General features: G+C 30.7%; 44 protein-coding genes and 2 pseudogenes (1 of these 46 cut by a window edge). 26 read left to right on the forward strand and 20 right to left on the reverse strand.

Translation table 11 applies throughout. The features are described 5' to 3' along the window. Positions 1–1324: the 5' portion of a D-alanine--poly(phosphoribitol) ligase subunit DltA gene (gene dltA, locus QZV12_RS01705; RefSeq protein ID WP_295616213.1), read on the reverse strand. It extends 8336 nt beyond the left edge of the window; the window shows 1324 of its 9660 coding nt (coding positions 1–1324); it begins with the start codon at positions 1322–1324; the stop codon falls past the left edge of the window. A 581-nt stretch (positions 1325–1905) separates the two neighbouring features. On the opposite strand from dltA, the gene QZV12_RS01710 reads away from it, so the two are divergent. The 7 genes and pseudogenes from QZV12_RS01710 (at position 1906) to QZV12_RS01740 (ending at position 7418) form a co-directional block, all read left to right on the forward strand. Then, entirely contained in the window at positions 1906–2196 is a 291-nt protein-coding gene (locus tag QZV12_RS01710; protein ID WP_295616215.1) for a 50S ribosomal protein L21e, read from the forward strand. Between the two features lie 5 nt (positions 2197–2201). Further along, complete coding sequence (locus tag QZV12_RS01715; protein WP_295616218.1) at positions 2202–2552, forward strand: RNA polymerase Rpb4 family protein; 351 nt, start codon at positions 2202–2204, stop codon at positions 2550–2552. Positions 2553–3321: 769 nt separating this feature from the next. Then, positions 3322–3948: pseudogene (locus tag QZV12_RS01720) on the forward strand (DUF655 domain-containing protein); the annotation flags it as partial. Between the two features lie 279 nt (positions 3949–4227). Further along, a complete protein-coding gene (gene rsmA, locus QZV12_RS01725) occupies positions 4228–5097 on the forward strand; it encodes a 16S rRNA (adenine(1518)-N(6)/adenine(1519)-N(6))-dimethyltransferase RsmA (protein WP_295616221.1) in 870 nt (289 codons plus the stop codon). A 66-nt stretch (positions 5098–5163) separates the two neighbouring features. Continuing rightward, positions 5164–5748 (forward strand): HemK2/MTQ2 family protein methyltransferase, encoded by a 585-nt coding sequence (locus QZV12_RS01730; protein WP_295616354.1) that lies wholly within the window; start codon positions 5164–5166, stop codon positions 5746–5748. Positions 5749–5777: 29 nt separating this feature from the next. Beyond that, positions 5778–6440, forward strand: a complete 663-nt coding sequence (locus tag QZV12_RS01735) for a DUF6434 domain-containing protein (RefSeq protein WP_295616225.1) — start codon at positions 5778–5780, stop codon at positions 6438–6440. A 249-nt stretch (positions 6441–6689) separates the two neighbouring features. After that, a complete protein-coding gene (locus QZV12_RS01740) occupies positions 6690–7418 on the forward strand; it encodes a 4Fe-4S double cluster binding domain-containing protein (RefSeq protein ID WP_295616228.1) in 729 nt (242 codons plus the stop codon). A 130-nt stretch (positions 7419–7548) separates the two neighbouring features. Here the strand turns inward: QZV12_RS01740 and QZV12_RS01745 are convergent, their stop codons facing one another. The 6 genes from QZV12_RS01745 to QZV12_RS01770 all read right to left on the reverse strand — a co-directional run bounded on the left by QZV12_RS01745 (position 7549) and on the right by QZV12_RS01770 (position 15051). Next, positions 7549–9417: a hypothetical protein gene (locus QZV12_RS01745; protein WP_295616230.1), complete on the reverse strand. Its 1869-nt coding sequence runs from the start codon at positions 9415–9417 to the stop codon at positions 7549–7551. After that, positions 9401–11494: a hypothetical protein gene (locus QZV12_RS01750; protein ID WP_295616233.1), complete on the reverse strand. Its 2094-nt coding sequence runs from the start codon at positions 11492–11494 to the stop codon at positions 9401–9403. The genes QZV12_RS01745 and QZV12_RS01750 overlap by 17 nt, the downstream gene beginning before the upstream one ends. Positions 11495–11977: 483 nt before the next feature. Next, the gene (dapF, locus tag QZV12_RS01755; RefSeq protein ID WP_295616235.1) at positions 11978–12841 is read right to left on the reverse strand and encodes a diaminopimelate epimerase; all 864 of its coding nucleotides are present in this window, start codon (positions 12839–12841) and stop codon (positions 11978–11980) included. A 63-nt stretch (positions 12842–12904) separates the two neighbouring features. Beyond that, positions 12905–14188, reverse strand: a complete 1284-nt coding sequence (lysA, locus tag QZV12_RS01760; protein WP_295616240.1) for a diaminopimelate decarboxylase — start codon at positions 14186–14188, stop codon at positions 12905–12907. A gap of 183 nt (positions 14189–14371) precedes the next feature. Next, the gene (locus tag QZV12_RS01765) at positions 14372–14803 is read right to left on the reverse strand and encodes a type II toxin-antitoxin system VapC family toxin (RefSeq protein WP_295616242.1); all 432 of its coding nucleotides are present in this window, start codon (positions 14801–14803) and stop codon (positions 14372–14374) included. A gap of 20 nt (positions 14804–14823) precedes the next feature. After that, on the reverse strand, positions 14824–15051 hold the full coding sequence (locus QZV12_RS01770) for an AbrB/MazE/SpoVT family DNA-binding domain-containing protein (protein WP_295616245.1): 228 nt from the start codon (positions 15049–15051) through the stop codon (positions 14824–14826). A 161-nt stretch (positions 15052–15212) separates the two neighbouring features. On the opposite strand from QZV12_RS01770, the gene QZV12_RS01775 reads away from it, so the two are divergent. Next, complete coding sequence (locus QZV12_RS01775) at positions 15213–15650, forward strand: NUDIX domain-containing protein (protein ID WP_295616248.1); 438 nt, start codon at positions 15213–15215, stop codon at positions 15648–15650. Positions 15651–15779: 129 nt separating this feature from the next. Here QZV12_RS01775 and QZV12_RS01780 read toward each other — a convergent pair whose 3' ends face one another. Beyond that, positions 15780–16424 (reverse strand): YitT family protein, encoded by a 645-nt coding sequence (locus QZV12_RS01780; RefSeq protein WP_295616251.1) that lies wholly within the window; start codon positions 16422–16424, stop codon positions 15780–15782. Positions 16425–16567: 143 nt separating this feature from the next. On the opposite strand from QZV12_RS01780, the gene QZV12_RS01785 reads away from it, so the two are divergent. The 3 genes from QZV12_RS01785 to QZV12_RS01795 are packed head-to-tail and all read left to right on the forward strand — an operon-like array spanning position 16568 to position 19939. Next, entirely contained in the window at positions 16568–16981 is a 414-nt protein-coding gene (locus QZV12_RS01785; RefSeq protein WP_295616253.1) for a hypothetical protein, read from the forward strand. An 11-nt stretch (positions 16982–16992) separates the two neighbouring features. Further along, positions 16993–17364, forward strand: coding sequence for a hypothetical protein (locus QZV12_RS01790; RefSeq protein ID WP_295616256.1), 372 nt, complete (start codon positions 16993–16995; stop codon positions 17362–17364). After that, positions 17291–19939: a peptidoglycan-binding protein gene (locus QZV12_RS01795; protein WP_295616259.1), complete on the forward strand. Its 2649-nt coding sequence runs from the start codon at positions 17291–17293 to the stop codon at positions 19937–19939. The genes QZV12_RS01790 and QZV12_RS01795 overlap by 74 nt, the downstream gene beginning before the upstream one ends. Positions 19940–20174: 235 nt before the next feature. Here the strand turns inward: QZV12_RS01795 and QZV12_RS01800 are convergent, their stop codons facing one another. Both QZV12_RS01800 and QZV12_RS01805 read right to left on the reverse strand, forming a co-directional pair. Then, entirely contained in the window at positions 20175–21164 is a 990-nt protein-coding gene (locus QZV12_RS01800) for a tRNA-dihydrouridine synthase (RefSeq protein ID WP_295616262.1), read from the reverse strand. A 151-nt stretch (positions 21165–21315) separates the two neighbouring features. Further along, the gene (locus tag QZV12_RS01805; RefSeq protein ID WP_295616265.1) at positions 21316–22317 is read right to left on the reverse strand and encodes an NADH-dependent flavin oxidoreductase; all 1002 of its coding nucleotides are present in this window, start codon (positions 22315–22317) and stop codon (positions 21316–21318) included. A gap of 714 nt (positions 22318–23031) precedes the next feature. Between QZV12_RS01805 and QZV12_RS01810 the strand changes: the two genes are divergently transcribed. Continuing rightward, on the forward strand, positions 23032–23949 hold the full coding sequence (locus QZV12_RS01810) for a pectate lyase-like adhesive domain-containing protein (RefSeq protein ID WP_295616268.1): 918 nt from the start codon (positions 23032–23034) through the stop codon (positions 23947–23949). Further along, positions 23942–24694 (forward strand): peptidoglycan-binding protein, encoded by a 753-nt coding sequence (locus QZV12_RS01815; RefSeq protein ID WP_295616271.1) that lies wholly within the window; start codon positions 23942–23944, stop codon positions 24692–24694. Before QZV12_RS01810 ends, QZV12_RS01815 begins: the two co-directional genes overlap by 8 nt. A gap of 473 nt (positions 24695–25167) precedes the next feature. Here the strand turns inward: QZV12_RS01815 and QZV12_RS01820 are convergent, their stop codons facing one another. The 3 genes from QZV12_RS01820 to QZV12_RS01830 are packed head-to-tail and all read right to left on the reverse strand — an operon-like array spanning position 25168 to position 27106. Then, positions 25168–25962: an ABC transporter ATP-binding protein gene (locus QZV12_RS01820; protein WP_295616275.1), complete on the reverse strand. Its 795-nt coding sequence runs from the start codon at positions 25960–25962 to the stop codon at positions 25168–25170. Positions 25963–25970: 8 nt separating this feature from the next. Beyond that, positions 25971–26696, reverse strand: a complete 726-nt coding sequence (locus tag QZV12_RS01825) for an FtsX-like permease family protein (protein ID WP_366925519.1) — start codon at positions 26694–26696, stop codon at positions 25971–25973. Beyond that, positions 26636–27106, reverse strand: coding sequence for an ABC transporter permease (locus QZV12_RS01830; protein WP_366925520.1), 471 nt, complete (start codon positions 27104–27106; stop codon positions 26636–26638). The genes QZV12_RS01825 and QZV12_RS01830 overlap by 61 nt, the downstream gene beginning before the upstream one ends. Positions 27107–27501: 395 nt before the next feature. On the opposite strand from QZV12_RS01830, the gene QZV12_RS01835 reads away from it, so the two are divergent. Next, positions 27502–28392 (forward strand): alpha/beta hydrolase, encoded by an 891-nt coding sequence (locus QZV12_RS01835; RefSeq protein WP_295616281.1) that lies wholly within the window; start codon positions 27502–27504, stop codon positions 28390–28392. A gap of 85 nt (positions 28393–28477) precedes the next feature. Beyond that, complete coding sequence (locus QZV12_RS01840; RefSeq protein WP_295616285.1) at positions 28478–29356, forward strand: alpha/beta hydrolase; 879 nt, start codon at positions 28478–28480, stop codon at positions 29354–29356. 290 nt (positions 29357–29646) lie between these two features. Here the strand turns inward: QZV12_RS01840 and QZV12_RS01845 are convergent, their stop codons facing one another. Next, a complete protein-coding gene (locus tag QZV12_RS01845; protein ID WP_295616288.1) occupies positions 29647–30822 on the reverse strand; it encodes an aspartate aminotransferase family protein in 1176 nt (391 codons plus the stop codon). A gap of 259 nt (positions 30823–31081) precedes the next feature. On the opposite strand from QZV12_RS01845, the gene QZV12_RS01850 reads away from it, so the two are divergent. Both QZV12_RS01850 and QZV12_RS01855 read left to right on the forward strand, forming a co-directional pair. Continuing rightward, positions 31082–32125 carry an aldo/keto reductase gene (locus tag QZV12_RS01850; protein WP_295616291.1) on the forward strand — a complete coding sequence of 348 codons (1044 nt, stop codon included), beginning with the start codon at positions 31082–31084 and terminating at the stop codon, positions 32123–32125. A 272-nt stretch (positions 32126–32397) separates the two neighbouring features. Next, positions 32398–32826: a peptidylprolyl isomerase gene (locus tag QZV12_RS01855; RefSeq protein WP_295616294.1), complete on the forward strand. Its 429-nt coding sequence runs from the start codon at positions 32398–32400 to the stop codon at positions 32824–32826. Positions 32827–33004: 178 nt separating this feature from the next. On the opposite strand, the gene QZV12_RS01860 is transcribed toward QZV12_RS01855, so the two are convergent. The 3 genes from QZV12_RS01860 to QZV12_RS01870 form a co-directional block, all read right to left on the reverse strand. Beyond that, positions 33005–33295: a DUF1905 domain-containing protein gene (locus tag QZV12_RS01860; protein ID WP_295616297.1), complete on the reverse strand. Its 291-nt coding sequence runs from the start codon at positions 33293–33295 to the stop codon at positions 33005–33007. A gap of 128 nt (positions 33296–33423) precedes the next feature. Then, positions 33424–33555 carry a hypothetical protein gene (locus QZV12_RS01865; RefSeq protein ID WP_295616300.1) on the reverse strand — a complete coding sequence of 44 codons (132 nt, stop codon included), beginning with the start codon at positions 33553–33555 and terminating at the stop codon, positions 33424–33426. A 77-nt stretch (positions 33556–33632) separates the two neighbouring features. Then, positions 33633–34196: a YdeI family protein gene (locus QZV12_RS01870; protein WP_295616303.1), complete on the reverse strand. Its 564-nt coding sequence runs from the start codon at positions 34194–34196 to the stop codon at positions 33633–33635. Positions 34197–34477: 281 nt separating this feature from the next. Between QZV12_RS01870 and QZV12_RS01875 the strand changes: the two genes are divergently transcribed. The 7 genes from QZV12_RS01875 to QZV12_RS01905 all read left to right on the forward strand — a co-directional run bounded on the left by QZV12_RS01875 (position 34478) and on the right by QZV12_RS01905 (position 43390). Continuing rightward, positions 34478–36847, forward strand: a complete 2370-nt coding sequence (locus QZV12_RS01875; protein ID WP_295616306.1) for an Ig-like domain repeat protein — start codon at positions 34478–34480, stop codon at positions 36845–36847. A 451-nt stretch (positions 36848–37298) separates the two neighbouring features. Then, complete coding sequence (locus QZV12_RS01880) at positions 37299–38453, forward strand: hypothetical protein (protein ID WP_295616309.1); 1155 nt, start codon at positions 37299–37301, stop codon at positions 38451–38453. Beyond that, positions 38453–39850 (forward strand): C1 family peptidase, encoded by a 1398-nt coding sequence (locus QZV12_RS01885; RefSeq protein ID WP_295616313.1) that lies wholly within the window; start codon positions 38453–38455, stop codon positions 39848–39850. The genes QZV12_RS01880 and QZV12_RS01885 overlap by 1 nt, the downstream gene beginning before the upstream one ends. Before the next feature lie 28 nt (positions 39851–39878). Then, entirely contained in the window at positions 39879–40874 is a 996-nt protein-coding gene (locus QZV12_RS01890) for a hypothetical protein (protein WP_295616316.1), read from the forward strand. 147 nt (positions 40875–41021) lie between these two features. Continuing rightward, positions 41022–41210, forward strand: a complete 189-nt coding sequence (locus QZV12_RS01895) for a hypothetical protein (RefSeq protein WP_295616319.1) — start codon at positions 41022–41024, stop codon at positions 41208–41210. A 15-nt stretch (positions 41211–41225) separates the two neighbouring features. Next, a complete protein-coding gene (locus tag QZV12_RS01900) occupies positions 41226–42128 on the forward strand; it encodes a hypothetical protein (RefSeq protein ID WP_295616321.1) in 903 nt (300 codons plus the stop codon). Positions 42129–42520: 392 nt separating this feature from the next. Then, positions 42521–43390 (forward strand): phosphatase PAP2 family protein, encoded by an 870-nt coding sequence (locus tag QZV12_RS01905; RefSeq protein WP_295616324.1) that lies wholly within the window; start codon positions 42521–42523, stop codon positions 43388–43390. A 228-nt stretch (positions 43391–43618) separates the two neighbouring features. Here the strand turns inward: QZV12_RS01905 and QZV12_RS01910 are convergent, their stop codons facing one another. Continuing rightward, a complete protein-coding gene (locus QZV12_RS01910) occupies positions 43619–45097 on the reverse strand; it encodes a sodium-dependent transporter (RefSeq protein ID WP_295616327.1) in 1479 nt (492 codons plus the stop codon). Positions 45098–45613: 516 nt separating this feature from the next. On the opposite strand from QZV12_RS01910, the pseudogene QZV12_RS01915 reads away from it, so the two are divergent. Further along, positions 45614–46243, forward strand: a pseudogene (locus tag QZV12_RS01915) (TIGR00266 family protein). Positions 46244–46583: 340 nt separating this feature from the next. Here the strand turns inward: QZV12_RS01915 and QZV12_RS01920 are convergent. Continuing rightward, complete coding sequence (locus tag QZV12_RS01920; protein WP_295616330.1) at positions 46584–47444, reverse strand: metallophosphoesterase; 861 nt, start codon at positions 47442–47444, stop codon at positions 46584–46586. Here QZV12_RS01920 and QZV12_RS01925 point away from each other — a divergent pair. Then, complete coding sequence (locus QZV12_RS01925) at positions 47431–47688, forward strand: hypothetical protein (protein ID WP_295616333.1); 258 nt, start codon at positions 47431–47433, stop codon at positions 47686–47688. The two genes, QZV12_RS01920 and QZV12_RS01925, sit on opposite strands and share 14 nt — an antisense overlap. Before the next feature lie 143 nt (positions 47689–47831). Here QZV12_RS01925 and QZV12_RS01930 read toward each other — a convergent pair whose 3' ends face one another. Beyond that, the gene (locus tag QZV12_RS01930) at positions 47832–48779 is read right to left on the reverse strand and encodes an SLC13 family permease (RefSeq protein ID WP_295616336.1); all 948 of its coding nucleotides are present in this window, start codon (positions 48777–48779) and stop codon (positions 47832–47834) included. Positions 48780–49046 lie beyond the last annotated feature (267 nt).

The following is a 49046-nucleotide window of genomic DNA, read 5'->3' on the forward strand; positions in this document are numbered from 1 at the left end:
ATTCAGGGAAATGATAATCACGAGGAAGCATTAACGCAACATGATCTTTGAAACCAATTCCATAATTCTCATGCAAGTCATTAGCAACTGAATTGCTTGACTTTTCCAAATCTCCATAAGAAACCTTATTTACCCCATCATCAACGGCTATTGCATCAGGATGGGCTAAGGCATAGTCGCGGAAATTTTTTGCAAATACCCCGTCATCATCAATTTCAATTTCCTTTCCCTTGCAAAAATCTGAAAGCAAATCTTTTTCATTAGGTGAAAGAAGATTAATGTCTTTTAAAAGCTGATTAGGGCAATCAATTAGATCCTTTATCAAAAACTCAATATTTTCTGCCATATGATTCATGTAAACATCTGAAAAAAGATCCTGACTATAAACTAAATTCAATGAATTTTCATAAACATTTAATGTTAAAGAAGAATTTTCTCCATTTAATACAGTCACATCTTCAGACAATCCAGTAAAATCATAAATGCCGTATGAATAAAATACAGTATTCAAATAATTGTCAATATCCACTTTTGTATTTTCAGTTGCAAGTTTGTAAACTTTCTTAATTTCCTTTAAATAATCAAGGAATGAATAATCTTTAAAAAATTTAATTTTTAAATATGTGCTTTTATCAAATAATCCAAAATCATTGGATACAACAGATTTTAAAATGGAACCAGGAGATCTATCGATTCTAGACAAATATAGTGCAAAAATTGCAGTAAAGAAATTGAATTTAGAAATATCATGCTCATTTAAAAATTTAGTGGTGGCCTCATTATCAAATGAAATTTCAATATTTCTATAATCATCTGATTTGAGGTTATAGAACTTAACATAATTACCGGCATCTGAAAAATAATTATTCCAAAAATCAGAATCTCTTTTAAAATCATATGAAGATAAATAATCATCTACATCATCATAATATCCTAAAAGGTCATTTTCAACTGATTTATACTGTGGATTATTAAAAATCTCACAAAATTTATTTATTGAAGAATAATCAAAAATCAAATGATGGATATTTGCTAAAATAGTTAATTTTTCATTATTTTTTAAAACTAAAAATTTGTATAATGGTGAATCAATAACAATATCAAACTTGAAATTAAAGAATGAATCAATTTCCCTATCAATCTCATTAATATTAAAATCAGAAACATCGTTAAATTCATAAATTATTTCATCGTTAGTGTAAAAAGGTTTTAAATTTTCATCAAAACGTATATTTAATAAAGATTCAATTCCTTTAAAAAAATCCGCCAAATAATCATTATCAGCGGGAATATTCTTTATTAAAAATTTAATTTCATTATTCATATGACCACCAGTATAATATAATATTTAATCAATATACTATATAATTTTTAATTATATTTCTTATATTAATTAATGTTCAATATTGCTGCCTACCACCTTTATATTTCCTAAAAAAAATAAAAGACCACTATTACTGCCAAACCACATTCATAGCCCCTATAAAATTTAATTTTTTTAGTTTAACTACAAGGTTTTAATAAAGAGCCCAATTAAAAAAAAAAACATAACATTTATTAATATCTTAAGTTATATATTATAATATTATCAAAAATAGAAGATTAGATTATTGCTGAAATCTAGTCATTAAAATTTTATGATATTTTATTATATTTTTGATATTTTTTTCTTTCAATGTATAATATTTAGATATGTTTTAATCAATTAAACCTACGGTTAGGGCTAAGTCTAAATGAAGATTATGCATTGGCTTTTACACTGAATAGCTAAACCGAAGGGCTTAAGCTATGATATTCAACTTAAATATTGTACTAGGCTACTAGCTATTTAAAAAGATATAAAATGATGGGTTTTATATTTTGATACTATTAAATATTAAAAAACAATATTAAAGAGGTATAAAAATGCAAAGATCCAGAGGATTTAAAAGTAGAAGTAGAAAAAAATTGACCAAAAGAGTAAGACCTGGTCGTTCTAACCCAATCACCAGAAGAATTCAAAAATTTGATAACGGTGCTATGGTTCACATTATCATCGACCCAAGTATCCAAAAAGGCCAACCTCATTCCAGATTCCATGGAAAAACTGCTAAAGTAGTTGACAAAAAAGGTAAAGCTTACATACTTGCATTAAAAGATGGTAATAAAGCAAAAGAATTAATCGTTACTCCTGAACACTTAAAATTACAAGAGTGAGTACAATGATTGGGAAAAATACATTAGAAACTAAACCAATACCTGCAGCTAAAGTTAAAGAAATTCTTGAAGAGTTCTCTGAAAAGCACGAACTTAGCTATGAACAAAACTTAACTTTAGATCATGCAACTAATCTAAATAAACTTTCCCTTGAAGATACAGAAAAATTAATCGAAGAACTTGAAGCTTATGTTGAATACAAACAAGCTGTACGTATAGCTGATGTTTTACCAAGAGACATGGCAGACCTAAGATTAGTTTTTGCTAAAGAAAGGAATGCTCCTTCTCAAGATGAAATGAAGGAAATTCTTGAAATTTTAGAAAAATACGATGCTGAAGATGATTTATTCTTATAAAATCTCTTTTATTCAACTATTTTTCTATTTTTATTCTTCAATGATGACATATTTTACTTTTTTTTACAATTTTTACTACTTTAAACTTTTTTATATATTTTAAACTATTTTTAAATATTTTAAACTATTTTTCTATTATTTTAAACTATTTTTTATTATTATAAACTATTTCAAACATTAAAAGGTTTGAATAAATTTTATTTTTCCATTTTCATCATTCATTTAACAATTATTTTAAAAATTTTAAACCATTTCCAACTGTAAAAGATTTGAATAAATTTTATTTTTCCATTTTCAACATTCATTTAACAATTATTTTAAAAATTTTAAACCATTTCCAACTGTAAAAAGTTTGAATGAATTTTATTTTTCCATTTTCAACATTCATTTAACAATTATTTTTAAAATTTTAATTTTAACAATTAAATTCAACATTTATTTGTTATTCTTTTTTTTTTACAAACCCTATTTTTACAATTAAAAATGTACAATCTTGATTTACAAGATATAAACTTTTGACAAAAATCTAACTTAACGATTTTAATTTAACAATACCATGAAAAAATTTCAAATGCCTAGTATTTTTACAATTTTTAACCATTTTTAGTGAAAAAATAATAAAATTATAAATATTAATAAAATAGAAATATACTAATATTCTATTAAAATTTTGATAATATCTGTAAATTTACAAAACTTAACAAAAAACAAGAAGGACATAAAAATTAATAAAACTACTAAAAAACATTAAAATTTATGAGGTGAAAATATGGATAATCCAAACATTGATAATCCAAATCCAAAGAAAGAGGAGTACATTATAATTTTAGATTATCTTAAATTTGGGTACGTAAATCCAGAAAAGCCAAATGCTCATGGCAAACCTATTGCACAGGCTATTGGAGTAGACAAATTCACATTAATCGAAGTTACACCTAAAGGTATTGATTTAGATATTCATGACAAAGTCTATATAGGATCTGGAAAAAGGGACAAAGTAAATAGGGTAAAAGGATTATTAGACTTTGAAAACTTAACAGCAACCAGTAAAATCGAATTGGAATATGCAATTAAGGAAATCATTTCTGAAAAGGAAGACATCTATATAAAATTCTTTAATGAAATAGATTCCCTCAACATTAAAATGCATAAATTAGAGTTAATTCCAGGTATCGGCAAAAAGCATACCCAAATGATTTTGGAAGAGCGTAAAAAAGAACCTTTCAAAAGCTTTGAAGACTTAAAAGAAAGGGTTCCTCTTCTCGGAGATCCTGTGGATATGCTTGCAAAAAGAGTAAGGTTGGAACTTGACACTACCACTGTCAAAAGAGGAAAAAACAAGTATTACATGTTTACCCCAATTCCTAGCAAACATCCTGCCAATAAAAAGAAAAAATACGGAAAAGGAAAAGGTAAAGGAAAAGGTTATAGGAATAACAGAGGTAGGAAACCTAATAGAAACAATAATAGAGGTAGAAAACCTCAAAACAAGGCTAAAGCTGAAAGCAAAGAATAATTTTATGAGTAAACTCCAAAAGAGTTTAAACTCATTTCTTTTTTTATTTTTATTTTTTAATCCTAATCCAAATATTAAATGCCATTAATCAAATATTATCTTTTAAATTATTGCATTTGAAAATAACAATAACTATTCTAATAGCAAAAAGGTGATTGATTGACTGAAAGAATATCCTTAGCTAAAGAGACTAAACAAATCCTGCAGGAAAACGGGATTATCCTAAATAAGAATCTAGGTCAAAATTACCTTATAGATGATTTTAAAAGAAAGAAGATTATAGAGTATGCCAAACTTACAAAAGAGGATACAGTACTTGAAATCGGTCCAGGAATAGGGACACTTACCATTGAACTTGCCAAAAGGGCAAAGCATGTAATTGCCATTGAACAGGACACAACTATTTTTAACATTCTAAAAAGGAGACTGGAAAAGGAAGGCATAGATAATGTAGAGCTTATTAATGGAGATGCAGTTAAAGTGGATTTTCCAGAGTTCAACAAGATTGTTTCAAATCTCCCTTATCAGATATCCTCACCAATTAGCTTTAAATTCCTAAAATATGACTTTGACCTTGCCATCCTAATGTATCAGAAGGAATTTGCAGATAGAATGAACGGTAAGGTAGGAACTAAGCAATATTCAAGGCTTTCTGCCATGCTATACTTTAAGGCAGACATTAAGTTCTTAACAAAGGTTTCTCCAGAATCATTTATTCCGTCACCTAAGGTAGACTCCTCAGTTGTGGAATTAAAGCCAAAAGAAAACAAAATAGCAGAGGATGATTTTAAAATCTATTCAAAAGTCGTTAAGGCATTATTCCAACATAGAAACAAAAAGGCACGGAATGCATTAATCGATTCAAGACATATAATCGGATTTAAAGACAAAAAAGAATTAAAATCCATTTTAAACAATTTGGAAGATGAAAATCCGAGAATCAAAGAATTATTATTGGAAAGAACAATTAATCTATCCCCAGAAAGCATTATGGAACTATCTATTTTATTAAAAGAGCATATTAACTGAAGATTAAAACAAAAATAGGAAAATTCGAAATAAAAAGAGCATATTAACTGAGGACCAGATATGAAAATGGGAAAATTCGAAATAGAAACAGATGATTTGGTTTACATTCCTTCAGATGACACTTTTCTTTTAGCTGAAAACCTTGAAATCAAGGAAGGGCAAAGCGTATTGGAAATAGGAACTGGATCAGGTCTTGTTTCAATGTATGCAAGCTTACTCACAGAGGACATTACAGCAACAGACATAAATTTCAATGCTCTTGAACTTGCAGAGAAAAACTTCAAGCTAAACAATATCAACAGCATAAAACTTGAGTTCGGCGACATGTTTGAACCTGTAAAAGATAAGAAATTTGATGTTATACTATTTAATACTCCATATCTCCCTACTGATTCAGATGATATTATCGATGACGATTTAAATTATGCATTTGACGGTGGATTAAATGGAAGGAAAGTTATAGATAGGTTCATTAATGAAGTGTCAAATCATTTAAATGATAAGGGAATTGTCCAGATAATACAGTCCTCACTCTCAGACAATGACAGGACCTTGGATATGTTTGATCGGAACGGATTTGTAGCTGAAATAGCTGAAAGCGAGAAGTTCTTCTTTGAAGAGATCGTTTTGATCAATGCATATAAGATTTAACTGTTAAATTCAATGCTGATTATGATAAAATGAAAAATAAAAACACCACAAGACCACCATTAACAAAAGACATGGAAAGCAAAGACTTTAAGGAATACTATTTTTTAAAAGAGGAATTAAAGGAATTCTGCAGAAATGAAGGATTAAAGCTTAGCGGAAGCAAAAATCAGCTTGAAGAAAAAATCATTTACTATTTGGATACTGGCAAATCATTAGATGAATCAAAAATCAGTGAAAATAATAATGAAAATAATAATGAAAATAATAATGAAAATAATGATAAATTAACTAATTTTAATTCAAATAAATTTAATTTGAATGATGATGAGTCTGAAATAAGACTGGATTCCCTTTTAGGTGAAAACTTCAAATGCAGTGAAGACAAAAGAGAATTCTTTGAAAGGGAAATAGGAAAAGGATTCAAATTCAAGGTTAAATTCCAAAAATGGCTAAAGGCTAATCCAGATAAAACATATCAAGATGCAATCAATGCTTATCATGAACTTCAAAACTCAAATGAGAAAACTAAAATAGACAAGCAATTCCAATACAATCAATATATTAGAGATTTCTTTGAAGATAATGATGGTAAAACATTAAAGGATGCAATCAAGTGTTGGAATTATAAGAAAAGCATTAAAGGGCACAATAAATATGAAAAATCCGATTTAGATATATTAACTGATTTTTAAATTAAACATTTTAGATAAATTAAACTATTAGAAATATTAACTGATTATAAAATCAACATTAGATAAATTAACCTTTTTAGATAAATAAAACATTTTTATAATAAAACTATTAGAAAAATTAAATTATTTATAAAAAATTAAACTAAATATAAATGTAGATATTAAATTAATTAAGAAAAATTTTAAAAATTTAAAAATCATATTTAATCATATAATCTAGCAAAATTAATTAAAATTAGGGATGGTTTAATGAATTTAGAAGAAAAGAATTCAAGGGAAATAGAAGAATTTCTTAAATCAAAAGGTGCAGAAGTAGTAGGTTTTGCTAGTTTAGAAGGGATTAAAAACGTTCCGAAAGAGTATCCAAACAGCATTTTAATTGGAATTCCAATAGAAAAGGAAGCATTAAAAACCATTTATACAGATGACCAGTCAATTTATGTTGAATCTATGAAAAGTCTGGCAATGAAGCTAAATGATATTGTTCTTGAAGGTGAAGATTACATTAAGGAAACTATGAATTACAATGCATTGGCAATGTCTCGTGAAAGAGTAGCTAAGGATTTTGAAGGTTTAGCAAGCAAAATTCCCCATAAGACAACTGGAACAAGATCAGGACTTGGATGGATTGGAAGATGTGCCCTTCTCATTAGTCCAAAATATGGAGCTGCACTTAGATTATCAACAATCCTAACAGACATGCCTATTAAGACAGGAACACCAATTGATGACTCATTATGTGATGACTGTACAGATTGTCAGGATGTATGTCCAGTTGATGCGATAAATGAAGTGAAATGGAATTCCAGAAGGGAAAGGGAAGAGTACTTCGATGCAGAAAAATGCTTCGAATTCATAAAGAAAGAAATGCAAAGAACTCATGGAAAAAGCTTATGTGCTAAATGTGGACTTGCCTGTCCTTACACTAAAGAGTATCTTGGAATAAAAACAGATAGGGATTTGATTAAAGAGATATAAAATGAAAAAACTAAGAAAAAAACTAAATCAATAGCTAGAATAAAAAAAAAATGAAAAAAAACTTAATCAAAAACAACCAAAAATAAAAAAAAAAAAAAAAAAAAAATAAGTGAAAAAATTAAGAAAAATCTTAATTAATCACTGCTGGAATGTCCTTATATAAGTCATCCATATTAAAAGGACACACTTCATTAAAGTTAGCACGTGGAAGAACTTCAGTTACTACTTCAGCAACAAAATCGATACCTATGTCAACAAGCCACGCTAAAAACTTTGTTTGTTTGGTAGTTTCAATAAGTCCAACTTTGAAAACATTTTTACTTATAGCATTTGCAGCAGCACCTGCAATACCATCCAATATACCTACAATAGCCATCATCATAAAGAGATTGCCCATATGAACATCATGCTCCCAACAAGCATTTTCAATATATTCTTCAACTCCAGCTAAGATTGCTCCACCAAAAAAGCAAATAACACCTGCTGCAGCTTCTGAAATACCTATGGAAGAGGTGCTAACTACCAGTACGAGACAGGCAGAAATTTCAGCAATTCTCAAAGCCCATCTGCCAAACTCACTTGGTATATCTGAAGTAACATTAATTGGTTCCTTTGAAACAATGCCTCCATTATCGCGAATGACATATGAATCACCGACAAAAGTGTATTTTGCATCCTCTCCGAAAGCAAAGAAAGCATTTTCATCACTATTTTGAGAATCTTGGATTACGCAACTGTCAACTATAATATCACCATAGTCATTATATACTGCATTTCCATCATCAGTGGCATCATCATTTGCAAAGAAGGTATGATTCAATGTCATTTCTCCATAATGATTAAAGATAGCACCACCATCTTCAGCAATATTCCCTGTGAAATTACAGCCTTGACAATATACAAGTCCCTTTTCATTATATAATGCTCCACCTTTTTCATCAGCATGATTGTTATTGAAATTAGAGTTTAGGCAATACGCTGTTCCAACAAAATTATAAATTGCCCCTCCATCACTACGTGCCATATTAGAAGTGAAATTACAGAAATTACAAATGAATATTCCCTTTTCATTATATACTGCCCCTCCATATAATGCATTATTGTTATTAAAAGAGGAAAAAGCAACATAAGCATAGGCGTTTTGATAATTGAAGATTGCAGCCCCATAATCTTTTGTAAGGGTAAGATGATTAATTAAGCTACAGTTAATGGTTGAGTTATACATTTGCAATGTACCATTATTTTTAATAGCTGCATTGAATCCAACTAAATTAACACTGTTTATTAAGCAAAAACATCCTGAATCAAGAGTTAAGAATATGCTATCAAATGATTTGTCTTCATTATCCTTTACATTAACTATTGCACCATTTCCTTGAATAAATAAGTTTTCCACATTAGGAAAATGTAAAGAAGCTGCGAACTTATAAATATTATACACCTTTCCTTGAGTGAAATTCAAAATTACGTTTTTGACATAAGGTATTTTATTTATAATAAAATTATAATTGAAATAATCATCCTCATCCTCAATATTTACATATAAAGTTTGATCCCCTAAATTAAAAACTTGACAAAATGCACCTGTGCTTGAATGAATATTGATTTCATCATTATTGGAAAATTGAGGTTTTTGGCTTTTAAAGGAAGCAACATTATCTTTAAAAATAGGTGAAATGATGGTGGATTGACTTCCAACCTCATTAAAAATTGCACCTCCACTCATTGCCTTATTATTACTGAATCGGCAATCCTCGCATTTTAAGACACCTTTATTGTTTATTGCACCACCAAAGCCAATCATAACACCATTTTGCTCAAAACTCACATTTGTTAAATGGCATGAGCCACCATTAAGAATAGCTGGTGCAAATCCTTTTATGGTAATATTGTTCATTGATAAAGAGGCATTATTAGTGATATTAAACAAAGCGTTATTGTTCAGGAGAAAAGATTGTATATGAGAGCTTATTGTCGCTCCATTACCCCCTAATAACAATATTTTTAACTAAATCAGTTTTCATTAATACATTTGCCCAAGAATCAAATTCAAGATTCAAATTTTCCTTAAAGTCAATGAGTACAAAATCATAGGGAATTTTATTATTTGAAATAAAACTTGTTACATTTTTAAAACTTTCCAAATCATAAACGGCAAATCTATATAGGCTTAAAGTGGCATTATTGTTGAAAGTTAATGAGAATGCATTATCTGATATTTTATTAATGGAATAATTAGTTGCATTGATGACATCCCCCATTGTAATATTTATATCCTCATCACTTCCAATATTGACTGCATGGGTTTTCCAATGAATTTCACCTAAAACGCAAACAGCGGAAAGATCCTCACGACTTTGACATTTGTTTTTCTTGAAACTACAATCACATAAGACTATATTATCTACGGAATAAATTGCCGGACCCCACTCTTTAGCTACATTACCCTCAAAATATGAATTGCAGATTTCTGAATTAACATGAAGCCAAATTGCTCCTCCCTCATTGTCATTTGCAACATTATTTATGAAGAAGGATGAAATTGTAGAATCTACTTGATTGACATTTACTTTTACTTCATTTGCATGTATTGCTCCACCATAATCCTCTGCATAATTATTTGTAAATGTGGAATTGGATATATATGCAACATATCTGGCGTATATAGCCCCTACATAACATTGAGAAGCTTTAGCCCCTTCTGCCCTATTGGAATCAAATATGCAGTGATTAAAGTCAACATCACGTTCAGAGTAAATTGCTCCCCCATCAACTAGAGCAGTATTTCCTCTGAAGCAAGCATTTGAAGCACTTACAAGGTCTTTTGCTAATATTGCTCCTCCATTATTGTCTCCTGCAACATTATTAATGAAAAATGTATCAAATCTACCAATGGATTTATTAAAATTTATTCTTACAGTCATTCCATATATTGCTCCAGCAAAATCCATTGCACGATTATTTATAAAGGTGGAATTGTCTACATATACATCTCCTTTGGAATAAATTGCTCCACCATAGCAGTCAGGATTATCTGTCCAATGATAAATGTATTCATACCAAGACCAATCACGAGATTTGACCTCATTGCTACTGAATGTTGAATTTTTAACACGAACATCTCCTTCACTATAAACTCCTCCCCCATTTTCATCTGCAATATTTGAATCAAAGGAAGAATCTTCAATAGTCACAGTGCTTAGGGAGTAAACAGCTCCACCATGAACATTTATTGCTTTATTGGATTTGAAGGAACATTTTTTAATTACAAGAGGCCTTAATGCACCATTGTATATTGCCCCACCATAATCACTTGCCCAGTTATTAACAAACTGACAGTTTTGGAGACCGAAAGCATCTACACGACTTGCGAGGAGGTTTTGACAGTTATTAACAAACTGACAGTTTTGGAGAGTGAACTTAGCAACACCGCCAATGCTTATTGCACCACCTCTTTGATTCTTATCATTGCGTCCATTGACTATTTTAAGATTCTTTAAGGTCACATCTCCATAATATGAAAAAAATGCAAAACAATTTTCAGCACCTAAGCAATCTATGGTATGGCCTAAACCATTGATGATTAAATCTTTGTTGATTATAATATTAGCGTCCTTTTGGCCATAGTAATCCCTAGTCAAATATAAAGTAGAACCTTCTTTTGCATCGTTTATTTCAGCTTGAAGATCTTTAAAAGTTCCAGGACTACTAATAGAAACTTCAGGAATTTGTTTATTCCCATTATCTATATAAGGTCCAATCTTTGGAGTTTTAGAAGAATTGGCAGAACCACTGCTATTAGACTCATTATTCAAAATAAGTTTAGGACCATGAATCTCCATATGTGTTTCATTTGGTCCTTCACCAGTTATATCAACGCCATCAGACTTTAAAGAATCGTGAGTGGAAAGATAGTTATCATCACTTAAATCAACACTGCCATCAACATTTGCATGATTCTCTAAATGAACATCCTCACAATCACTTAAATCAACACTGCCATCAACATTTGCATGATTCTCTAAATGAACATCCTCACAGCTAATGTCAACGCCATATGAATCAAGATTAACCATCGCAGCATCTGAATTACACTCTGCTGCACATATACAATTTATACTTAAAAAAATCAAAAGTATTAAAATAAAAAATGAATGTTTAATTTTCATGTTTTTCCTCATAAAAATTTTAATTTAAATTAATGAATATAACCTAACTTCCTAACAAAAAAAAGTTTCTATATTATCAAAAAACTTAAAGCATTAAGTTTAGGTATACGAAAAAATATATTTTCTTTCTTAAAAATAAATGTTTTCGCATGTAAGCACTTACTTGCTCTTTTAAATACCAGTGCAAGTGTTAAATATGAATAAAAAAACATTAAATAAAGAAAAAGGATATAAAAAATAAAATTAGAACCTCATATTAAAAAAAAAGACTGTAAAAAGAATCTGGGCTTAAATTAGAAAATTATTATTTATTAATAAATAAATGAACAACTAGTTTAAGCCTAAAAAATTTTACATCATAAAAAAAAAATATTTAAAAAATAAATAAATTTATTGGATTTCAGCATTGAATACCAATGCTGCAGGTCCTTTCATGAATGCTCCAAGTTCTCCGTCCTCTTCATAGACTTCAAACTCTAAGTCTCCACCAGGCAAGTGAAGAAGAACTTCATTATCAAAAAGACCTAATTTTACACCAGCAAGTGCAGTTGAGGTTGCACCGGTACCACATGCTAATGTGACACCAGCTCCACGTTCCCAAGTTCTCATTTTTCCTTCATTTTTGCTGATTACTTCAACAAAATGAACATTGATCTTTTCTGGGAAAACTTCATGACATTCAATAGCTGGACCGTATTTGTCAATATCAATATCATCCACATTGTCTACAAACAATATTGCATGAGGGTTTCCTACATTGACGCAAGTTGCCTTAAAGGTGGTGTCAACCACTTCAAGGTCGCCGTCTACAAACTCATCTGAATCTGCAATCATAGGTATCTTTTCTGTTTTAAATGTGGATTTACCCATATTTACCTTAAAGAGAACAGGTTCTCCATTTTCTACAGTGATTTCAATGGTTTTGATACCTGATTTGGTTTCAACAGTCATTGTTTCTTTTTCAACGATTTTGTTTCTGTAAACGAAATCGCCGAAACAACGGATACCATTTCCACACATTTCTGCTTCTGATCCATCTGGATTGAACATTCTGTAACCGATATCTGCCACTTCAGATGGAACAACGAATAACACTCCGTCTCCACCTACACCAAAGTTTCTGTGGCATAAGATTCTGCATGCTTCCGGTTTGTCAGCTTCTGGAATTTGTTCTCCTTTGCTTTCATCAATAATAGGGAAATCATTACCAATACCATGCATTTTAGCAAATTTTAAACCTTTTAAATCTACCATAATATCACCAAGATAGTTTAATAGTTTAGTCAAAATTGTAGTTAATCATGAATTATCCCAAACCTATTGCAAATGGTCTGGAATAGATTGTTTTTCAAATATGTCGTCAAAGCTTTGAGCTTCACGGATTACAAAGGACTCTCCGTTTTTAACAAGAATCTCTGCTGGAAGAGGTCTTGAGTTGTAGTTGGAAGCCATGGTGTAACCGTATGCACCAACATTTAATATTCCTAAGATGTCACCTTCTTCAATGTCTGGAAGAGGTCTGTCTCTTGCAAACAAGTCACCGGATTCACATACGTTTCCTGCAACATCCACTTCTTGGATTGGCTCTTCGTTCATTTTGTTTGCAACAACAATGTGATGGTATGAATCATACATAGCAGGTCTGAGCAAGGTGTTGAATCCTGCATCTACACCTATGAATTTTCTGTAGCTTTCCTTTACACTGTTTACTTCAACTAAAATTACAGAAGCGTCTCCTACAATGTATCTACCTGGTTCAAGGTATAAGGTAGGTTCTCCCATGTCAAACTCTTCTAATTTTTCTTTGAATAATTTGACGTTTTCCTCTGCAAAGTGTTCTAAGTCAAGCAATTCTTCATCAGGAGTATATGGAATTCCAACTCCTCCACCGAAGTCAATGAATTCAAAGTCGATTCCTGCTTCTTGGTGAACTTTACCTGCAATGTTCATAGTGGATTCAATAGCTAATTTGAATGGTTCAGGATCAAGAATTCCAGAACCGATGTGAGAGTGCATACCTACAGGTTCAAATCCTAATTCCTTAGCTAATTTGTAGATTTCTACAGCTTCAATTTCCATAATACCGAATTTACTCATTTCTCCACCGGTAATACAGTGGCCATGGTGACCTGCACCTACCATAGGGTTTACTCTGAATGAGATTTTTTTGCCATTAGGATCAATGCTTTCTGCAAGTCTTTTAAGAGCAGAAACTGAGTCAATGTTTAAGATTACATCTTCACTGTTTACATAATCCATTTCATCGTTTCTAATGTTGTTTCCTGTGAATAGGATTCTATCTCCAGAGAATCCCATTTTTTTACAGATGTATACTTCTCCAGGAGATACAGCATCAATGCAACATCCTTCTTCCTCAAGGATTTTTAAAACAGCAATGTTTGTATTTGCTTTACAAGCATAGAATACTTTGAATTTAGGATAAAATTTAGTGAAAGCGTTATAGAATATGTTGTAGTTGTCCCTAATTCTTTCTTCATCAATTACATAGATAGGAGTACCGTATTGCTCTACTAAATCACAAGCATCAGCACCGCCAATATCTAAATGGCCTTTGTCGTTTGTTTTTATCTTTAAATCCATTTTGTGCCTCCGAAAAATATTAAATCGAATAATAATCTGATATAATAATCTGATATAATAATCAAAAAAATAAGTTTTCAATAAATATCTATTTAAACTAATATATAAAATTATTTAAGGAAAAGAAAGTTCCTATTAAAAAAATCAATGCAAATTTTAAATGGGATTTCAAAATAATAAAAATTAAGAAATGATTTTTACATTGCCATTTTTCAAAAATCCGGAATCAAAAGTCACTATCCCATCTAAGGCATAATACTTAGCAACTTCTAAAATTGAGCAATCTGTAAAACCTATTTTATGTTTATTATTTAATTTTCCATTTTTCATGTTAAGTTGCTTATATTTTTTAATAGTTATATCGTTAAAATGAGGAATTTCATACTCATTAATACAAGTGAAACTATCTTTCATCATATTATAAGCATTTTTTGCAAGTTCTGCACTATCTCTATGCCCTAAAGTATTTACTACTTCTGCAATAATTTGATTTGTTACAAAACATTCCATATCAGAAATATTTAAATCTTCTTCTATTTCAACAGCTTTTTTATGCAAAGTGTCATTAGGCAATATGTAAGCTATCAAAAAACTTGAATCCAACAATAATTTCATGAAAAAACCTCAAAAAAATATTATTTATACAAATCATTTACTAACTCAACTGCATTAGTGGTTTCCTTTAGGGTTCCTGCACCTTTTAAATCTTTTAAACTTAATTTTTTTCTAAAAGTTAAAACTATTTCCCCATTTTCATTTTCATCCCATTCTACAATATCCTCTGGCTTTATATCATATTTTTTTCTAAATTCTGAAGGAATTGTGATTTGATTTTTTTGATAGACTTTTGTTTCAATAACCATTAAATCACCTAGTAAATTAATTATTGCTATGTATATTTATAATTGCCAAGCATATATATTTTTCCTAAGTAATTAAAAGAGATTATACAAAAGGAATTTGGCAATAAATTTAATAAGAAATATGAGAATATAATATTTTAAGCAAATAAAGAAGTGAAAAAATGAATGATAAAAAAGACTGGGGATTGACAGTAAGAGGAGTGGTTAGAAAGGAAGATAAAATATTAATCCTCAGAAGACATCCAAAATCAAGAAACAATCCTCATAAATATGAACTTCCAGGTGGAAAAGTGGATCCTGGAGAATTCTTTGATGTTGCATTGATAAGGGAATTCAAGGAAGAGACTAATCTTGATGTCAATATAGAAAGCTTGTTTGAAGTTGTTCAAGATGAATTCATAAGCAGAAGAACAAACCAGCCTATAAGCACAGTTCAACTAATGATGAATCTTGAAATATTAGGTGGAGAGCTTCAGATAAGCGATGAACATGATGATTTCAAATGGGTAAGCAATGAAGAGCTAAAAGAGCTTTACAATAAGGATATGCTCACCCCAACACTTAGAAAAACATTAGAAAAAAGAGATTTTGAGATTTAAATTAATCTCAATTATTTTTTTTATTAACCAACACTTAGAAAAACATTAGAAAAAAGAGATTTTGAGATTTAAATTAATCTCAATTATTTTTTTATTAATCTACATTAAACTTTTTTTTAAAATAGTCTACTATTTTTCATATAAACGTTCAACATAAGGATTTAAATAAGTTTGAAGAACCTTTACAATAGGCCCAATTATCAATGCTGAAATGATTGTTCCTTCACGGACTCCTGCAAGGTATCCTAAGAAAACAATTGATAAAATAGCTGCAGTAAGGACAAAGCTTGTATCAACAAAAGGCTTTACCTTTGGAAACTCCTTTTTCAAAACCTTTGAAATAGCTACGATTATACCATCTGGAGGAAGATAAACCACTTCTGTTTGAACTTCAAGCATCACACCAAAAGCAACCACTACACAGCTTAAAAGAAGTGTTGCAAACTGACTTAAATAATCTGCAGGATTTAAGAAGCTTACCAACATCATTGAAAAGTCTATGGAAAATGAAAAGATTGTTCCCACAATTATCTGCAGATACTGTCTCCTTTCAAATCCGCTTCTTAGAAGGATTATCTGTATAGCTATAAAGATAACATTAAAAATCAGACAGACAGTTCCAACACTCATTTTCAATATCAGACTTGAAACATATGGAAGACAAATAATAGGGGAAGTTCCTAAATTTGCTTTTATTGATATGGCTCCACCTAAAGATATTAAAAACAGTGAAAATAAGTAAATGACATATCTTGAAATCTTTTTTATTTCCATGATTATAACTTTGATTTGAAATATTTAAATAATTTTTCAAAAAACAAAACATCCCATTAAACTTATTTAAGTTAAGAATTAGAAAAAATTATATAACTATCCATATAAATTAATCTTATAACTGAAATTTTGAGGAAACTAGAATGAAAGATAAAAAATACTTATTTTTACTATTGATATTAGTTAGCTTGCTTAGCATTTCCATTGCAAGTGCTGCAGATACTGATGGAACTGATATTGCAAGTGCAGAGATTGATGATAACCTTGTTTTAGAAGAGATTCAAGATGAAAGTTCACCAATGGAGCAAGTTAATGAAGATGATGTTGATGACGAAGCTTTCCTAAGGGAAGATGAAAGTGAACCAGGCAGCATTACAGATTTAAAATCCCTTTTTACTGATGACATAAAGGAAATAAAGCTAGAGAGGGACTACGTTTACAATCCTGAAAAGGACGAGAGTTCCGGTGGCGAAGTAAAAATAGATGCAGATAATTTCGTGATGGATGGCCAAGGCCATTACATAGATGCCGAGGAAAGAGTAGAATATTCCTCGTAACCGCAAATTATGTGACAATAAAGAATGTTAAACTGATTAATGGATTTTCTGAAGAAGGAGGAGCAATACATTTTTATCATAACGGAACAGTTGAAAACTGTACCTTCATAAACAACACTGCACTTTCATATGGTGGAGCAGTTAATTTCGAATCTACACTACAAAGTATGATGGGGATTGTAAGAGACTCTACCTTCATTAATAACAAGGCAGGATCACATGGAGGAGGAATAACTCTTACTGGAACTTCAATTGCAGAAAACTGCGTTTTCAAAGACAATGACGCAAACTACTTTGGCGGAGCAATATATGCTATCGAAACAACAATCAGAAACTGCACTTTCGAAAACAACTCTGCAGGAGAGAGGAGGAGCAGTATATGAGGCCAAAATGACCATGGAGTCTTGCGTATTCAACAATTGCTATGGCCCTAAATATGGTGGAGCAATCTATTCAAATCAACATGCCTCAATAAAAAATTGTTCATTTTCCCACAGTTATGCATCAATAGAAGGGGGTACAATCTACTTTGCGAAAACAGGGGAAATAGACGGATGCAATTTCACCAATAACTCAGTAGGATCAAGGGCTGCTGGCCCATACTTTGAAGATGCAGCCATAGGAGGAGTTGTAAACAATTCCATTTTTATCGACAATGTGGCACTCTATGACACTGCATTGTTTTTCACCTATGCAGGAGTAATGGAAAACACAGTATTGCTAAGGAATAAGGCAAGCTTTGCACCGTACAACAATAAATTATTCCCTGAAAACGATGAAGATAATCTGAAGATTAGAATTGAACACAATAACGAAAGGTTTAATGCAATGGGCAGCCCATCTATTAAAACTTATAATATTACATATTGGAATGGGGAAGTGGTAAACAGCATTGATGTACCTCATGTATCATGGACTTACCCTGGCATGACCATTGTTGTGGAAGTTTATGATTCCAATAAGAATCTGGTTGACAATGTTACATTACTTACTAAATCAGACAGCAAGGCATATTTCAATACATTCCATTTGGATGATGGAACATACACTTATAAAACATATCACCCTGATGACAGCTATTGCACATATGTTGAAGCAACCGGCAGTTTCACTTTAAGCAGAAACTCAAGCTCTGTGAAAATAACAAGAAATGACGACGAAATCCATTACGACAACAACAAAATCACCTTTGATGTCATGAACAGAACAAATGTCACTGTCATCGTGAGAAACTCACAAGGAGACATTTTAATTAATCAAAGCACAGATTATGATTATTTCATCCTCAATCTACTTCCAATCGACGATTACTATAATGTAACCGTTTATAATGCTGGAAACAAAACAGTTTCTCCAAGCCAAGACTCTAAGCTGTTTAAAGTATTAAAATCCAAATCAGCAATCTGGATTAACTATATCAAAGATTACACATACGGCAAGAATGTGAATATTGAATTTAATGGAGACAGATTGACAATAGTGAATATAAGCGTATACGATTGGGATGACAATCTTGTATTTAGCCAGAACACAACAGAAAGAACAATCCCTATGCCTTTATTGAATCAGGGCAGATACTACATAAATGTGACAAACTACGGAAACGAAACCGTGGGAGAAAGCAGAAATACAACAAGGTTCAAGGTTATTCCAGTATATAACATCGCAGCAATTTCAGAAGTGGAAAATGTCCTTTATGGTGAGGCAAGCAGGATAACCATAACTGTAGGAATGCCTGGAAACTATATCTTAGACATTAATGGAAATAATATGAAAATTGAAATAAACGGCAGTAAAACAATTCCATTATACCTAAAGCCGGGAAACTACTATGCAAATATAAGCCTTGACAATGAGAATATTAATACCACATCTTTCAATAAGGAATTTAAAGTTATAAACTTAAGCATTGAAGCAGAAGATATTGAATATGATGGTGCAGATAAAATCTATGAATATCAAGCTAAATTAATAGATGAGGAAGGAAATCCATTAAGTGATAAAGAACTATATTTCAAAATCAACAATGAAACATATAATGCAAGCACAAATGATAAAGGCATTGCAAAGATTGAGTTTAGCTTAAATCCTGGAACATATGAAATGACAGTTTGCTATTTAGGAGCTGACAAAAAGATTGAATTGAAAACTGTCGCTAAAGTCTATGTCAGTAAAATCAAAACCCAATTGAATGCCAAAGGAATAAGCACAATCTATAAAAGCGATAAACATTTATTGATTGCATTGGTTGATTTCGAAGGAAATCCAATACCTAACGCCAGAATATCTGTGAATGTTCCAAGTATGAAAATACTCATAACTGATGAAGATGGAAAAGTTAAAATACCATTGAGAACTTTAGCTCCAGGAACCTACAAAGCCAATATCACATATGCAGGGGATGGAATGTATGAGAACTCAACAAAAAGCATTGAAGTAAGCATTAAAAAAGCAGACACAGAGATCAATGGATTGACTCTTATGTCTTCATCCAACACATTTACATTTACCTTAAAGAACGATGCGGGAGCTGTCTTGAAAAACAAGAAGGTCACTTTAAAGGTCAATGGAAAAACATACTCTGCAAAAACAAACAGCAAAGGTGTTGTTAAGATCAAGGAAAACAAATTAAGCAAAAAAGGAAATTACCATGCAATTGTTAACTATGCTGGAAACAAATACTATAAAAAATCCAGTAAAAAAAAAACTATATTGACTGTAAAATCCCAATTTAAGACTATTGCAAGAGGCAGCAAATTAAAAACAACAGTTAAGAAAATCCAAAGAGCTTTAAAAAAGAATGGATATTATCTTAGCTATAAAAAGCATTATCTTAAAGTTGACGGAATATTTGGTGTCTATACTGAAAAAGCAGTGAAACAGTTCCAAAAGGCTAAAGGATTGAAAGTCACTGGAAAAGTTGATGAAAAAACTGCCAAAAAACTAAAAATAATTTAAAAAAGAGTTTGATTTAAACTCTTTTTCTTTTTTTATGAGGCTTTAAAAAAATCTAGACCTAAGATTATAAACTTATAATTTATTTAGAAATAATCAATTGAAAAATGAATATAATCCTATAAATTTTTACACAAGCTTTCTTATTAAAAATTAAATCTTATAAAAATACACAAGCTTCTTATTAAAAATTAAATCTTATAAAAAAAATTCTCTTTTTTAAAAAAAAATGTATTATTTAATGGTAACATACACTTTTTTTAGTCCTATAACAATTATTGCACATTAAGCATCTTGATTCTCCAAAGCCCTCTTGTTTCCATTTCTTTAGAAAATCATTCTCTGCTACAAATGGCCTATACATTGACATGAATTCAATTTTTGTCTTATTCAATAAGTCATTCATATGTTCCATATTGTTAAATCCACCACCGACAATAACTGGAACTTTAACAGAATCAATTAATTCATTGGCATAATCAATCAGTTCATCTTCAGAAGATAATTTCTTAGTGAAATATAATGGTGAAAGAGGTCTTGTTACCTGTATGCTGTCAACACCTACCTTTTCAAGGAGTTTACATGCTCCAATACTTTCTTTTGCATCAAATCCATCCTTTCTTTCATCAAATGTATTGACCTTGCATGAAATGTGCAAATCCAAATTATCCTTCATGACTTTAATCAATTCCAAAACTAACCTTAGCCTATTGAATAGATTTCCCCCATAGTCATCTTCCCTTTGATTATAATAAGGATTGATCATCTTTGATAGATAGAAATTATTCCCTATGGATAATTGAATTCCATCAAAACCAGCATATTGCAACATTTGAGCAGATGAGATGATATCTGACTGTATTTTCCTAATGTCTTCAATGGTCAAATCATTTACGGGAATATCCAAATCAATTCCACGATTATATTTGATGAATTCGACTTGACCTAAAATGGGAACATCATAATCATGATATATTTCAGAAATTTTCATTGCCATTTTCATGAAATTAGGATTGTGCATCTTGCTTGAATGCTCTGCAAACTTATCCTTTGGGTAAATGGAAAATAATTCAGAACTTATTAAGCCTACACCTCTTGAAGCTATTTTATCATAGCGGTCATAAATTGAATATAAATCTTTTTGTTGAGATTCCCATAATCCTGTCCTTATTATGCGACTCTTAAGACTTAAATTCCCTAATTTAACTTTATCAAAAATGCTTTTCATAATATTAATTAGGTTAACTTATTATAAAAAAAGATAAGTTATTTGAAACTGATATAAAAATTTAGTTGAAAAATATAAAATAGCATGAAAATAATAAAAAAATAGCTAAAAAATAAAATAAAAAAATGAATAAAAAAGAGAAAATAATTAATTATTTAAATTTAAAACAAGTGCTCTCCTTTTTGGAGTAACAGTTATTGCAGCTTTGACAAATTGAAACTCCATCTCCATTTGCTTTCCAATCAGCTAAAAAGTCTGGCTGTGCTACAAATGGCTTAGACATAGATAGGAATTCAACTTTTGAATCATTTAAAACATCATTCATTGATTTCATATCCCTCATTGAACCGCCTAAAATAACTGGAACATCGATTTCATCAATCAATTTATCCACATACACCAGAAATGGATTTCTATCCTTTCCATCATAAAGATATGATATTGTCCTTGCAGTTAATTGAATGCTGTCAGCACCTGCCTTTTCAAGTTCCTTTGCAACTTTTATGCTTTCTTCAGGAGTCATTCCATTTTTTCTAACGTCCCAAGGATTTATTCTGATGCGGACATGGAAATCCATAGTCTTTTTAAGAACCTTGATTATTTCTGAACAGATTCTGACACGATTTTCGGTATTGCCACCATATTGGTCCTTTCTTTGATTGAAATATGGATTGATGAATTTGGCAAGATAAAAATTATTTCCAACATCTATTTGCATTCCATCAAATCCTGCAAAGGAGAACTTCTTGGCAGCCATAATAACATCTGCCTGAAGACGCCTTATTCCTTCCAAGCTAATGTCATTCGCTTCCACCTTTTGATTCAAGCCATCATTATAATAAAAGAATGCCAAATGACCGAGAACCGGCACATCATGATTGTGGAAGATGTCTGTAATTTCCTTATAGTCCTTTACAAATCCCTTATAGTTTAGATTATTGCAGTATTCGGCAAATCTGTCTCTTGGATCAAATACAAACATTTCTGAATTGATCAATCCTACACCACTTTTAGCCATCCTTTCATATCTGTCAAAGACTTCACTCTTTAAAAAACCGCCATCTTCAGTTTGTCTTTCCCAAGTTCCGGTTCTTATGATACGGCTTTTTAGCTTTAAATCCCCTAAACTACATTCATCAAATATATCTTTCATAATAATCACGATTATCCTTGTTAAAAAATTAAATGCTTTTAAATATCAATTATCTAAAAAATGCACATATAATTTAGAATTTTAATTTATATAGTATTAAAGTTTTTGTAATTTAAAACTAACATAAATAGAGTAAGTTCAAACTTACCGTAAGCTAATAATTATTAATTATTTAAATAATAATCAAAAAAAGAAACAAAACACCACACACAAATTCCCCACCAATTAAATAATAATCAAAAAAAGAAACAAAACACCAAACCCATACTAATTTTTTGAAAAATGTTCAGATAAAATATTTAAAACTGAATAATATTTGATAAAATATTTAATAAATGAATAAAATTGAATTATTTTAATAATAAATGAATAATATTCATACAAATCCCAAATAGAGCAATATAATCAATAAAATTAAGAAAATATTTATAAGACATTAAATAAAAATAATAATAATATGGAAAAACTAGGAGAAAAATAAAATGTTGAAAAAAAGACTTATTTTTTTTAGCAATATTACTTATTGCTTTAGTTAGCATTTCTGTAGCAAGTGCTGCAGAAGATGTTTCAAGCAGTATTGCTAATACTAATGATGATGTTTCCCTTGAGGAAATTTCTGATGAGGGAGCCAATATTGAAGACAGCAATGACAATCTTCTCTCAACTGCTAATGAAGATGAAAAGCTATCAGACACCCCGAAGTCATTCAAAGACTTGAATGATGCAATTAATGGACAATCCAATGTCTCTTTAGATAGTGACTATGTCTTTAGTGATGAAGATTATGCTTTTGAACATGGAATTAAGATTACCCATGATATGACCATTAATGGAAATGGACATACAATTGATGGAAATAATATGGCACGTATTTTTACAATTAACCTTGCTACAGTTGTATTTGAAAACATTACCTTTGTGAATGGTAAAACACCAGGAGAATATGGACATGGTGGAGCCATTTGGGTAAATGATAATTCAAAAGCTACTGCAATAAACTGTACTTTTGAAAATAACGAAGCAACATATCTTGGCGGAGCCACTCATGGAGACCTTACCGCAATAGACTGTACTTTTATTGGCAATGTGGTAAAGGGCAAACATACTCAGAATGGTGGTGCAATGAATGAGGGTACTGCCATAAATTGTAATTTCATATCTAACGAAGCAGGATGGTATGGTGGTGCGATTTGTGATGTTACTGCTACAAACTGTACATTCATTTCTAACTCAGCAATATATGGCTATGACGCATACTCCTCTTCTTGTGAAAATTGCATTTTTGTTGATTCCGCTAAAATAAGCGCTTCAAACTTTTTAACCACATATAATTCCGGTGCAAAATTCACATTCGACCTTATTGGAACCTCAGAGGACGGAGAAATAAACATCGATAATGAAAGCATTGCAATTAAGATCACTCAAGGTGATGAAGAGAAAGGAACTTATAATGCTTTAAGCGGCAAAGATAACGGTTGGATTGTTGATTTAGAACCAGGAATCTATAATGCTACCTTAAGTTTTGCAACTCTTGAGCCTGTAACTGTAAAATTAACTATCAATAAGATAGCTACAGAAGTGATTACATCAGCAATAGCAACAACCTACAATATCAACAAAGACTTTGTATAAGCTTGTTGATGAATTTGGAAATGCTTTAAGTGGTGTTAAAGTATCTGTTGACTTAGGAGGAGCTAAAACATACACAACCGATGCTAATGGTCAAATAAAAATAGCTATCGGCAATTTGGTTCCAAATACTTACAGTGCAAAAATAATCTTTGAAGAAAATGAACACTACCTTAGAGCGGGAGCTACTGCTAAAGTTGTAGTCAATAAAGCAACTCCAACAATGACTGCAAGCTCAAAAACCTTTACCTTTGAGGACAAAACCAAAGCATACACAGTTACCCTCAAAGACAACAAAGGAAATCTAATGAAAAACACTAAAGTTACTTTAAAAGTTAATGGAAAAACCTACACTGCAACCACTAACAGCAAAGGTGTAGCAAACTTTAAATTAGCAACCATTACTAATGGCAAAAAATTAACTACAAAAACAACTTACAGTGCAGTCATAACCTATGCAGGAGACAAATACTACAACAAAGTTACTAAAAACGTTAAGTTAGCTGTAAATGCATATGTTTGGAAAACTGTAGCAAAAGGAAGCAAAGACAAAGCAACAGTTAAAAAGATCCAACAAGCTTTAAAGAAAAATGGATTCTACATACGCTACAACGGCCATAAATTATTAGTTGATGGTATTTACCAAAAATATACTGTAATGGCTGTTAAAGAATTCCAAAAAGCTAAAAAACTAAAAGTAACTGGAAAAGTAGATGAAGCAACTGCTAAAAAACTTAAAATCTATTAAATAAGAGTTTTTATAAACTCTTTTTATCTTTTTTTATTGAAATTAATTCCTTAATTATATAAATGGCAATTAGACTATTTATTGAAAATTAACTTATTTTTACAGTATAATAAATGATTAAAACAGCAATAATTTGCTTTTTATTGAAATTAAACTCTTTTTTTAAAATATAATAAAATTATTAAAACAGCACTGATTTACCTTTTATTGAAATTAAACTCTTTAAAAATAGAATAAAATGATTGAAATAGCAATGATTTACCTTTTATTGAAAATTAACTAATTTTTAAAAATAGAATAAATTGATAAATCAATATTAAACTTTTTATAGAAAATAAACTAATTCAAATAGAATAAATAAAAAAACAACGAATAAACTCTTTATAAAAAATAAACCAATATAAAAAAGAATAAAATAAAAAAAATAATAATACACACTTTTTTAAAAAAAAATAGAAAAAATAGGTAAAAACTTAATAATTATACCTATCTTCAATTATTTGACCATCTTTAATCTTTATGGTTCTTTCTGCTAAAGCAGCAACATCATTATCGTGTGTAACTATTATTAAAGTTACATTATAACGTTCATGCATTTCCATAAGCAAATCCAAAACCATTTCACCTGTTTTAGAATCAAGAGACCCTGTTGGTTCATCTGCCAAAATGATAGAAGGGTTATTTACCAAGGCTCTTGCAATAGCTACCCTTTGACGTTGACCACCAGATAATTTATTAGGTCTTTGCTTTTTCTTGTCTTCCAAACCTACAGCACGGATTATTTCACTTGCCCTTTCCTTCATCTCCTTATTGGACATTCCAGTAGGAAGCAGTGGAATTTGAACATTATCAAAAACAGATAAATTAGGAATCAGATTATGCAATTGGAAAACAAATCCTATTTTCTCTTGTCTGGACTGGCTTAAATCCTTCTCTTTAACAAGGTCAATGCCATCAATAAAGATCTTTCCCATTGTAGGTGTATCCAAAGCACCAAGCATATTCAAAAGAGTGGATTTTCCAGAACCGGAAGGACCAATAATAGATACGAATTCTCCTTCAAAAATATCAAGGTTTATGCCATTCAATGCTTTGACCATACCCTTATCGTATTCCTTCACAACATCGAATAAGCTGATTAATGGGTCTTCATAATAATAGTCATCATCGTCTCCTTCAACATAAGTGTCATTATAGATGTATCCATCATCATTGACATCATCAACATAAATCAATTCACCATCATCCACATGATTCTTATCTACCATAAAATCACCTATTCATACCTTAATGCTTCTGTTGGAGCAAGCTTGGAGGCCTTGTATGCAGGATAGGTTCCACCGATTATTCCAACTATTATTGTAATTCCAAATGCGAGAATGAATGTCTTAGGAGAGTATCCTAATGCAAAATCTGTAACTTCAAATAGTCTAAGGCCCACTTCAGGTATCAATATTCCAAATATTGAACCAATTATACCAGACAAAGTTGTTAAAACCAAGGTTTCTCCTAAAATCATAGTTAAGATCTTTCTGGATCTCCAACCTACTGACTTTAAAACCCCAATTTCCTTTGTCCTTTCATAAACTGCCATCACCATCGTATTGATGATACCAATGGCCCCTACAATAATCGCAAGACCTGAAACTGCTAGAGTGGCTGTATCCAATATGCCTAAAACATCATCTGCTATTGAAGATATCTCTTCACTGGTCAATGTTGAAAAGTCTTCATAATCCTCTTCAATCTTATCGCTTATTGCTGTATCGTTTACATCTTCTCCTGTTTTAACAAGAACACGTGAGACTCCTTCCTTACCGGTTATATCCTGTAAGCTGTCTAATGGAACAAAAACTCCACTGTCTACAAATGGATTACCCATTTCATAGACACCTACAACATTAAATTCATTCTCTTGTATTGTTATATTGTCTCCACGACTTATATTATTTGTTTCAGCATATTCTGAACCAATAATAACCTCTTTTGAGCCATTGTATATATCTTGCCGTCAACATCATTTATTCCAATCATATAAAGCTTTGCAGGATCCAAACCCCATACGGTAGTTGCAAAGCTGCTTGAATCAGAATCATCAGATTTCAACTTATCCATATTCAATTCAGTTACCGTTAGCGCACCTGCAGTGTCTATCACTCCAGACCGATTTCTCAATTCATCTACAACAGAACTATCTATCATACCAGAATCAGTGCCGACAGTACTTGAATTACTGACTGTTATCTCAGCACCAACATCATTCAGCGAAGTTTGAACTGAATCTTCCATTCCAGTAGTTATAAGACCTAATGCAACGATTGTTGTAATCCCTATAGCGATTCCTATAATGGATAAGGCACTTCTGGTCTTATTCCTAAATGGATTCTTTAATATTAATGTAATGAACCTTATATTAACAACCCCTTATAAATAATAATTATTTAATCTTTTTAATAATTAAACTTAACTGAAAATCAATTAAAAAAATTACTGAATTAAGTATTTAAAAAATGATGAAAAATAAATTTAGCTTAGAGCCATATAAACTTTAAAGAATGTCAAAAGAAACTCATTAAATAATTACTGCAACGAGCTAATTAAAAATTAATTAATCAATAAATTAATTACGGAAAAACATAAAAATTATTATTTTTTGAAATATAAGATTATTATTAACTTATATAAGTTAAGAAACCTTTACAATTAGACTTAAACCATTTAAGTAGATTACTTAAGTTTTTTAAGAAAAATATTATATAAATAAAAAGATAAAGTCCATTTTAAGTTTTATATGTAAAGGTGAAAAAATGTCAAAAATGTCTGAAGTTCTTGAAACAGCATTAAAACATAAACACATTAAAGAAGTTTTAGATGATATGGACAAAGCAGACGAATATTTAGAAAAACGTGCTGCTGAAGAAGATGAACCATATAAACTCCCTAAATTAGTATATCATACAGAAGTTAAAATTAAGGAAATGTTTGGACGCCAAGTAATAAGTTTTAATGAAAATGAATCCTCCAAGGACATTATCCTCTACCTACATGGAGGAGCATATATCAATCAAATTGATTCTCTTCAAGTATCATTTTGTGATAAACTTGCTAAAAAGACCAAAGCAACAATATTTGCCCCATTATACCCGCTTGCGCCGAATCACACCTATAAAGAGACTTATCAATTTGTGGAAAAGCTATATGAATGGATATTGGAATTCGAGAAGCCTGTTACAGTAATGGGAGATTCAGCAGGAGGAGGATTAACAGCAGCATTCTGTGAATATTTGGCAAACAATCAAATGGAACTGCCTAAACAGTTAATCCTTATATCCCCATGGGTTGACGTGTCCATGTCTGGAGACTATGAGAAATACAGAGACCTTGACCCAATGCTCGGAATAGAGGCTTTGCCTAAGGTAGGGGAAGCATGGTCTGGGGATTTCTATACAAAATACTATAAGGTAAACCCATTGTTTGGAAATGTGGAAAAGCTTCCGCCAACCAAAATATTTGTAGGAACACATGAAGTGTTCTATCCTGATATCCTAGCATTTTACAATAAGCTAAAGGATTATGATGTCGATGTGGAATTATTCGTTGGAGAGGAAATGCCTCATGTATACCCAATTTATCCAGTGATTCCAGAATCAAAAGAAGGATTTAATGAAATTGTAGACATTATATTGGATGATTCCTAATAAAATTTAAATCAAAAGAAGAATTTAATAAAATTGTAGGTCATATTAACTAATTCCTAAAAAAATTTAAAAAATTGGTGTTAAAATGTCAAAGATGTCAAAGGTTTATGAAAAAACATTAGAGAAAAGACATCGTGAATATGTTGATGATGTTGACAAGGCTAAGGAACATATGCAGGAATATTCCCTTGAAGAGGACAATCCATATAAACTGCCAAAAATGATATATCACTCTAAAGTGGAAAGCAAAGACTTATTCGGATGCCAAATGGTGGTTTTCAATGAAGTTGATAATGCAGAGAGAACGGTCATTTATCTTCATGGAGGAATCTATGTAAACGAAATTAAGCTGCCTCACATAATATTTTGTGATAAGCTTGCAAAAGAGATTAATGCAACTGTATTTACTCCAATCTATCCTCTTGCTCCTAACCATACCTATGAAGAAACCTATGAAATCGTTGAAAAGCTATATGATTACCTTTTGACAATGAATAAGCCTATCATAATCATGGGAGACTCTGCAGGAGGAGGATTATCTGCTACATTCTGCGAATATTTGGCAGCAAAGGATATGCCTCAACCTCAAAACCTTATCTTATTATCCTCTTGGGTTGATGTGTCAATGTCTGGAAATTATGATAATATTGATGTAGATCCGATGCTTGGAGTGGATAGATTGCGTGAAATGGGTGAAACTTGGGCTGGAAACTTAGATCCCAAGGATTACAAGGTAAGCCCATTATTTGGAGATGTAAGCAAACTGCCAAAAACAACAATATTTGTAGGAACTCATGAAATATTCCTATCTGATGTAACTGAATTTTACAATAAGCTAAAGGATAATGGAATTGATGTAGAGCTTAATGTTGGTGAGGAAATGACTCATGTATATCCACTTTATCCATTGGTTCCAGAAGCAAAAGAAGCATTTAATCATATTGTTGATGTGATATTAGATTAATAGGATAATGATTTATCCTTTTAATCCACCATCTATGTAATATAAGAAAAATGACAAAAACACCTATTAACCCATCACCAATAAAATAAAAGAAATATGACAATGATTTATCATTTAATCTATTAAAATATGTCAAATATAAAAAAATAAGAAAAAAATAAGAAAAATAGCTTAAATTAATATATAAAAAATTGTTTATCAGTTGATTTAAAAAAAATAGAAAATTAGTCAAGAATTTTGATAAAATCAAAACTCTTGATTATAAAATTTTAATATAAATTAAATCTTGATTATAAAGCACTGAATACTTTGTCAAGTGCTTCTACAAGTGCATCGATTTCCTCTTCCTTAACTACAAGAGGGGGAGCAAACCTCAATACATTGCCAGCTGTACAGTTGATTAAGAATCCTTCTTCAAGCATTTTACCAACTATGTCAGCTCCTTCAAAGTTCAATTCAATACCTACCAAAAGACCAGCGCCTCTTACGTCGGTAATGAAATCGTATTTTTCCTTTAATGGTGCTAATTTTTCTAAGAAGTATTCTCCCATTTTTTTGCTGTGTTCTACAAGATTTTCTTCTTCAAACACGTCTAAGACTGCATTAGCTGCTGCACCTGCAAGTGGACTTCCTGCAAAGGTTGTACCATGGTCACCAGGTACAAATCCTCCAGCTACATCTTCTTTTGCCAAGAATGCAGCCATGGGGAATCCTCCACCAATACCTTTTGCTACAGTCATTATGTCTGGTTCAAGACCAAACAATTCATGAGCAAATAATGCACCGCATCTTCCAAAACCGGATTGGACTTCATCTACAATGATTAAAACTCCTTTTTCCTTACATAAGTCATTCAAACCTTTGTAGAATTCTGCTGATGCCATATGAACTCCACCTTCACCTTGGACTGGTTCAATGATAATAGCTGCAGTATTTTCAGTGATAGCTTCTTTTACACTGTCTAAATTGCCAAATTCAACTTTTTTAAATCCTTTTGGCAAGTTTTCAACATAAGGTGCACTGTATTCTGGGTGATCAGTTACAGATAATGTTAGGATGGTTCTTCCGTGGAATGAGTCTCCGCAGAACAAGACTTCATGCTTTCCGCTGTATTTGATGGCAAGCTTAAGTGCACCCTCATTTGCTTCAGCACCTGAGTTTGCATAAAAGATTCTATCAAAATTGGTTGCATCCACCAATCTTTTAGCATAGACGGTAGCAGGTTCATTATAGTAAATGCTTGAAATGTGAATAAGCTTTGCAGCTTGGTCCTGAATAGCTTTAACAAGCTTAGGATGGCCGTGTCCTAAACAGTTTACAGCAATACCTGCCAAAAAGTCCAAATACTCGTTGCCGTCAATATCCCATACCTTAACCCCTTCTCCATGGTCAAGCACAATTGGGACTCTGTTGAAGGTATTAATGAAATATTTATCTTCAATATCAATGATTTCTTGTGTATTCATAAATATAACTCCTTGATTTTTTTATAAATTTGGTAAAATTGATAAATTTATTAAAAATTTAATTCCCTTTTGTTGATAAAAGGGATGATGAAATGATTTAATGTTTAATAAAATATCTAACATAGTTATATTTATAGTTTATAATATAAAAAAATAATTAATGATTAAAGATTTAAATTAAAAATATTTAGCAACCTATCACTTTTATAGTATGCAAGTGAAAATTAATAATTTTAAATAAAGATTTGGATTGATTTAGATGGCTAAAATAATACTTGGAAAAACAGAACTGGAAATAGAGAAAAACGGTTTTGGAGCACTTCCGATTCAAAGGGATAGCTTTGATGAAAGTGCAGAAATAGTCAGAAAAGCATACCACAATGGAATTAACTTCTTTGATACTGCAAGAGCATATACAGACAGCGAAGAAAAGTTAAATTATGCTTTTAAGGGATTTAATGAAGAATACCCAAGAGAAAGCATAATAATAGCTAGTAAAACCCAAGGAGAAAACAGAAAAGATATAGAAAAGGACATTAAAGTAAGCCTTGACAATCTTGGAACTGATTATATTGACTTATATCAAATCCACAATCCATCATTCTGTCCAACTGAAGGAGATGGAAGCGGAGCATACGATGCATTGTTTGATCTTTTGGATGAGGGAACAATTAGGCATATTGGATTTACTTCCCATAAGGCAGAATTAGCTAATGAGGCTATTGACAGCGGATTATACGAAACCATCCAATTCCCATTTTCATACCTTACAGGACAAAAGGAACTTGCACTTGTGGAAAAGGCAAGAGCCAATAATGTTGGTTTCATTGCAATGAAGGCAATGAGTGGAGGATTGAATAGAAGCTCAAAGGCAGCATATGCATACATTAACAGCTTTGATAATGTCGTGCCTATTTGGGGAATCCAAAGAATGTCTGAACTTGATGAGTTCCTATCATATATGAAGGAAGGAACAAAGCTGGATGAAAAATTGGAAGCAATCATAAAAAGCGAAAGAGAAGAATTGCAAGGAGACTTCTGCAGAGGCTGTGCATACTGTATGCCATGTCCACAGGACATTCAAATATTCATATGTGTAAGAATGTCATTATGGATGAGAAGATTCCCAACAGAACCTAACTTAGATGAAGCGACACAAGAAAAAATGAAGCAGATAGAAGAGTGTACAGAATGTGGCCAATGCATCAGCAAATGTCCATATGAACTTAACATTCCTGATCTTCTAAAGAAAAACTATGAAGATTATAAAAAGGTCTTATCTGGTGAGACAATAATAGAATAATCTCTAAAAACTCTAAGATAGACCAATGGAAAAACTATAAAACAATAAAATGATTTAAAATATCTATAAAATATTTGTAAAATAATTAAATTTATATTCTAAAAAATACATTATTAAATTAGATATTAAAATTAAATAGGTAAACTAAAAGTTTACGCAATTTAAAAATTAGTTTAAATAATTATTTTAAATAATTTAAAACCTTTTATAATATTTTGAATAATTATTTTCAAATTATCAAATATCTAAATTCATTAAAAAACGTGATTATAATGAAAAAAGCAATAATTGAAACTGAAAAAGGAGATATCGTATTGGAATTATTCCCTAATGAAGCTCCTGGAACTGTAGCAAACTTTGAAAAATTAGCTAACGAAGGATTTTATGATGGATTAACTTTCCACAGAGTAATTCCTGACTTTGTAATTCAAGGTGGATGTCCTAACGGTAATGGTACCGGTGGACCAGGATACACAATCAAATGTGAAACTGAAGGAAACCCTCACAAGCATGGAACTGGAGCATTATCCATGGCTCATGCAGGTAAAGACACTGGTGGAAGCCAATTCTTTATTACCCACAGTCCTCAACATCATTTAGATGGTGTTCACACCGTATTTGGACAAGTTATCGAAGGCCAAGACGTTGTAAATGCTATCCGTCAAGGGGACAAAATGATAAAAGTAACCGTACAAGGTTAGATTTAAAATTAAAGCAGTTTTTAACTGCTCTTTATTCTTTTTTTAAAAATTTTATAATACTTGTTTAAAATAAACTCTTTTTTAAAATTCTTCTTTAAAAATTTTAATACTTGATTAAAATATCATTTAAACTGATTAAATACCTCATTTTAATCATTAATTCATTTCTTTTAAATAATCAATCCCTTTCAACAATTAAAACATCGATCTCATCACCAAATGTCTTATTGATTTTAGAACGAATCTTTTTATTCACTCCAATAACATAGCAAATATTGCCTTGGTTATCCTTTACACCCATATTAACAATACTGCCATCATATGGTTCTCCATCAAATCTTGCATGGACCTTTACTCTTCCCTTATTGAATTCCTCTCTAATATCATATGGAAAAATAATGTATGTCGCATCCATATCTGGATTTTTAATTAGCTCCGCTTTAAACTTATACTCTTTTTTTAAAGTCATTTTATCACAAATAAAGAATTATAGAAAATTGGAAAGAAAAAAAATAAAAAAATGAAATTATTATAAAAGAAAAATTAATTAAAATAAAAATTAAAAAAAATAAAATAAAATCAACTTAAAAACTAAAATTAATAGCCTTCTTCATCAGCTAAATCCAAATCATCAGGATTTCTAATCATATAACCGCATTCATGACATTTATATGTGTTATAATTGATTTCCTCAATAGCTTCTGAACCGCATCTTGGACATCTAGGCATATTTCCCCCTCCTTTTATATGAATAATAATCTTATATCTATAGTAATTTATAAAATTTTCTAAATAATTTAAAGAATCTAAATCAATTTGCCGTAATCATCCCAATTGCCATACATTTTTCCTTCCTTTGTATTTTTCAAAAAGGTGTCTAATCTCTTTTTATAAAGTTTCTTATCCTTTTTGTCCTTTTGAATATTGGCAATTTTCATTCTTTGATAAAGTGGAGGGAAACTATTGTAGTTCTCCCAAGTTTCTTCATCTTTTTTCAACCTATTTAAAATAGCTCTCCCTACTTTAAATTCCTTATCAAAATCATCTGGAAGGGCATTAAATCCTGATTCTGTCATTAAATCATGCTCAATCAGCCATCTGGCACGTTCCCTATTTAACTGAGACCAATTGCTCCTTTTTCTTCTTGGAGAGAATCTCTGCATTCTAACTCCATCGATAAGATCATAATAAGAGTCAATCCATCCAAAGGACAATGCTTCATAAACAGCATCCCTATATGAGAAAATGCCTTCTTCCGGCTTTCCTCTCTTGCATACAATCCAGCATTCCTCTTCAGTAGCATGATTCTTCTCAAGCCACTCTCTAAATTCAGAGGGACTTTTACAATCTAAAATATTTTTAGCTTCCATTAATCATTATTATAATTTGCATACTAATATAAGTTAGTATTGAATTAAAAAAAAAACACTGCATTAGACTTTTATAATAATTATTCCAATAAATAAACCAATACACAATAAAAAAAAAAAAAAAAAAAAACTCTATTTGAATACTGAATTAAGTCAATTAGGAATAAAAGAAAATAACAATTTATATTAATTATATAATAATAAAATAAAAAACAATAATATGAATTAAAAGTATTTTTAAACTTTTTAGCATTCACTTAAAAACTTTTTATGGGGAAACTATGAAACTTAAATTAACTTATTTTTTAGTTATTATAATGGTACTGATTTGTTCACTGTCATGTGTAGCAGCTTCTGATTTAATTGACAGTGGGGCCAACCATAATGAATTGAATTCACAAGACAGCAGTTTAGCGTTAGAAAATGAAAATCAATACGAACTAACAACAAACACTAACAACGAAGAGAAATTAAACGAAAATTCAAATGAGATATCTACAAACAGCCATTCTTCAATTGATTGTGAAAGCACCTTTAATGAAAATGAAAATATTTTAGCTGATGTTGATAATTCAAACACCAAGCAATATGAATCAACAGTAAACAAGATCAACGAAGGCTTATCTGAAGATGAAAATTCCAATAGCTTAGTTTCAAATTCTCTTTCTGCAAGCCAGAATGATTCATTCATCCATGATGATACCTATGGATTTGTTGTCTTCGGTTCAAATGTAATCTCATTGAATATTTATGAAGTCAAAAACGGTGAAATAGTCTTTGAACAGAATTTCAATGAACCTTCTGTCACTGCCAGCTACACTGAAAATGGAAACCTGACTGAACAGGGAATTGAAAAATTGATATCCATTTTAGAAGAATTTGTAAATATTTTAGAATCTAAAAACATTGATGAAAGAGATGTTTTTGCAACAGCCAGTATGAGAAAAATAAATAATCCTGATGAAGTCATAGACAAGGTAAAAGAAAAATTAGGAATTAGCATTGAAATCCTTAGTGGAGAAGAGGAAGCTGCGATTAGTTTTAATGCAATTAAAAATGAATTAAATGTGGAAAAAGGATTATTCATTGATTTAGGCGGAGGAAGCTGTGAAATAAGTGATTTTTGTAATAAAACCATTGATACTTCTGAAAGCATGCCTATAGGTTCTAATTCACTATATAATGACTATGTCAGTGTATTGCATCCTAATGAAACTGAAGCTGAAGATATTAAAGCAAAAGTCATAGAAGAATTGGAAAAACTGAGCATTGGATCAAATTCATTCGAAGATTTGTTTAGTAGTGGTGGAACAATATATACAATCAAACTAATGTTGATTTATCTTAATTGGATAGATGATGAAACCTGGATAGTGGATGCTTCCATCTTAGATGAATTATATGAAGTTCTTAAAAAGGATGAAAAGGAAACCTACCAAAAAATAATAAGCGTTGATAGCAGTAGAATCCACACTCTTGTTCCAGGGCTTATATGCACAATGACAATACTAAAGCATTTTAATGTCAAGCATTTGCATTTCTGCAAAAGCAGCTTTGAAGATGGGGTCCTACTTAAAGTCATTGAAAGAGAAAAAAACAAGGAAATCCCACAATTAAATACAAACAAGCCCAATGTTACTGCTGATGAGGATGTTAAAATTTCAATAAGCTTAAATGAAGATGCCCATGGAGAAATAACAATCTTATTGAATAATGCCACTTATAAAACTTCAGTGAATAATGGAATTGCATCAATTAAAACCCCTTCTTTAAATCCGGGAACTTATACTGCCATTATAAGATACAGTGGTGATGAAAAATACTTAGGATTAAAAAGAAATATTGACATTTATGTAAAATCTGCTAAAATAAGTGCATCTAACATGAATCGAGGTTGGAACAGCAGTTACGATTACCAAGTAAAATTAATAGACAACTTTGGAAATCCTATAAAAAATAAGTTGATTACATTTACTGTTGGGAAAAAGCAATATTATTCAATGACCGATAAGAACGGACTGGCAAAATTCAAGGCAACATTGAATGTAGGAAAATATAATGTGACCATAAGCTCTGCATTGCTAAATCAAAAGGTGGTTAAGACTTTAAAAATCATAAAACATGTTCAAAACAATAAGAATTTAAAAGTCTACTACAACAGCAATAAGAAATATAAAATAAAAATCATTGGAGATAATGGCCTGGCAGAAACTAAAGGAAAGGCCGTGAAAGTGATTATTAACAACAGGAAATATACTTACAAAACAGCCAGCAAAGGATTTATTACAATTGTATTAAATAAGAACATTTTAGTAGGTAAGCATAAAATCAAAGTCCAATACAAAGGATTTAATGTGCAAAATACCCTAATCGTTAAGCAAATTTTAAAAAGCAAAGGAATTTCCGTTAAAAAAACTGCTAAAAGATTTGTTTTGAAAGCCACTTTAAAAAATGGAAATAAAGCAATTAGAAATAAGAGAATAAGTTTTAGATTTAATGGAAAAACATTTTACGCAAAAACAAATTCAAAGGGACTTGCAAAGGTTTCCGTCAATAAAAAGTATTTCAAAAAACTTAAAAGAGGGAAAACTTATGCTGCAAAAATAACTTACCTTAAGGATTCAATAAAAACAAGCATAAAAATAAAATAAACAAAGACTTAACTTAAGGATTCAATAAAAACAAGCATAAAAATAAAATAAATGAACATATTTTCATTTATTTTTTTTCTTTTTTAAAAAAAACCCTTTTCCTAATTTTTCTTTTTTATAAAAACAATTTTTCTCTGATTTTTTCTTTTTTAAAAGCGCTTTTTCTAGTTAATTTAAGGAAATAATACACATTTTGAAAAAAATAAATACTAAATAAATAGCCAAAAACAAAATGTTAGTTCATATATTACAATTACATTATTATAAAAATCTTAAAATTATATCTTATAATATATCTTAAATATAATTAAAAATATCTTATAAAATAATTAAAAATATCTTAAAAAATAATTAAAAATATCTTAAAAAATAATTAAAAATATCTTAAAAAATAATTAAAAATATCTTAAAATATCTTATATAAATTTTATATAATGATTGGGGGAAAACGATGAAAATAAAATCTAATATTTTTTTATTTTTAATTATTGTTTGCATTCTCTTAAGTATTTCAACAGCTTCAGCAAGTCAATTGCAAGCAGATAATGGAGACAATAATTTTCAAGCTTATATGGGAATAGATCAAAATTCTGATTTGAATACTGTTTCTGAATTTTATGAGGATAATTTAAAATCTAATACAGAACCAAATAATCTTAAAAAAGATTTAAAATCCAATTCAGAAATAAATAATCTTAAAGAAGATTCTGGAGATGCCTCAAGGACTTTTACCCAATTTCATGATGATTTAATCAATAGCGAAGGGGAATTTAATTTAAGTCAAGGCGACAATGAGGAATGGGATGAAACATCTTTCACTGCTCTTTCCAAAGACATAAACCAATCAGGAGAAGTGCTTAACCTTACACATGATTATATATTCAATGAAAGCATTGACAATATTACATTATTGGACAAATATAACATGCTAAGTATTCCAATAGAAAAAAGTAAATTTGTATTAAACGGGAACAACCATATAATTGATGGTGCAGGTTTAGGAGCAGAATTAGAGTCTTTAGATTCATCATTAGATATTACCCTTAATGATTTAACCTTTAAAAATTTCAATACAAGAGCTATAATCTTTTCAGGGAAAGTCACATTTAACAATGTGAATTTTACAGACTTCAATAATTCCACTATACATATATTTAGCATAAACCGAGGAAACTTTACAGCAAACAATTGTAATTTCTATTCAAACCAAGTTGAGAGAGTTTTATACGGATTTTATTCAGGAATAAAGTTTAATAATTCAAGATTTTTAGGAAATAGCAATAATACTGGAGCAATTGAAATGAACAGAGGAGAACTGATAATTCACAATTCCTCTTTTGAAAATTTCACAGCAGATATGGGAGCCATGATTAACTACAAGGGAGACCGCTTTGAATTGGTAAATTCAACTTTCATAAATGGATATTCTATAAGCGGAGGAGCAATTATTGCAAAGTACTTCCCTATCCAATCAACTAGCAGTACATTTATTCCAACAGAGCCAATTTTAATCAAGATTGCATATTTGCAAATCTTTCTTGCGATAATGATGGTGGAGCAATACACCTCGACCTTGATTCCGCTTCCAGACATATTCCAAAAATAATGAATATTGAAGAATCCAATTTCACTGACTGCAGTTCAAAGTATGGAGGATCCCTCTCAATTTTAGGGGGAAACCTAAACATCATCAATTCAAATTTCATAAACAGCACTGCAAGCTTTGAAGGAGGTGCAATCTACTCCTTCTGGACTAATCTAACTATTAGCAAATCAAACTTCACAAACAACAATGCAACTAAAAATGCAGGAGCAATATACTTTGACAAAGGCAAATTGACAATCAATGAATCTAATTTCATAGGCAATAAAATCCTTCAGGAATCAGCAAATGCTGCAAACACAATTTATGCTCACGATGTTAGTGTAGAGTTCTCTAATTCTACTTTTAACAATGGAGGAATCTCTGTTTATGCAGATTTTGCAAGCGATTCAAAAATTGAAAATGTAGAGAAAAAAGATGACATATTCCTAATGGACAACCATAACTACATCGTCTCTGTTGAAAACAAGGGTATAAAGCTCAATTTCACAAAAAATGAAATAATAGTTGACACCCTCCCAAGTAAATTTGATGCACGTGATTGGGGATGGACAACCCCTGGAAAAGTACAAGGAGACAATGATGACTGCTGGGCATTTGCAACAATAGCTTCTATTGAAACCAGCCTTCTCAAATCAACTGGAATCGCCTACAACCTATCACAAAACTATGCCCAAAAACTTCAATTGAAATATTATGAAGTCGGTGATTTAAGAAACAGCATGACAGGATTTTCATATAGTGGTTTAGGCTATGCATTAAGTTGGTATGGTGTTTTGCCTATTGATGCACCTTATGATGACCGTGGAATGATTGCAGATACCGATATGGATGTTCCTAGAATACATGTTCAGGATGCAAAGTTCATCTATACTGGAATGAATGATACCATAGACCTATTGAAAAGAGCAATAATGGACTATGGTGCTGTCACTGTCCAATCATGGGCATATAAGCCAAAGGGTGAAATACCAACTGAAGGTGAGGACATAGCCATTATGGACCATAGCACTCATTTCATTTCACTTATAGGTTGGGATGATGATCATTATAATTCCTTTGAAAAAACTTATGGTGCTTGGATAACTAAGGATTCCTTGATGGGTTTCGGATATGATGCCTACACTAATTACCCAAATCCAGACTATTATGCTATTGTGCCTCAAAGGGTTGCTATTGCATATATCTTTGAAAATAACATTGAATATCATGTAAATTATCAGACAGACCTTACAGGATTAGTTGGATTTGATGACAATTACACCATCTATTCCAATGAGTTCACATCAAAATACAGCGAACTTATTGGTGCTGTAGGAACCTACTTCAATGAATCAGGAATCAACTATTCCTTTGATGTATTTGTAAACGGCAAAAAGGTACACACAAAATGGGGTTAGCGAATTTGCAGGATTCAGAACAATAGTCTTGAACAAGTACATTCCAATCCAAAAAGGAGAGAAATTTAAAGTAGTCTTCAAGAGCAATTCCGTCCCTTACCAAGGATGGTCAAGAGTACATTACTTAAATGGAACCTCTTTAGTAAGCAAGGATGGAAATAGCTGGACTGATTTTACTCCTTTAAATAAAACAGTGTGCCTTAAGGTTTACACAGTAGCTGATGACAGCAAAATAATCAACAATAAAAACATTGCTGTTGATTATGCTGGAGGGTCCTATTTCACTGTAAAGGTTGTGACAAATGAAGGCAGAGCTGTTGGTGCGGGTGCATTAGTCAAATTTACAATTGGTGGCAAAACAACAAGCGTGAAAACAGACAACAATGGAATTGCTAAAATAAAGATCAGCCAAGTTCCCGGAAAATACACAATAAAAACAACATACCGTGGAAAAAGCTATAAAAATACTGTAACCGTGAAACAATTCCTAAAAGTAGCTAAATCAAGCGTAAAGAACACTGATAAGAAACTTGTCCTTAAAGCAAGCCTAAAAATCAACGGCAAAGCAGTTAAAGGTAAAGTAATCACATTTAGATTCAGAGGAAAAACCTACAAGGCAAAAACCAATGCAAAGGGAATAGCACAAGTGACAATCAAGCAATCAGTGATCAAAAAGCTTGTTGGAAAATCCTATGCCCTTAAAGCAACTTACCTTAAGGACAGCGTCAAAACAAAAGTAACTGTGAAACAAGTCCTTAAAGCGAATAAGCCAACAATCAAAAAGTCTGCTAAGAAGTTTAGCCTTAAGGCAAGCCTTAAGATCAATGGCAAGGTTGCAAAAAAGAAACTTATAAAATTCACCTTTAGAGGAAAAACCTACATGGCAAGAACCAATTATAAGGGAATAGCAACTGTAACTATAAAAAGAGCAGTGATTAAAAAGCTTAAACAAGGAAAAACATATGCAGTTAAAGTGGCTTATGGAAAAGACTATCTTAAAACAACTGTAAAAGTAAAACCTTAGAGAATTTTTTTCCTAAGATTTTAATTTTTTAAATTTGAAAATTATAAAATAATTATTGTTATATGTAAAATTAAAACATAACTGGAAAATAAACTTAAAAATAAAAATTATATGAAATCAATTTATTTTAAAAAAATGAAGGATAATATGAGCTCAAATGAACAATTTTCAGATAAAAAAATCAATACAGGCAGACAAAAAGAATTAGATCTTGCAAAGTCATTGCCAATAATATTCATGGTTTTCGTTCATGTATTATGGGTGATTCAATGCTTTGACAATATCCTTAGCCCTGGATATGTCCTTATAGCCTCAAACATTTTAGGAAGACCATGAGCTGCACCTGTTTTCATGTTCTGTATGGGTGCTGGAATGATTTATTCAAGGCATGGCCGATGGGACCAAATGATAAAAAGGGGAGTGACCCTATTCCTTTCAGGTATCTTGGTAAATGTTTTTGAATTCTTTGTGCCATATTATCTTTATGGGTATCTGTTTAACGATTGGAGCCTTTTTACAATAGCTGATGGTTTATTGCTATTTTGCGTAGACATTTTAGCATTTGCAGGATTGACCTTTATCCTGATTGGAATCTACAAGAAACATGATATTTCAAATATAGCTGTTCTCATCTTTACAATTGGAATGTCAATTATAGGAACCCTTTTAAGATACACTGACTTTGGAGTCCCCGTACTGAATCTATTCTTCGGTTACTTCATAGGAACTAAAGGAGGATTTACAGCATTCCCATTATTCAATTGGTTTATTATTCCTGTTGCAGGAGATGTTTGGGGATACTACTTCATTAGAGCAAAGGATAAAGGACACTTCTTAAGATATTGGCCAATCTGTCTCATAATCGCTTTTATTTACTTTTTTGCATCAACCCAAATAGAAAACGGATTCCTTACAGACATTCACCAATATTACTTCATGACAACCATAGATGTATTTTTCTGCTCGCTCTATGCACATGGAAGCATTGGCCTTTGTCACTACTTAAGCAAGTTCTTACCAGAGAGCATCATTAATGTCTCTGCAATTTTAAGCAGCAATATCAACAACATTTACATTATACAATGGCTATTTGTAAATGTGATAATCATACTCTTGGTCTATATATTCAAAGGCATAGTATTTACAGACTGGATGGCAATAATAATTTCAATATTTATTTTAGTCATATCGACATTATACGCCTTGCATTATAGAAAAATTAGAGAGAAAACTGCTAAAGCTAAAAAAGACTAAAAAATAGTAGATTTAGTAAAAAAAACACAAATGAACAATGATTTAATTAGTAGATTTGGTAAAAAAACACAAAAATGAATAATGATTTAATTAAATAGATGAGTTTTTCTCATCTATCATACTTTTTTTAATAGATGATTCTTCCCACACACTTACCTCTTTTTTAAAAAACAAAATTCAGTTATGGAACTTATTTAAATATTATTGCATGTAAATACTGCTTGCATTAAACAAAGGATTTACATATTCTAAACGTTGAAAAATCAAAAATAATTAAATATTTAAAAAAATAAACTGAATATAGAGGTGATATAATTAATATTTTAATTGACCCATTATTATTCTTACAATTTTTAAGAGAAATCACAGGAGGAGTTTTTGACTCTTTTTTCATGTTTTGTACTAATTTCGGAGAAACTTCAGTAGCTATTGTCCTAATTGCTGCGATATACTGGTGCTTAGATAAGAAATTAGGAGAATACCTATATATAACCCAAGGATGGGCAGATTTAGTGAACGGGCTAGCAAAGGTTATTGCCTGCATATATCGTCCATGGGTGCTTGACCCTAAGGTTCATCCTTTAAAAGAGATAATGGTAGGAGCTACTGGCTATTCATTTCCAAGCGGACATGTTACCACTGCTACAACATATCTTGGAGGAACAATATTAAGAGGCGGATTAAAGAAACCTTTAAAAATAGTTTTAGCCATCTTTTTAGCACTTATCTTGTTTAGCCGAAATTATGTAGGAGTTCATTCAGTCCTGGATGTAATATTTGGTTTCCTTTTTACATTATGTGTATTGCTGATCATTTCAAAATTATTTGACAAGCTTGATGAAAATCCTAATTTAGACATAGTTATTGGAGCAGTTGGGATAATTGCTGCAATTTTAATAGTAATTTATGCATTAACCAAATCCTATCCAATGGATTACGATGCTGCAGGCAAATTACTAGTCGACCCTGCAATCTTGACTTTAGATACTTTTAGAAATGCAGGAGCTGCTATAGCAATATTCTTATCTTGGCCAATTGAAAGGAGATTCATTAAGTTTTCAATTGATGGAGACACTGAAACTAAAATCCTAAGATTCTTATGCGGTTTTATTGGTTTAGAATTTGTTATAAATGTGATTGCACCAGCACTTGGAGAAAATCCTTTAGGAGCATTTTTCCAATACTTTTCAATAATGCTATTCATTATGCTGATTTATCCTGCAATCATCAAATATTTCCAAAATAGATCAAAAGCAGAATAAGGATTTTTATAAAAATAGCTAAAAATCTCAAAAAAAAACTAAACAACTCCAAAAAATAGATAAAATCTTAAAAAAAACTAATAGATGTAGCTCTAAAAAAAGCTAAAAATCTTAAAAAAGTGAAAATAAGAATTAAAAAGAGTTTTTGATAAAAAAGTTTTTATTTTCACTCTTTTTTTAATTATTTGAAAACCCTAATCCTATTAATTAAAACAACTATTTTTATTGTTAAGACAATTTATCCCAATTAGGATTAGTAGGTTTCAAACGAGTCAATATCAAACAGGTTACAAAGATTATCACTGCTACAACAAGAGTGATAGTTAATCTTTCCATTGAATAATCCTTTATGATTCCTATCATTCCACCAACCCAAACAATGGAAATGCCTATTGGAAGAAGATATTTTACAATGAATAACCATCCTTTTCCAAGCTTGAATGATTTTGTTCTTGAATTTAGTACATCAAGGAGGTTTTCAGCCTTATACATCCAAGCAAAGAGTATGCATTCAAGTATTAAACAGAACAATATTGCAATTTGATTGACATAGGTGTCAACATACTCCAATAGTGTGCTGCCGAAGGAAGTTGCATAAACTAAAGATATTAACCCTCCGATAATGCATAAAACGGTTACAGAGTATTTACGAGATACATTGAACTTATTTTGAACTGAAAATGCAATTGGTTCAATCATAGTCAAAATACTGGTAAGGCCTGCAATGAAAATGGTCAAGAAGAACAATGGTCCTATAATATAAGATAATTGACCTAAAATATTGAATATCGCAGGATAAATTATGAATATCAATCCAGTTCCTTGGCTAACAAGGTCTCCAACAGGTGTTGCTGTTTGCAAAGACATGTACCCTAAAATTGAAAATACAGCTATAGCAGAAATATTTTCAAATAGGGAATTAGCTAAAGCGATTATTATTGTATTGGAAATTATATCAGTATCCTCATTAAGATATCCTGCAAAGGTTATTGTACCGCTTAAACCAATGTTTAAAGAGAAAATGATTTGGCCAAATGCCATCATCCATATGTTAGGATCAGATAAAAGGGACCAGTTAGGCCTGTATAATTCAGCAAGACCAATGGAAGCTCCAGGAAGTGTAACTGAAAATATGATCATAAAAATCATTATGATAAATAACATTGGAACCAAAATCTTAGATACCTTTCCTAAACCACTTTCCAAATCCCTATGGGATATGTACCAAACAAGAATCCAAACAATGATAATGGCTAAACCAATTAGGGGAACGAAATTTAAGATTCCGGAAACGCTTGTAGATGAATGGGTAAGAGTAGTTGTAAAGAAAGCATTAGGATCTGCTCCCCAACCTTTAAACATGCTTAAAAAGATATAAATTCCATCTATGCTTAAAAGGCTTGAATAGTAAATCATCACTGTCAGCAATGAAACAGGAACAAACCATCCTAAAAATTGCCACTTTGGATTAATCTGTGTGATGGTTTTTGCAAATGAGGACTTGAATTTAAATCCTATTCCATATTCCAGGAACAAAATAGGTATTCCCATTAAAAGAATAGCTATAATATAAGGAATGAAGAATGCTCCACCTCCACTTGAATAAAGCACATATGGATATCTCCAAATATTTCCTAATCCTACTGCAGAACCAATCATTGCAAGTATAAATGATAATGTGCTACCCCACTGATTTTCTCTCGACATAATCTCCCATCCTAGTTAATAAAGTTAATTTTATTTTTAGGATAATATAAATATTTTCATAAAATTTTGTGTTTGTTAAAAATAGAACAATCATTATATGATTTTAAACTTTTTAACCTTCATAATCCTATTTTCGTTTAATTTTTTTCTCTCGACATATTAGAGATTTTTTAAAATTCCTATTGATGGGCATGTATATTTCATTGATTAAAATCTTGGAAAAGATAGAAAAAATCAGGATTCTGAAGAAATTGACACTTCAAACTAAAAAAAGATACTGAAAAAAACAGAATTCTACAGAAATTGACACTTCAACCGAAAAATATGATTTAAGCCAAAGTTTTTTAAAAACTAAAAAAATAAATTTAAAAAGGGTAAAAGCCTAAATAATAATATATATTTAAATTTATTAAATATTGAAATTAAAATTAAAAAAATAATGGTGATAAAATGGAATATGAAATACGCGGTGGAGCTTTTCCTATTGTAATATGTACATTACAAGAAGGAGAAACCATGAAAAATGAAACTGGCGCAATGTCCTTTATGACTCCTGGAATGAAAATGGAAACCAATACTGGAGGAGGCCTTTAAAAAGGGATTGGAAGAGCATTATCTGGAGATACATTATTCTTAAACTTCTTTACAGCAGAACATGGACAACAACAAATAGGATATTCTGCACATAGCCCTGGAAAAATTATTCCTTTCAAATTAGATGGAACCAATACAATAATTGGTCAGAAAAATGCATTCTTAGCTGCAGAAGACTCAGTTAATATTGACATATACTTTAAAAACAAGCTTGGAACAGGAATTTTTGGTGGAGAAGGATTTATTCTTCAAAAATTCTCTGGAGAAGGAATAGTCTTTATCGAAATTGACGGTGAAGTAATTGAACAGGAACTACAAGCAGGAGAAACCTTATTATTAGATCCTGGACACCTTGCAGCTATGGAAGAAACCGTTGGATATGAAATTGAAAGAGTAAAAGGAGCTAAAAACATATTATTCGGTGAAGGACTGTTCTTTGCAAGAATTACTGGACCTGGAAAAGTTTGGATTCAAACCATGCCAATCAGTAAATTAGCTGAAGCATTAATCCCAATGCTCCCTACTAACAATGGCGGCGGATTTGAATTTTAAAAAAGTTATAATCAATAATTAACTTTTTTACTTTTTTACTTTTTTTTACTATATTTGAATTAAATTCTTCACTATTTTTATTATTTTTTATAATCAAGCTTTTTTACTCTTACTATTAAAAAATAAACTGTTTTTACAATTTAAATCATATAATTAATAAAATAAGATAAATAAAAACTAAAAAAATGAAAATAAACTTTTTTTAATCATTAATTAATTTAAAGAATATGAAAGAAAAAAGAAAATCCAACTTAATTTACAAATTAAACCATATAATTAATAAAAAAAAGAAAATTAAAGATAGAAAAAAGGAAAAATAGAAAATCAAACTAAATGATGATTAATTAAGATTAATTAAAACATATTCACATTTTTCTTGATTTCTATATGGCCATCCCCAACCGGTTAAACCAGGGGATACAACAATTTTCATATCTTCAAGTTCATATTCACCATAAGTTGCCACACCTAATAATTGTTGGAATTGCTCATATGGGAAAACCTGTCCTCCATGAGTATGACATGAAACCATTAAATCTGCACCTTGCATACAATTTACATCAGCATCAGTAGGTTGATGATCTGCAACAAGAATATATTTTGATAACTCCCCTTTAGTAATAATTTGATTGAGATCTTTCCTTGGAGCATTATCATACCATCCTGCATCAGCTCTTCCAACCAATACAATATCATCATTTATTGTTACTTTCTGATCCTCTAAAATCTTTATACCACTGCTTTTTATAGCATGGTCCAATTCCGCATCAGTGTAAGTTCTATGTCCGTTTTCATAATCAGTTTTATATGGCTGCCTATCATGATTTCCATAAATATAATATGTTCCATAAGTTGAATTGATTGTTCCAAATTCCTTGAATACCTCTTTCATGCTTTCCTTAGGTGTTCTATCATCACAGATATCCCCACCTAAAATAACCATATCCGGCTTTAAATCATTAATTTTGGAAATGCTTTCCCTAACCAAATCGGGATTCTGTACAGTGTTGTAATGAACATCACTGACAAATACAATGGAATAATGGTTGTCAAACTTATCAGTTGTAAAATTATATTCAGTTAAATCGATATGATTCATTCCGTAAATACCATGAATCATAATGATGGCAAAGATGGCAAATGCCAAAATTCCCTTTTTATGAATTTTAGGAAGACCTTTGAGGTATTTGTCTTTAAGCACATACTTCCATATCAATCTAATTATGTCTGCAGCAACCGATGCCAGGAATAAATATAATGTCAGTACCGCAGCATTTGACCAGACATTTAAACAAAATAGAAATGCCAAAATTGCAATTGCTGCACTTATAATAAGTCTTTTATTCTTTGAGAATTTAGAATCATTCAGAGCATATCTTATTCTAAAGAATGCATATGTTCCAATTATAATTCCAAATATGATTCCTATTATTAAATATTCTTGAAAATAACCTAATGTAAAAAAGTGAATTGGATTCATAATTAAAGATTTGATAAATATTGCTTTTATATTTTTTTAAAAGTCCATCTTAAAGCAAACAATTAAACCAAAAGAACAAAAACCCAAAACAAAACAAAGCAAAAAAAATTAACCTAAAAGAACAAAGACTCCAAATAAAATCAATAGCAAAATCACATTTAAAACTGTAAATACAATCAAATATCTGATTTTAAACTCATAATGCGCTCTAACTATGATTTTATATGAAATAAGATTTGCCATAGATGCTATAAGAGTTCCAAACCCTCCAATATTGATTCCAACAATAATCGTTTCATAATTAGTGCTGAAGCCACTAAGCAAAATTGCAGCAGGAACATTTGAAATGATTTGAGATGATATTATGCCAAAAATAACCTCATTGCCAATGATCCATTTTTTAAACAATAAATTAAAGAAAGGAATGTTCTCTAAATTGCCAATCAAAATAAAGAGTGCAATGAAAGTTAAAAGAAGGAAATAATCCACCCCTAAAAACACTCTTTTAAAGAAATCTTTCCTATCAACCTCAATTTTGCTCAATTTAGGCAAATTGACATCATCACTTGGAATAAAGAATGAGATTCCAATCAAAAATGCCACTGATACAAGTATATAAGGCAAGAGCAGCAGGAAAAATGATGCAAATGGAATATGTGAAACAGTAAACATGACAATGTTATGTGGAGCTCCAATAAGAAGAACCATACATCCGACATTTGCTGCAATTGTTTGAAGGCTGACAGTCAAGACAATCAAGTCAGTCCTATCCACTTTGACTAATGCCAATATGCTGAAAGGGACAAAAATAATCAAGGAAACATCATTTGTAATGAATATAGAACTGAAAAAGCAAGTGAAAACTAAAAATAAAACAAGATTTCGAGTATTCTTAACCTTAACCAATAGTTTACGAACCATTATCTCAAAAACAGACAGATTCTTTAAAATCTCTACAATAATCATAATGACAAAAAGAAGGAGAATTGTTTCCCAATTGATATAATCCAAATAAGCAATGCTTGGCTTGATGAAAAAACAGGATACAATAGCCAATATTAGAGATATGGAAAAAATTATTTCTTTCTTAAAAAAGTTAAAAATTCCGTCTGTTAAGCTGTCCATAATATTAATTTAGCAAATGTCTTATAATAACTTATTTAAAAAAATAATTTTTTGGTTAAATTCTTAAAAAAAAACTATTTATCCTGATTTAAAAAAAGGAAAAATTGAGAGGGTGTCACAAATTTAAAAAAAAAAAAAATCAAATCCATGACCCCAAATTTTTTTTAATTTTTTCCAAAATCCCAAAAAAAAAAATCT

It is taken from the genome of uncultured Methanobrevibacter sp., assembly GCF_902769175.1.
In the GTDB taxonomy this organism is placed as follows: domain Archaea; phylum Methanobacteriota; class Methanobacteria; order Methanobacteriales; family Methanobacteriaceae; genus Methanobrevibacter.

What these genes read in the sequence shown, in the direction of transcription:
- QZV12_RS01905 (WP_295616324.1), top strand. Translation starts at nt 42,521, where the DNA reads ATGTTTTGTACTAATTTCGGAGAAACTTCAGTAGCTATTGTCCTAATT.
- QZV12_RS01820 (WP_295616275.1), bottom strand. Translation starts at nt 25,962, where the DNA reads ATGGTAGATAAGAATCATGTGGATGATGGTGAATTGATTTATGTTGAT.
- QZV12_RS01800 (WP_295616262.1), bottom strand. Translation starts at nt 21,164, where the DNA reads ATGAAAAGCATTTTTGATAAAGTTAAATTAGGGAATTTAAGTCTTAAG.
- QZV12_RS01850 (WP_295616291.1), top strand. Translation starts at nt 31,082, where the DNA reads ATGGCTAAAATAATACTTGGAAAAACAGAACTGGAAATAGAGAAAAAC.
- dapF (WP_295616235.1), bottom strand. Translation starts at nt 12,841, where the DNA reads ATGGTAGATTTAAAAGGTTTAAAATTTGCTAAAATGCATGGTATTGGT.
- QZV12_RS01860 (WP_295616297.1), bottom strand. Translation starts at nt 33,295, where the DNA reads ATGACTTTAAAAAAAGAGTATAAGTTTAAAGCGGAGCTAATTAAAAAT.
- QZV12_RS01865 (WP_295616300.1), bottom strand. Translation starts at nt 33,555, where the DNA reads ATGCCTAGATGTCCAAGATGCGGTTCAGAAGCTATTGAGGAAATCAAT.
- QZV12_RS01870 (WP_295616303.1), bottom strand. Translation starts at nt 34,196, where the DNA reads ATGGAAGCTAAAAATATTTTAGATTGTAAAAGTCCCTCTGAATTTAGA.
- QZV12_RS01770 (WP_295616245.1), bottom strand. Translation starts at nt 15,051, where the DNA reads ATGGTTATTGAAACAAAAGTCTATCAAAAAAATCAAATCACAATTCCT.
- QZV12_RS01775 (WP_295616248.1), top strand. Translation starts at nt 15,213, where the DNA reads ATGAATGATAAAAAAGACTGGGGATTGACAGTAAGAGGAGTGGTTAGA.
- QZV12_RS01795 (WP_295616259.1), top strand. Translation starts at nt 17,291, where the DNA reads ATGCTATCGAAACAACAATCAGAAACTGCACTTTCGAAAACAACTCTG.
- QZV12_RS01805 (WP_295616265.1), bottom strand. Translation starts at nt 22,317, where the DNA reads ATGAAAGATATATTTGATGAATGTAGTTTAGGGGATTTAAAGCTAAAA.
- QZV12_RS01765 (WP_295616242.1), bottom strand. Translation starts at nt 14,803, where the DNA reads ATGAAATTATTGTTGGATTCAAGTTTTTTGATAGCTTACATATTGCCT.
- QZV12_RS01735 (WP_295616225.1), top strand. Translation starts at nt 5,778, where the DNA reads ATGAAAAATAAAAACACCACAAGACCACCATTAACAAAAGACATGGAA.
- QZV12_RS01785 (WP_295616253.1), top strand. Translation starts at nt 16,568, where the DNA reads ATGAAAGATAAAAAATACTTATTTTTACTATTGATATTAGTTAGCTTG.
- lysA (WP_295616240.1), bottom strand. Translation starts at nt 14,188, where the DNA reads ATGGATTTAAAGATAAAAACAAACGACAAAGGCCATTTAGATATTGGC.
- QZV12_RS01895 (WP_295616319.1), top strand. Translation starts at nt 41,022, where the DNA reads ATGAGCTCAAATGAACAATTTTCAGATAAAAAAATCAATACAGGCAGA.
- QZV12_RS01750 (WP_295616233.1), bottom strand. Translation starts at nt 11,494, where the DNA reads ATGGTTAATCTTGATTCATATGGCGTTGACATTAGCTGTGAGGATGTT.
- QZV12_RS01855 (WP_295616294.1), top strand. Translation starts at nt 32,398, where the DNA reads ATGAAAAAAGCAATAATTGAAACTGAAAAAGGAGATATCGTATTGGAA.
- QZV12_RS01710 (WP_295616215.1), top strand. Translation starts at nt 1,906, where the DNA reads ATGCAAAGATCCAGAGGATTTAAAAGTAGAAGTAGAAAAAAATTGACC.
- QZV12_RS01885 (WP_295616313.1), top strand. Translation starts at nt 38,453, where the DNA reads ATGAATATTGAAGAATCCAATTTCACTGACTGCAGTTCAAAGTATGGA.
- QZV12_RS01875 (WP_295616306.1), top strand. Translation starts at nt 34,478, where the DNA reads ATGAAACTTAAATTAACTTATTTTTTAGTTATTATAATGGTACTGATT.
- QZV12_RS01715 (WP_295616218.1), top strand. Translation starts at nt 2,202, where the DNA reads ATGATTGGGAAAAATACATTAGAAACTAAACCAATACCTGCAGCTAAA.
- QZV12_RS01840 (WP_295616285.1), top strand. Translation starts at nt 28,478, where the DNA reads ATGTCAAAGATGTCAAAGGTTTATGAAAAAACATTAGAGAAAAGACAT.
- QZV12_RS01910 (WP_295616327.1), bottom strand. Translation starts at nt 45,097, where the DNA reads ATGTCGAGAGAAAATCAGTGGGGTAGCACATTATCATTTATACTTGCA.
- QZV12_RS01900 (WP_295616321.1), top strand. Translation starts at nt 41,226, where the DNA reads ATGTTCTGTATGGGTGCTGGAATGATTTATTCAAGGCATGGCCGATGG.
- QZV12_RS01880 (WP_295616309.1), top strand. Translation starts at nt 37,299, where the DNA reads ATGAAAATAAAATCTAATATTTTTTTATTTTTAATTATTGTTTGCATT.
- QZV12_RS01730 (WP_295616354.1), top strand. Translation starts at nt 5,164, where the DNA reads ATGGGAAAATTCGAAATAGAAACAGATGATTTGGTTTACATTCCTTCA.
- QZV12_RS01740 (WP_295616228.1), top strand. Translation starts at nt 6,690, where the DNA reads ATGAATTTAGAAGAAAAGAATTCAAGGGAAATAGAAGAATTTCTTAAA.
- QZV12_RS01835 (WP_295616281.1), top strand. Translation starts at nt 27,502, where the DNA reads ATGTCAAAAATGTCTGAAGTTCTTGAAACAGCATTAAAACATAAACAC.
- QZV12_RS01845 (WP_295616288.1), bottom strand. Translation starts at nt 30,822, where the DNA reads ATGAATACACAAGAAATCATTGATATTGAAGATAAATATTTCATTAAT.
- QZV12_RS01780 (WP_295616251.1), bottom strand. Translation starts at nt 16,424, where the DNA reads ATGGAAATAAAAAAGATTTCAAGATATGTCATTTACTTATTTTCACTG.